The organism is Phyllobacterium trifolii (assembly GCF_014192095.1).
Classification (GTDB): domain Bacteria; phylum Pseudomonadota; class Alphaproteobacteria; order Rhizobiales; family Rhizobiaceae; genus Phyllobacterium; species Phyllobacterium trifolii.
The window spans coordinates 224278-278082 of sequence record NZ_JACHXN010000007.1 but is presented as its reverse complement, the minus strand read 5'-3'; the positions used below and the strand labels follow the sequence as shown (position 1 = coordinate 278082).

The following is a 53805-nucleotide window of genomic DNA, read 5'->3' as shown; positions in this document are numbered from 1 at the left end:
GGCATGACACCCTATGAGTTCGCAACCCGGTCCGAAAAAGGCCAAAACCAGAACAGAGCTAACTTATAAATGCGGACACAAAGGGGAGCAGGTCAACGCCGATACTACCAAGGGTGCAGGATTGCACAATTGGTGTGATTTACGCGTGCCAAAACTGATCAATTTAGGGATGTTGATCAAGAAAGATGGTTAGTGAGGGGACAAAATCAAGCGCAGGTTTTTGGAGAGCCGTGACTTGCGTTGTCAAGAATGGACCGTTCGGCATGGCATCCATCCGGTCGCCAACCGATGTATCCTCAACCCGCACACGTCGCCGCAGCGGCCATACGAGCAGCTTCGTTTTCCTTGGTAGTGGACAAACGTCCCTTGCTTGGGCCAATCGCAGTCGTGATGAGCCTGCTCCCTTGGTTTGTGGACACTCTAAGGATGGCAGCGCAAGGTTTTCCTGAACTCAGGATCCATTCAATCTTGGGGCCAAAGACTTTGTCGGAACCGCCTACGGGGATTGGGGCGTCGTTTGCATTGAATGGTGTTCCAGAGAGTTCATCGCCTCGGTTGCCACCACCTCTCCCAAAGACAATGATGGCCTTTCCGTCAACATAGTGCAGGACAGCGGCTATACCAGTGGGGCCTTCGCATAAATGAACGTATTCATCGGGACCCTTGTCTAAGGACCGACACCGACTGACCTCGGTGTAGATAGTGTCGAGTTTGGCATTTGGGGCCCTCGACACTTTGAAGAGACCTGGCTTATTTTCCGTAACAAATTGAGGTGGTCCTTCTGACTCCTCGCCATCATACTCAACCTCGAAAAATTGGTATTTTTCAGAGGACTTCGAATGCATCAGCTTCACATGCTGGCCGGGTGCAAAGAATCCACAAAAGTCAGCAATCATTTCACCTGTGGATCTCTCTTCCAGAAGGACGTCCACGGTCGCACAAGCTATGAAATCGCGAGTTACAACGGCGTTTTGCGAAGCTGCTGACAGTGTTCCTCCTACAAAAGCTACGGAAAACAAAATAGCTTGATAGCTGTTCTTGACTGAGCGTCTCGTCATAAAAGCTCCAGGTAATTTAATGCCGCGCTGCGGCTTATAGTTCTGCTTGCGAAAGGCTCGTTGCCTAACACCAAGGCATTCGCCTACCAGTCCACTTCCGTGCCAGCTGACGCTGTACGAGTGTGTTGCCGACATCACGTCCGTTGACCGAGATCAGAGCGAGTGTCCGCCCGTATCTGTCGGTCATCCTGCCTGTCTTCGGGTCACCACGTGCAATATTGAATTCTTTGCCGGCGATGAGTTCCTTGAGGGCGGCTTTCGCTTCCAAGCCCCGTTTCAGCTCGGAATCGCACTTTGCCTGACTGATCTCGGGAGCGTCGATGTTGGCAATGCGGATCTTCTCTTCTCGCGATTGTAGTGAATGGTATCTCCGTCGACGACATACAGCTGTTGTCTGCTGATGGCTTGCCCAACGAATGCAACTGCTGTGGCAGAAGCGTTTTGGGGAATGATAAGTGGGGTCACAAATGGAAATGCGATTGTTCCGATGAGAACGGCCGTCGCTGCCCAAACGTTTTTCTTCTTGGGGTTCGTTTGATACTTGAGCCCATCCCGCCAGTTTGAGGGTGCCCCCTTCTTCTTTCGCCCGTTGTCGACAATTAGTCTTGGCTGCTTGCTCATTTGTCCCCCATCGTGATGAATGTAGCAAGCAACCAATAAAATACCTTTGATCAATTATCTAAACTTTGCAGCGTCACCAATCTAAACGGTGGGCAAAATCAGTGGAGACACAAATTCAAGGCCGTCGTGTCAAGTCGTTCGACTACGGGGCAGTACGCTATTTTAGACGGAGCGCTTCTGCGCGGTCCGCCGAGGTAACTCACCAAACGGACGCGGTGGATGGGGCTTCAAATTCTTGGGTGGGAATTAAGAGTTGACGTGCGCAATAGGTCGGGTCGATCCACTTTGATGTAAGTAAAGCGCTGCTGTCAGATACGCATCTTCAAGTGCGCCATGCATTCGTGACACACGGGATTTACCGATACGGTTCAGTTCGCACCCCCCCAAGCAGCACTGGAATGACACAGGATTTGTTCATGGGCTCGCCGGGTGACGCATTCGTCGCACCAATCAGACAAAATCGGCCGTGCATGCACTTTGTTAACAGAACCTAGCATTTAATAGTTAGAGGTCACAGTAGCGGCGCATTATTGCGTTTAGCTTAGAAAAGGCTATACCGTGCATAATGAAGAATCGTGTTGTACGGCACGACGAGGGCAAAATGAGCTACGAACCCAAAAAAGCCGCGCAGTTGATTGCGTCACTTATCATTAAGAGTGGTGGTCAGTCCCTAAATATCTTGAAAGCTGTCAAGCTGGTTTACCTGATTGACCGCGAGAGCATCCAAAGGTTCGGATTCCCGATCTTGGATGAGACGCGGGTTTCCATGCCAAAAGGTCCGGTAAATTCGACAACGTACAGCCACATCAATGGCGAATACGATCTGGACGAATGTGGCTGGTCTGAATTCCTTGAGGATAGGGAAAATCATAAGATAGCCCTTGCTGCGGAAGGCATTTCAATTGACGATTTGGACGAGCTAAGTGATGCCGATATTCAATGCGTCGAAGCGGTATGGGATAAGTTCGGTCAATTGACGCAATGGGAGTTGGTTGAATGGACCCACGATCCCAAAAACATCCCCGAGTGGGAAGACCCTAATGGCGGTTCCACCGTCATCCCGTTGCAACGGATTCTCCATGCCGTTGGCGTTGAGGACGCTGAAGATTTCGTGGACACAGCAAAGGCTCACCGGGCGATAGATAAATCCTTCGAGCGCGCTCGGGTGCATTAATTGGTTGCCCAAGCAGGGACGCTACTCATTCCCTCGGGCCCAGGAAACGACGAGTCGAGGAAACATCTCCACGTCGTTTGCACCAATCCATGTGCAAATGGAAATCAGGTAATTGTTTCTATCACGACGTGGACCAACAGCCTGTGCGATGCAGCCTGTGTCCTGCAGGCTGGCGATCATGATTGGATTAAACACCAATCGTGGATCATGTACCGCAAATCCCGTATCGAATCCGCCAACACGTTGAACAATGGCGTTCAAAATGGAGAGTTCACACCAAAGGCCGATGTGAGTGCCGACGTGTTGGCTCGTGTCTTGGCAGGACTTTGTCAGAGTATTCAAACGCCTCGGAAGATTAAAAAATATGTCGGTTGCGCTTAGCCATCTTGGCAGGACTCTGCTCACTTGCTTGCTCTTCGGCCACCGTGGGGCGGGTCTCCGACCGTAAGCAGGTCAATCTCCGCCGAAGGAACGCTCGGCCCGCTGGCCTGAGGAAACATATCAGGAGTCGCGATACGAGGCATTCTCGCCCTGAAACGGGACATTTGTATCGGGGCATCGACCTCTTTAGCGTAGTGCGAACTTCCCATCTATTGAGTCTTTTCACGTCGACGCTTGACCGTCCGCACTTCCGGAATTTCCGCGATGAGTTCCTGCACCCCACTCGGCGCATCAACTATCGCCATTTTCCGCCCTCAGTCGATGCACGCTGGCAGTACGTGAGCATCGACAACATCAGGTTGCAGGGATCGCATTTTCCAACCTCAGATAGTTACCTCGTTCCAACGCCTTTGGGGGCATGGCGATTATCTCGTGTAGGTGGTCTGGATTCCCGACCAGCACAACAGTTTCGATGCCACGAGTAATGGCAGTGTAGAGCATCGTGCGGTCGAGCAGCTTCGAATTGACAAGCGGTATGATCACTCGGCGAAATGCCGACCCTTGAGCCTTGTGCACGCTGATCGCCCAGCCATAAGTCAGCTTTTCGAGATCGGCGGAAGTGATTGCGTCCTCAGTCCCGTCATCGAACTTCACCCATGCACCCTTGGCGTGGGGCCTCATCACCACGCCAAGGGAGCCGTTCATGAATCCGCAGCAGATTGGCCGGCTTGTCGTTTTATCGATCAATGCATTGCCCGCTTCATCAAGCTGCGGCGCTTTCGAATAGTCGTTCCGCAGCCACATAACCTTGGAACCGACGCTCAGGCCCCAGTTCTCGATCTTCCGCTGGCGGGCCATGTATTCGCTTTCGATGGCACGGTTCAGGTCCTTCGACCCGGCGGACCCGTTCTTTATTTGAGTGAGTATCTGCACGTCCATGTCGTGCAGGGCCGCCGTCTTCTCATTCGCGGGCACAGGACCGCACATGGCCCTGAACGCCGCTATGGTCTTCGCCGCGACCTCCTCCTTCGAGGCAGGGAAGAGATAGACACCAGGAGACGAGGCAACGTTCGGGTCGAACCTCCGGAGACCTACAGGATTGCCCCGCCGGACGGCTGAGGCAATGGCCGGAATGCCTGTGGCATTATCCTGGCGATGAACGACGTCCAGATTGACCGAGGGGATGCCGCTCGTCTTGACCATGGTATGGAACGGTAGACCCGGTCCTATCGGGGCAAGCTGGCCGGGATCACCGATAAATATCAGTTTGACCTCGTTAGACACCTGAATGAGTAGCCTGTAGACGGTGGGGGTGTCGAGCATTGAGGACTCGTCGAAGATGATGGTTCCACCCCGAACGCGGCGACCCGCATCCTCAATGTCATGGACCAGGCGGGAAAGGGTGCTGGCGGGACGTTGGGTCGCCTCGGCGATCCTTCTCACAGCCCGTCCCGCCAATGCCACCTGCAGATGTTCGACCCCGTCGCTTTGTGGGGCTGGAAGATCGTCCCGCAATGCCTCCAGTGCGGCAAGTATCGCCCGGACAACGGTTGTCTTGCCAGTGCCAGCGCCGCCGCGAAGCACACTGACGCCGCTGGACGTCGCCATGAACACCGCTTCGCGTTGGGCATCCGTCAGACGGTATCCGATCTCCTCCTCGACCTTGGCAATGGCGTCGACAATCAGCTTTCCATCAAAATTCGGTTGCTGCCGACGAACCCGCTCCGCGATCAGACGCGCTATTTCATCCTCCATGAACCTGCACGCCCGTGATTGTAATGTCTCGGGGTTCGGAGACACTACACGCCCGGTCGCAAGGGCGACATCGACGGCCCGCGTCGGATCATCCTCCCATGGGGACAGCAGTCGGCGGACCAGTTGCTTCACGACCGGAGTGGGGGAGGCCATGTGTCCGGCACGGAACCTGATGGCCAGGGCTTCCTCGACGGCCGCCGCAATCCGTCTGCGATCGTCAAGGACAACACCAAGCCGAAGTGCTCGAGCATCCACGTCCTGCCAAGGCTCCAGAAGCGTCATCGTGTAGGGGTCGACCTTGATCCGGTCGATAGCGCCAAATCCCCAAACACGGGCTGCCGCTCCTGCGACACGGGGCGACACCCCATATCGGTCGAGCCAGCGGAAGACTTCAACTTCCTCTGATAGCATCCCGAAGCCGTCCACAATGGTGACAGCGCGGTCAGCGCCGACAATCGCTGCAAGAGCTTTCAGGTCCCGATCCCGAATGACGTCGTAGATAGATTCGCCGAACCCGTTCCAAAGCCGATCCGCCGTCGCCCATCCGACGCCGGGAAAGCGTTTGTCCGTCGCCAGATGGCGGATGATCGCACGACCTTTAGGAACGAGGGGAAGCGACACTTCGGCATAGAGTTGAGGACCGAAGTCACGATGCGGCTTGATCTCTCCCGTCACCCGCCAGGTCTCGCCGACGACCGGGTCGCGCGGCGATCTCTTCGATTGAACAAGCGCTCGCCGAAGATGGCCGTTCTCATCGCGGCCGATGATCACATGGTCGCCGAAGCGGCTCTCGTGAATGGAGGTGATGGCAAGCTCCCAGCTTGCGGACTGCTCAAAGCGCTCACCAAGGACCAGGTTCGTCTGAACATCGGCACCACCTCGTCGCTTAGTGGTCCCTACCACGGTGCTCGACTCTCCGTTCACTGCGGCCACCCACGCCGTTCCGCCGCGGGTCCCTGCGCCTCGTTCACTGCGTGCCACTCACCATGACTTTTAGGGACCGCGACGACGCGGCTCCGAGGACCAGACTCCAGAAACCCAATCATGGAAGCCGACCAGTCTCTGCCATGACGGCGCTCAACCTCTTCAGACGCTCCAGTTCCCGCAGCAAAGAGGCATTCTCGGCCAGTAGCCGGAGGTTGGTTTCTTCCAGCGCCATCTGATCGCCCTCCGTCTTTGCCTTTTGCTCGCGGATCGCTTCCGCCTGCTCAAGCCGTGTCATGTCCGCCTTCCGGTCTATAGCATCGGCTTCACGCAGGATTTCATTGCAACGGGGGTTGGTTCGGAAGACCTGTCGGTCAAAGCCGCATTCCCTGGCGATGATGCTTTTATTAAGATCGACGCCATACCGGGGAAGCGGTTGATCCTTGCGCTGCTCGAGGTATTCAATAAGGGAGTCGACATGCTCCTGCGCGACCTCGATGCCGCTCTTGCCCTTCCCACGCGCCATCAGGTGTTCCGCCTCGACGACAGGCTTGTGACGTCCACTTTCGGCAGACTGCCCATTTTTTCCAGACTATCTACGGTTGATTCGTACCGATCGAAGAAGCGTTTCCAGGTGGGAAAGCCGCCCATCTCAGCGACCGACAGGATCATGGCTCGGTGCGAAGCAATCAATAGAGTCTTCTCGGCGTGAAGTTGTTCGATCTCGGCGTTCTTAGTTGCCACCAAACGCTCAAGCTCGGCGCGGGATTTCTTGCTGCTGCGGTCGATGGCGGCACGTATGGTCTCCTGCTTTTTGACCGCAACCTTTACTATCTTCGACCGAACTTCGTTCCGGGTGATATCGCTCGCGTGCTTGAAGACCCCCTCACTGCGCCGGCACACCGCCCTCACGGTGATGCCCTCGTTGTCAGCGATCATCGCCTCCACAAGCTCCTCGAGAATTTCGTTCTTCTCAATCATCGAGGTCCCTCACACGTTTCATGGTGTCAATGAGCGTGTTGCCGAACTTTTGCTCCGGCGTCACAGACAAGTCCTTTCCGTCGGGGAAGACCTGCATACCGGGGTCTGCGGCGAGCGCCTTTATGATGTTGTCATGGCGGATGCGAGCATGCGTAACTTGGTTAGCCCAGCCAATGTTGCGGCGGTTTAGGGGCAGGGCTTCCAAGGTGATGATCACCTTGGCAAACTTGTCGCGCATCCTTTCGAGGTGCACCTGTTCGGACACGACTTTGGTCCTCGACAGATGCAGACATCCATTGAAGCATTCGAGATGTTTCGGGCATGGATCACTGGTAAAGCTGTTCATGCAGAGGCCGTAGGGCGTGACATGCAAGCCGTCCGCCTCGGCATTGAGGTAGTCGAAGGCCGCTTCATCGCCGTATTCGCGCTGAACACGACGGAACTCCTCGACGATGGGACCCCGCACCTTGTTGGCCGTGATCATCTTGAACACCTGCAGTGCCCTGTCGCCGAGCATTTCCTCGGCTTCCGGTGGAAGATCGATATCCGCAAGGTCCTCGGCAAGACTTCGGTGATCGTAGACGTCGCTTTGCTGGACGCTGCGGCGGTTGAACTTCTTGGTGATGATCGTATCGGCGACGCCCAGCCGAAACAACTCGGTGTTTTGGAGGTGACGAACTGCATGCGTCTTCATACGCAAGGCCCGGTCCTCTTCCGTCTGACCGTATCGGGCGAAGATACAGGTGGCACCGCCGTATCCACCAAGGATGGTCTTCAGGTCCTCGACATCAAGCCGACCCACCGCTGAATAAAGCGTCGTGTCGAGAACGCCATCGTTTCGGCCCTCGATGAGATTCCTGACTGGCATGATGAACATGAGGTCGTACGGATAGAGCAATCTCCCATCCGTCGTCATCGTCGGCCTCGTATCAGAGCGCTTCGTCAGTCGGTTCTCCCGGATATACCGCTCGACGTCACCAACCCGGACATGGGCAGACCGCCAGTCGATACTGCCGCCAAAGGGGATGCCTGACGCAGCTCTGACCGGAATACTGCGCTGCGGCACCTTGGTCCAGAATCCCGACAGACTGGCAGGTTTGCCATCGAGTTGAAGTTTCCGAAAGCTCTTTAGGAGCTGCGGGTCATAACTTTCGCGGTATCTCTGGACCAGCTCTTGCGGTAGGCCGGCGTCCGAGAAGACGGCATTCCCGGTCATCCGCACATACATCTCCCAGGCCGAGACAAGAGCGTCCTCGGGATACTCCGGAAAAACAAGCCCCGTTTCGGTCTGCCGTCTCAACCGTTCGCGCAGCGGCGCGGTGATCTTCTCGACATGGTCAAGGGTCTCGACGAGAATCTCCTCGAACATGGGCGGGACATGCTGGGTGTTTTCGTAGAACGACAGACCTTCGGCCCGCTCGTCCTCTTCCTGCTTCTCGGCGAAGTGCCGGATCATCAGCGAGCGCGAGAAGCCGCCACGGTGTCCGGCCGGACGTCCGTCGGCGTCAAGATACTCGACCCACCGCTTCCAGTCCAAGGGCAGGCTGGCCGTCTCCCCGATGCGAAACCCCATGATGATCTGGACCTTGAAAGCCGCGAATCTGATCGCGTCCGAGAATGTCCGGGGCGTCTCGGTAAACACGATCCGCACCAGCTCCCAGAACGCACGCTCGTCGGGCAGTTTCGCGGCGGATTTTCTTTCTGCCAGAGAGCGGCGGAGGCCTTCCTTTCCTCCATGGGCATTCTGGCGTTTTCGGAGAGTCTCAGCTTGACGCTGGGCGGAAAGGGATTCGTTCGTCGGATAAGGGGTGCAAAACCGGACAAGTGCGGGAACGTCGGAAAGTTTCTGCCCATCAAGGATGTTCCTGACCGTGGTTCCAAAGTCGAGAGCCAGCTTCCCCGAATCCGCAGAGTGCAAAACCGCATTGTAGGCCTGCTGTATCTGCTCCGGCGTGACCGCCCACGGCGGGGCGTCTTCGGCAGCGGGCGCTAACCGTCTTATGCCTTGTGCCATCTGCATTGCGCTTAGAGGCTTGGTCTTGCGAACAAGAAGCTGATGCACAAATACTGCCAGGTACAGATCGAGCCAAAATTGCGACATCGGACCAGTCGGGAGAACCCTCTGGTTCATTCGCAACCTGATCTCGTTCAGTTTTTGGAACGCGACTGGATCGACACCGATTTGCCCAAGCCAAAGCGTGGGTGGCGGCAACATACCAACCAGCGCTGTTAGGTTCCAGCGAGTGTCTTTGCTAACCTTCCCCTGATCGTCACAAACGAGGTTCCAGTTGAGGTTGCGCTCCGCAGCCAGCCTCTTGGCCGTGGCGATGTATTCCGCATAGAACGGGTTCATTCCTCATCCTCGTTGTCAGACTTGAGCTCTTCGACCACCCGACGAACGGCGTCGAGCGTGCCCTTTAGCTGGGCATAGGCGGGAGATTGCTGGTTGTTGCGCGACGCGGCGGCGAACTCGGTCACCACAGGACGAAGGCTGTCCAGGACCTCTTCGTGGATTTCGGGATCATCCAATGGCATGAACCGAGTGCAGGTGTAGCAGGAAAGCACGGGGTTCTTCATGCAGATGTTCTGGCCGAGATCGCAACCTCCTATGCCTGCGATAGGAATCCCGTGCGGCACAGCTCCGATCTGCTTCTCGGGAGGAAGGCCGAGCAGCATCGCCTTGTCGATGGTCTTGGTCTTCGCGATCTTAGCGACGTTGGCATAGATTGGCGATATTGCCAGGGCTTCGTTGATCCGCTGCGCCTGCGCGGGCGACTTGTCGAAGTAGACGTTGGCGATGCGGTCACTGGTCTGCCCCATGAACTCGGTCAGTCCCGCATGGGAGATGCCGCCGTCCGCAAGGCGTTGCGCCGCCGTGTGCCTCAGATCGGTCGGCGACCATGCTTCGTCGGTCAAATACCCGGTCAATTCCATTATCGCGCGGCTGACGCCGTGAGGGGTGAGACCGAAGAAGAGGCGAGGGGGCACGCCCTGCTCCGGCAGGATGGCTCCGCCTTCCCGGCGCTTGACCAGCTCGTTGAACAACGGACTCCATTCCCGCTTGACCCGCCTGGTCACGCGGATACGCTTGTTCATATCCCTCTGCTTGATGAGGGACACGGCAACGTGCACCGCGCCAGTCGAGAAAAGTCTCACGTCCGCGAGTTCAACCCGGGCGATCTGGCCCGGCCGGAACGCATACTGGTACGACATGCCGAGCATGCAGACATCCCGCAAATCTGTTCCTGCGACTGCAGCAGGCTCGGCGGCCAACGCCGCGCACATGCTGTCGATGTGGTTGACAATCATGGCCTGCTGGTCGAGCGGAAGGAAACAGTCGCCGATGCGAACAACACGGTACCTATCGACCTTTGGGCTTTTCAGACCTCGGATGATCGAAGCGGCGGGAGGCGTCCAGTGACCAATATTTAGGCGACAAAGGGAATGGAGCACCGCTCTCAGTGCCCAGCTTTGCTCAGCAGTGACTCTCGAAAGAACAACGGTGTTCCAATGAGCCCGCGCGTCGAAGGGCGTTGCCGCAACGAGATAGACCAGAGAATCTAAACCGCACCGTGAGATGTAACTATGGACACGCCTGCAATTTATAGTGACCGTGTGCGGATCAAGTCTCTGTAGCCAATCTACCACCACGTGTCGCATGACGAGCGCTGCATGGTGGTAAGCTACAAAGTCAATCCGATGTGAAGTGCCGTCTAGGGCGAGGGTGATAATAGGGTTGTCGGCGAAATTTCGGAGTGATTGCATCTCGTTGGTAAAGTCATCGAAGTAACGCACGACAGGCGGAAGCGGCGGGAGACTTACCGTCAGCTTGGTAATATCGGCGAACAACTCAAGGTCGGATCTGGCAGTATTCATTGGCCGGACTCCGGAATCGCCCGTCTCAGAGCATCAACGAAGAGATCGAACTTCTCGTCCCACACCTCGGCAAGGCTGGTCTCAAAGTAGGCCTTGGCGTAGAGGCGGGGCATATTTGACTCCTCCGACCAGCCGAAGAAGCCGCGCAGCTTCTCCTGGGCCTTGTCCAAGTCATTGCCGGCGTCCTGGTATCGTTTCATGCGCACGACGGCCGAGGTGTGACGGAAATCATGACAGGAAACGCCCTCAAGCCCCTGTTTTTCCAACGATTTGATGGCCTCCGCGGAAAGCGCCTGTGTCGCGACCTCGAAGATTTCACTCAGGGTGCGCAACGACAAAGGTTTGGCTTTCTGGGAGATCAGCAACTGCGGATAATTCACGCGGCCGCGATAGTTGCGGATATATCGTTGTGCCAACTCGATGATCTCCTGCGGCAACGGAAGCTGACGCCGGGAGTATTTCGTTTTCAAGCCGGGTTGCTCGTAACGGGGATCACCGTCGTCAGTTTCCTCTACGTCCAGCCAGTGAACCATCTTGCCGGCAACAGGATCGAAGTCCTCCTTGAATGAGCTGGAATACAGCAGGGCTGCTTCGCCGCGTCGTAATCCAAGGCGCAGCAGCAGCATAAAGATCAGGAGGTTGCGCCAACGGAGCTTCTCTGTCTTGAAGGGGTTACGCGGTGAATCCGGCCTGAAGATTTCGTAAAGGTCCTCAATCACCAAGGGCGGCAGCGCGCGGATGGGCGGGGCTGGCCTCTCGGGGTTTGGCGTGAGCTGGCGGTACAGCGTGTCAAGCCTCAGGAGCCTTGCCTCGATTTCAGATGCCCGAACACCGGAAGTGTGTCCGGCATAGCGAAGCATGTCGGCCACGAAGCTTACCGCCGACATCCACGTCGATGACTTGTCAACGCCGGCGATGGCGGCCTCGTTGCGCAGCTGAGCCAAAAGACCGAGAAGGCAGTTTTCGAGTGCATCGGCATCGGACTTGGCGATTAGCCGATCGAGACAGTCACTCCCGCACTGGCGTTGGACGGCATCATAAAGCAGATCCAAAGCGGATAGGTGTTGGCGGCGGGTCGAGGGCTCGAGCGAGGTTTTCAAGACGTCGCTCCAGATCGTCGCCCAATAACGCGGCAGGTTCGAATGTCGAACGCAGACAAGGCCTCCAAGTGCCTCAGGAGCAATTCCGAAACGTGACAGGGACACGGGCATCATACGGGCCTTTCGAATCTTAAAGTTACTCAAGCTGGGCAGGATGTTCCGGTCGTCTGAACGATCGTCACCGTGCTGTTCTTTTGACGTCGGGGGCGGACTTAGGGCCGCAGCGCAGAAATGAAGTCGCACTGAAAAAGCCACACGGGCGGCAAAGCCTCACATCGACAGCCCCCGGTTTCACCGTTCGAGGTCGAGTAGGCGAACCGTGCACGCTGTCGATTTTCTGGTTTGTAGGATCAGGGAAATAGCACTTCATCATCTCGTCTCCGCATACTTACGCACAAGCGTGATGATGAGCCCGCCGGAGGTCAAGATAGGTCCTCGCTTGACCAAAAATGGAAAAGTGCAACTTATCTTTTTCTCGAGAGAAAAATTCTAACGCATTATTTTTATTAGACCTTGAAGGATTCAAATAGTTCTCAAACAAATTTCTACGAAAGGATTCGCGTTGCGCGTGCAAGATTTCATTTTGAACAAGCGCCGCCTACTTTTTCTGTGGATTGGTGTGGATAACCTTAGAATAATTGACTTGCTACAGACGATCCTCCCAACTGCAACGGAATCAGATCTCATCTCGGCTCGAAACCGCCGCTACGGTAATCTGCCAATAATGACACATTCAACACACACCGTTTTCGCGTCCGCCTGGTTCGCAACGTCCAAACCGCATTATTGCGCCGGAAAGGCTACCGCGGCAAACGGCGGTTTCGAGGCAAAAAGCAACAGCCACAAAACCGCAGCCATGTTCCATAATATTGATTATGCAATCTTCGAATGTAGCAGGGTGGATTCTATTTCGAAGTGCGACACGGTGCGCTGTATCCGAGGCTTGTTTCTGGCAGGTGGCAAACGGGCAATCTTTAGTCCGAGGAGTTATTGGGTTGGGCTTCAGCCGCCGGACGAATAATCGAACCACCAATCCCTGCCTAGGGACCGCTAGACGCTCCGCCTCCAGAGCCATCACCACCATCATTATTCTCGCCATCGTTATGATGGTGACGAGCGCGATACTTACTCCCTCCGGAACGGTCGCTCAATCTCTGTGAGCGTTCTGCCCGCTTGGTTTCTACCTTCCCGATAAACGGGTGAAGGTTCTTTTCGCGCCAAATTGGATTTAATCGATCATCATCAGCAAAAGCTTTGACTATGGTAAGAGCGTCTATGCCCGGATCAACATGGGCATTTCTACCGTACATGTCGCTGTTAACATAATGCAGAACGTCGAAGAGACAGCGCATCGCTTCCTTTACATCATTATCACGAAGGGCTTCTTCAATATAGGCTTTTACCACCAGGACTGCTGCATGAGCTTGTCGTGTTGCAACTTCGTCGCGGCGCATTGTTGCGGCGCTGAGCATGTTGCCAAGGCGGCTTTTTAGGCAAAGAACGGGATGCATTAAAGGGATTTCGATAGTCTGCCCTTTTTCCGTCTTCAAAAGTATGGTGGCAACACCTTTCTCAAATTCTTTCCGGTTTACTCCAATGATGTCATGCAGAAAGTCTATGACAACTGTTCGATCATTTACGCTTGCTTCCACGAGCGCGGTCGAATTGGAATTCATTGTGTCTTTGGATGGAAGGACAACCTTGCCATTGATCGCGGCAGCGAGCTTTTCTGCGGCTTTAACACCACCAAAATAATCAACATCTTTAGTCGTGAAGGGTTCGTACTGGGATAACTCAGGCTCAAATTGGACATAATATTCGGCCCAAAGCGAGGCCGCTTGACCGCCAACTAGAAATGCCTGATCGTCTACAGTGAGATTGGATACGATATAAATGACTTCGTCGGAACTCAGGAACTCATTATAGCCATTCATTCGATATGCATGCGTACCCTGCGTTGGCCGATACTCATTTGATCTGGCCTAAACGAAGAGAATAGTCCATTTTTCCTCAATAAATCAGAGGCTTGGACCTCACCTTTCACGAGTCGTGCGCAGTCGAGATCGCGGTCCCGCTGCTTGTCGCGACGACGTTCTTCTACATCAAAATATGCTCGTTCAGCGTACATTGCTAAAACCTAACACTCATATCCTCCCAAACTATATAGTGACTTAGTAAAAGATTCAATGAGAATGCGGCATCAACTAAAAGTGGGGAATGACCACCTCGACGCACCGTTCCAAATATTTACAGTACCTTACGCTCAATTCTCGCTCTTCGAAACCCAGTCGCATCGGGATTCCAGCCACAGATTGCAACTTTTCCTTGCAAGATCTTAACCACCAGCTCGCCTGCAGAGTGAGCGTGGACCCGGCACAGCGGTTTGTATCTCTGGCTGGAGAGGCGGTCATGAGCCGCATAGCCGCTCAACTATTCTATGGCTTTGCAGAAACGACTTCGTCGAAGACGTTCCGCCATTTCTTCCCCTCATCGAGGACGATTTTTGAATCGATCACGCTGAGCTTGAGATTCTCTGGCAAAGGAAACAGCGATATGTTTGTTGGAGTGAAGCCGCGCTTCGCCAAGATCGATTGAGCATCGGTTAGTTCGAACTCATAAAAAAGGAGCGCCGCATACGGATGGGTCGAGTGGCGTGAAACCCCGATGCCATTGACGCGAGCCGGAATGGGCGCAATGCCGAACCATTCTATCGGGGCGCCGTCCTGTTTCAGTTGCTGCGCCTTGTACTGGTAGACGGTCATCGACATAGGCACTTCGCCAGACGCTGTAAGATTGGTCAGCAAAGTATGACCTTTGCGTACTGAAAGGCCGTTGGTGGCGGCAAGTTTCTTGAAGAAATCGATCCCCTCGGCTTCCGAAGGAAAGGTCTTCACCACGGCGGCAAGCCAGTCGAAGTCCTCGGCCTCAATGCCCAGTTTGCCCTTGAACGCAGGGTTCAGGAAGTCGGTCCACGTCTTCGGTACATCGGCGGCCTGCACCAGATTGGTATTGTACGCGGACGTGATGACGTTGAGCCGCGTTCCGATCCAGCTTCGATGCTCAAAGAGGGCGGAGGGTAATATCTGGTTGAACGTCGGTGAGGAGACCGGCTGCAATATGTTCTCGCGCGTCAAGGCCTCGAGCTCCGGGCCATTGGTTTCGAGAATGTCGGCGGTGTAACGGCCCGCGCGGGTCTCCGCGACGCCGCGCTGAAGAACATCTTCCGAACTGCCGCGCCAGACTTCGACCTTTACACCGTATTTCTCGGTGAAAGCGCTTGTGAGCGCGGTCATGTCATCGACGGGCGCGGACGTGTAGATGGTCAGCGTGCCTTCCTGCTTCGCGCCGTCGATCAGTTTTTGCATGCGATCCGCACCGTCGTATGTGGCAAGCTCCGCGATGCTGGTCTGCGCGAGAACGGGCGTTGTGACCAGTATCGACGTGAGTAACGCTGCGGCGAAACCCGACAAGATCTGACGCCGAGATATCACCTGGCCTTCACAAGAATGCTTTTTCATGATTGTTCCTCCCTATTGGATTTCTGAGTCTTCTGTCGTGGGTGTCTACCTCGGCGGCAAATCCGCAAGCTCGGTCTCGTAGGCAGATTCCATTCGTGGCGACAGGCCGTTTTTAGCCAGCGATTCGGCAAACATCGTCCGCACCAATTCGCTCTCGTCGGCATAGTCGATCTGATCCCCGCCAAGACGCCGGCTGATCCATGCTTTTGGAACACCTTGCGCATTGCGTATGGAAACCACCTCGTGCTTGAACGCGAGATAGCGCGCCGGCGTCGTGCCGGTGTTGAAATGCTGATGGAACCACATGTTCGGCGGAACGATCAGCGTGCCCACCTCCCATTCGTAGCGCTTCGGTTCCTCGCCCTCCGGCCACATCAAGGAGTAGCCTTCACCACTGAGAATGATCACATACGCACCGGGACCATGGGCATGCCCCTTCTTGTAGGTCCCGACCGGAAACTGCGAAATGTGGCTGTTCATCGAGCCCTTCGCCATATTGAAGCGGATGTGACCGCCCCCGGCGCCGCGTTCCTTGGCACTGATCAATGGCAGGCTCACTGCATCCGCAACAAAGTTAGTTTCGAGCAGCAGACCCTTTTGCTCGCCCTTGTTGCTGAAATAATCCGGTTCGCCGGAGAAACGATTGGGAAAGTCATGCTTTGAATTGAAAACGAAATCGAGGTCTTCGTAGAGATTGATGATCGGAGGCGCATTCGTAACACCGATATAGCGCGCAGGCTGCTGACCCGAACCGTTGAAATGCTGGTGCAGCGTATTGAGAGGAATGGCAAAGAGCGAGCCCGCCTGCCACTCGAAGCTGATCTTCTTGCCGGCATCATTCCATACGGTGGTCGATCCACGGCCCTCAAGCACAAGAATCATTTCCTCGTAAAGCTGGCGATGCGGCGCAAGCGACTTACCCGCAGGGATTTCCATCACATAGCTGTCATTGGAGGTGCGCGATGCATCATGATTGACGAAGACGGCGTTGCCGCCTCGCCGCGCCCACGGTTTCAGGGGCACGGTCCTGAGATTTCGAACGTAGAGCGCCGGGATGATATCCAGCCCTTCATCCCTTATCCAGCGCGTGTAGGGCGTTTCCTTTTCGGTGGCGAACTTGTTTGCCATGTCCTCGGAGACGAGCGCGTCTTTCGCCATCTGGCTTTCCTTTCCTGGTGGTACTGCAGGTGTCTATCGGCTTTCTTTCGTTGCCACGTCCGTCCGCAATTCGGATGGCGTGCTGTGTGAATGGTCATGATGGTGATGATGATGATCGGAGCCATGATCGTGATGATCATCGTGGTGCGTCGCATGGGAATGCGAATGGACAGTATTGACCCTTTCGCGGTGATGCAGACGCTGCGGCTTGCCCGGGCTTGAGGCGCTTTCATTGAACACAAGAGATTTCACCGTCACGGGCACCGTCCTCGATGGGAGCCGGAGACGGCCAAGATCGACAAAATCAAAATCCCGCAGTGCCAGGCCATCCAGCACCAGTACTTCGCCCGGCACGCCAAGTTCCTCTTTGAGAATCGCGCCGAGCGTCATGGCAATGTCACCATCGAGCATCACAAACAACGGTTGACCGGCATCGATGAGTACACGAAGGCCCGTTTCGATAGCCTCCGCGAGGGCGCGGATGCGCGCATATTCGGGCGTACCGCCCCATTCGAAGGCGAGTGCAACATTGGGGCTGGCAGCAACTACCTCGAACATTTGAAGATGCCGTTGGATCATCTGCCCTATCCTGACTGCATCGATTTCTTTGGACAGATCGACGGGCGGGCGCAGGACCTGAAGGTTCCGCTGCGGCAGCAGAGTGCCGGGGTCCGACAAGAAACAGGTGTTACCGCTGAGCTGGATGCTGTATTCGGAAGCGCCAAGCGCCGTAGCGCGAATGCACTCGCCCGCCTCAACAAGCGGCCAGGGCATGGCGCCGTTGTCCAGCCGAAAACGCAAGGCTCCGCCAAGCCGGGAGCCGAGATCGCCGAAATCCCGCGATTCCCGGCCATAGACAAATTCACCAACTCCTCCAGAGAAAACAACCCCGTCCAGGTCGCCGAGTTCCGGCAGGCGATCCGTAAGAAAGAGATGAGCCACCTCCTCGCCCGGGTCCCGACTGACAATAGCTGCGATCAGCGTATCAGCCATGATGGACGCCACGCGATCGAGATCACCGACGTCGATCCGGTCACCCTCTGACCAATCGAAGCCTGCCCGCTGTGCGTGGTGCCGGCCCGCTGGATCGAGCCGTATGATCCGGCCGCCCTCATCCACGACCTGAAGACGACCACCGACGTGAAAGGCCGCCGTCGCCAAGATCCGGCCATGATCCACCAGCGCGAGCTTTGTCGTGCCGCCGCCAATGTCGATATTAAGGAGCCGCGTTCCCTGGTCGAAACTGCGCCGCGCGGCACCGGATCCATAGGCGGCGAGCATCGCTTCCATATGATGGCCGGCCGCAGCACAAACGAACTGGCCACCCTGTACTGCCAGAATCGAAGCGATCGCATTGGCATTCTCTCGGCGAAGCGCCTCCCCCGTTAGGATAACTGCGCCAGTGTCGATGGCATCTGGAGAAAGTTGCGCGGCGGCATAGGCGTCGTCGATAATTTCTCCCAGCGCCCGGGCATCGATCAGCGCTTCGCTTTCGTAGGGCGTAAACCGTACCGGGGATTGGTAGAGTGTTTCGCGCGAAACGATGATGTACCGGCTCGTCAAATCTTCGCCACTGCGTCGAAGATGAATCTTTGAAAAAATCACCTGGGTTCCGGACGAACCAATGTCGATACCCACACTTGCCAGAAAAACATTGTCCTGAACCCAGATGGGATTGCTCGAAAGCGGCTCGGGCGGACCGTAGTCATCGTGATCGTGATCGGCATCCGGCCCGTGTTCATGTGCAAGTGTGTCATCGTACAGGTGATCGTTCAGAGTGTGTCCGCCCTCAGCGCCTTGTTTGTCGCGGTCGATCATCGGTTCTCCTCCCAAAGCAACCCGGAAACACGTCGCTGATCACCCGCTTCCGCCGGCCAGTCACCACGCCTCCGCCGTACGCGAAAGCTTCCACCTTCGTTCCCGTGGATCGACTGCCCCAACGAACCCGCGAGCGGTTTCCTCGTCCTCTGGCTTGGCATGTGTTCCTCTATACGGAACGTCGGTCCACATCTAGAAACGTATTTTCGTTTTGAGGTTCTGTCAACGTCCTGAACGCTACTATCTATATTTTGGGGAAAGGTCGTCGTTCGCCGTCGCAGGGATGGCGTCGTCATTTTGGGAAATATGATTGAGGACGAATGGAGCTGACACCGTATGGCTGAGTATGTGGCAGCACTCTCGGATATGAGTTGGGCATACGCATATCACAGGCTTGGCGCGCGGAGTGACAACCACGTCTTTGAGGCGCGCCAATACTGATTGTTGCTTCGTGATGAGAACACCGCTCCCTTGCAAATCACCGATTGGGTATTCACACGGTAAGCCGCTTCTCCTCCTCAATGCGTTCGAACATTTTCAAGAATCGTACATCGCCTCGGATAGGGTTTAAATCAGAATCATTTTTGAACCACATAGTCTGATAGTACGAACTTTTGGGAAGGACGCTCTGCAGCAGTCGGATAGCTTTCTCGACCTCACCGATTATCGAGTACACGCAGGCAACGTTGTACTGCGCGACGACATCGTCCGGATCGATTGCCAATGCCCTGTCAGCCCAGTCTCGGGCTCGTTGATGGTCGCCAAGGTGCGCCCAAGCCAATGCACCACGATGGGCTGGCCCGGAGTTTTCCGGGTTTTTGGCCAGAGCCTGTTCCGCCCGCCATACACCAATGCGAGCCCAGCTTTCGGTTTCCGCCAACTTACCGAGAGAGCTATATGCACTCATTAAATGGATGGGCGAGAGATAATCATCAGGCTTCAACTCGGCAGCTTGTTTAAAATAGTGCACCGCAGACTCGAAGTTACCGCGCATGTAAAAGAAGCGAGCATAGTGGAAATTGGCTTCGTGAAGTCCCCGATCGATCGCGAGTGCTCGCTCGAAAGAGGCCGCGGCCTCTTCATCATGACCGGCCTGATGTAGAGCCAATCCCCGGGATGCGTGCGCTTCTGCTAAATTTGGATCCAGTTCGAGCGCTTTAGCGGCCATAGCTGAAATTCTTTCCAGCGGGAAGTCATCCGGTTGCCAGTCGCGCAATGCTGCCTCGCAGTCAGCAATGCCTGCGTAGGCCAGGGCATAGTCGGGATCCAATTCCACTGCCTTGCAGAACATGCGCCGCGCCAAATAAAGGTATGATTTGGTCCAGGCATGCGAAAACTGCCGTCCCCGTAAATAATAGGTATAAGCTTCGACATTCCCGGTTGGCTCAGTGTCGATTGCTTTTCTTTCTTCTGGCAAGAGCTTGATTTTTAGCTGGCTGACGATCGCGTGGGTTATTTCATCCTGTATGGCGAAAATGTCGGTCAGGTCCCGGTCATATCGTTCGGCCCACATGTGGCCACCATACAGCGCGTCGATAAGTTGCCCGGTTATCCGGACACGCTCTCCGACCTTGCGCACACTGCCTTCCAAAACATAACGGACGCCAAGATCCAGCCCGACCTGTTTAATCTTCACAGACCTGCCCTTGTAAGTGAACACAGTATTACGCGCCACGACGTGAAGGCTGGAAATCTTTGATAAATCCGTAATGATATCTTCAGTGATACCATCAGAAAAATACTCTTGTTCGGGATCGTGACTCATGTTGGTAAATGGCAAAACCGCTATGGTTTTTTGTAGCTGATCAAGCGGGCCAACTGTCGTCTGCGTGGTGGTTTCTATGCCGGATGGACTGCCAAAACCGATCGTATAAACACGGATATTTTGCTTGATGTTCTTAAGTGCATGTTCGCCTTTGTCTATGAACTTCAAATTTAACCGGGAGCCCACTTGATCGCGCACTGATGCTGCCACCGCAATACAACCGGCGTCGGCAATGCCTTCCAGACGGGCTGCAACGTTGACACCGTCTCCAAAAATATCACCGTCCTCGACGATTATGTCACCGAGATTAATTCCTATTCGCAAATCGATGCGGTGCTCCTTAGGCACGTTTTGGTTACGTTCTGCCATGCCACGCTGGATATCGGCGGCGCAGGCGACAGCGTTGATCACGCTGGCGAACTCAACCAGCATTCCATCTCCGGTCAGCTTAAAGGTTCGACCTTTATGGTCATTGATCAAAGGGTCAATCAGTTCACTGCGATGGCACTTGAACCTGTTCAGCGTACCTTCTTCATCAATGCCCATGAGATGACTGTAGCCCACGATGTCAGCAGCGAATATAGCGCTAAGCCGGCGTTCCAAATGACCCCCAAATTGTGATCTAAATGCAAGAACATCGGACTGTAACCGCTTCATCGCTTTAAGTCGCGTCCATCTTTCGATTGACGACAAGGAGTGACGATATCGATTCCGGCGTCCCATCCATCGCCGCATTCTTATGTTTAAATGCCAAGCGACTATTACACCGAGAGATCGACAACCTTGCGCTTCAGATCAGCGAGATAATAGGCGACTGACATTGGCGAGCCAGTCGCCTGTTCCAGCAACTCGCTTGGTGTTCGCGACCGCCCATATTGATGGATGTTTTCGGTCAGCCAGGCCTTCAAAGGCGCATAGTCGCCCCGGTTCAACCCCTCCTCTATCACGGGTATTGCCTTCGCGCTGGCGAAGAATTGCGAGGACATGATGTTGCCGATTGTATAAGTCGGGAAAGATCCCACCATGCCCGACGACCAATGCACGTCCTGAAGCACGCCAAGCGTATCACTTGGAACATCGAGGCCAAGATAGGACCGCATCTTGTCCCGCCAGATGGCCGGCAGATCGCTTACCCGGATTTCTCCGGCGATAAGCCCCGCTTCAATCTCAGAACGCAGCATGATGTGGAGATCATAGGTGAGTTCATCCGCCTCGACCCGAATCAGGCTGGGACGCGGTGCGTTGACGACCCGCCAGAAATCCTCGACCGAAACATCGGCGAGTTGTTCGGGAAAGAAGCTGCGCAGTTCGTCGAAATGAATCTCCCAGAAACGGCGAGAGCGGCCAACGCGATTTTCCCAAAGGCGCGACTGTGACTCGTGAGTGCCGAAGCTGCTGCCGCCCACAGCATAAAGGTTGATGAAGTCGGTTGTGAATGCTGAGCGGCTAAAGCGCTCCTCTACCCCTTGCTCATACATTCCGTGACCAGCTTCATGCCAGACCGCAAAAAGGCCGCCCGGAAGCCAGTCCTCCCGGAACCGGCCAGTGATACGGACATCGGCACTTGTGAAGGATATCTCGAACGGATGGACCGTATCGTCCAGACGTCCTCTGTTGAAATCGTAACCGAAACGCTCGGAAATCATGCTGGAAAATGCTCGCTGACGTTCAATCGGGTAAGTGCGATCGAGAATCTCCGTGCGCACGGGCCGCGCTTGTCGAGCGTCGGCCAGCAAGGGAACCAACGACTTCTGCAATTCCTCGTAGAGTTCGCGCAATTTCGCCCAGGTCATTTCCGGCTCGTAAGTCGAAACCAGCGCATCATAGGGATGCGCATCATAGCCAATCGCCGACGCGATCTCGCGCTGCATCTCCATGGTCAGTTCGAGCCACGGCGCGAAGCCGGCGAAATTATCGACGCTGCGCGCCTGTTTCCATGCCGCCTGTGCATTCGTCTTAAGCTCGGCGGCCGCCGAGACAAGTCTTGCCGGGATGCGCGACAGCACACCTATTGATGCCGCCGCCTGCTCGACGGCAGCGCGCTGCAAGGGATCGCCATCTGTATCGGCGCGTGCACTTTCAATTGCTTTCATCATCCGGTCGCCGGTCGCGATATCGCGGGCAAGACCGACGAGCGTCGCGATCTGCTTGCCGCGTGCATCGACACCTCCAGGCGGCATCATCGTGCGTGAATCCCAGGTCAACAGATTAACGGCGCACAGGATATCATTGACCTTGGCGATTTCGCTTTCGAAGATGGTAAAGCTCATCCGGGGTTCCTCGGGTTCGATTATGAGTAAGCGGCAATCAGACCGCGTCCGCCAGTGCCGATGGCATGGCGCCGAAATCGACCAGATGGCAGGCGGCACTGTGGGCGGGAGCCCGCTTGGTGAGTGCCGGCCTTTCGACGCGGCAGCGATCGAATACATGCGGACAACGGCTGGCGAACGGGCAACCGGGCGGAACATTCAGCGGGCTTGGCAGTTCACCGCGCGCCGCGACGACCCTTGATCGATGGGTCGGGTCAAGTTCGGGCGCCGCATCGAGCAGCGCTTTCGAATATGGGTGGCGCGGCGATGCAAACACGCCTTCGGACGGCCCTATTTCCATTATCTGTCCGAGATACATGACCGCGACGCGATGTGAGATATGGCGCACCAGCCGCAAATCATGGGCCACGAAAATCAGCGTGAGATGCAACTCCTCTTGCAGCCGCAACAGCAGATTGATGACCTGTGCCTGGACGGACACATCAAGTGCCGAGACGAGTTCATCCGCCACAATGACATCGGGTTCCACCGCGAGCGCGCGGGCGATGCCGATGCGTTGACGCTGACCTCCGGAAAACTCATGCGGATGGCGTGAAGCCGCGTCATGTGGCAGTCGCACCAGATCGAGAAGCTCGATAATGCGAGCCGGGATATCCCTCTTCGGCCGCATGCGGTGCACTGACAACGCTTCGTTCAGGACTTGGCTGACGGTCATTCGGGGATTGAGCGAGCCGTACGGGTCCTGGAAGATCATTTGCACCCGCTTGTTGAAGGCGCGGCGCTCGGCAGATCGCAAGGTCGAGATGTCCCTGCCCTCGAAGCGGATAGCGCCGCCGTCCGGATCCAGCAAACGCACCAGACACCGTGCCAAAGTGGATTTGCCGCAACCGGATTCGCCGACGATACCGAGCGTTTCACCGCGATGCACCTCGAAGCTGACATTGTTCAGCGCATGAACCGCCAATGGCGGCTCGCCGGCCAGGCGCCGCATCAGCGAATACGAGACACCGAATTGCTTGGAAACTCCGTCGACGGAGATGATTGGGACGGCACTCAAAGGATCGCCTCCGCAGCCGCTACACGATCATGATGGAAACACGCGACCTTTCGGTCCGCACCAAGCGATTGGAGCGGCGGCCGCTCCTGTCTGCATATATCGGTTGCAAAGCTGCAACGCGGGTGGAATGCGCATCCTGCCGGAAGATCCGTCAGGCCCGGCGGCGTCCCCTCGATCGATGAAAGCATGGTTCGGACGGCGCCAGCACGCGGCACAGACCCGAGCAAGCCGCGCGTGTAGGGATGGCGAGGCTGTCGGAACACATCGATCACCGTTCCCATCTCGACGATGCGCCCGGCATACATCACCGCCATGCGATCGCACGTCCCGGCAATGACACCGAGATCGTGGGTAACGAGCACGACACTCATCGCCAGTCTGTCGCGCAGGTCGAGTAACAATTTGAGGATCTGATCCTGGATTGTGACGTCGAGAGCAGTTGTGGGTTCGTCGGCGAGAAGCAGCTTTGGTGAACAGGCCAGCGCGATGGCGATCATGGCGCGCTGACGCATACCACCGGAAAACTGGTGCGGATATTCATTGAGCCGCCGTTCCGCCGCCGGTATGCCGACGATATTCATCAACTCCAATGCCCTCGCCCGTCGTTCGCGCGCATTTAGCCGCGTATGCGCCACAAGGTTTTCCTCAAGTTGCAGCCCGACAGGCAGCACGGGATTGAGGGCGGTCATCGGCTCCTGAAAAATCATCGCAATTTCACTGCCGCGGATACGCCGGAGCTCTTCGGCCGGCATGGCAACCAGATCGCGTCCCCCCCATTCAACCTTGCCCGTGACATGACCTGGCGTCTGGATGAGGCCCATGATCGAGCGCAGGGTCACGCTTTTGCCCGAACCGGATTCACCGACCAGCCCAACCATTTCTCCGGGGCCAACATCAAGATCGACGTCAGCGACGGCGAGCGCCATGCCGCGAGGCGTGTCGAAAAGCGTTGTCAAACCACGAACGGTCAGGCCAAGACCAGTGCCGATTCCCGCACTCATCGGCGTACCCTCATAAGCTGTGCCAGCCCGTCGCCGAGGAGACTGAAACCGAGACCGGTGATGACAATGGCAATGCCGGGAAAGACAGAAATCCACCACGCGGTGCTCATGAAATTCTTGCCATCGGCGATCTGCACGCCCCATTCGGCAGCGGGCGGTTGGGCGCCAAGCCCGAGGTACCCAAGACTTGATCCCAAAAGGATCGCCAGCGCCATATCCGTCATCCAATAGACTATCGCGGGTGTGATTGCATTGGGCAGGAGATGGCGAAAGACAATCCGCATCGGCGTATACCCCATGACCCGTCCAGCATCGGCATAGTCGAGACGTTTCTGTACCTTGACCTCGGCTGCGACGAGACGGGCATAGAATACCCAGCCGACAATTCCGACAGCAACGTACATGTTGCCGAGGCCAGGCCCCAGAACCGAGACGATCGCGATCACCAGAACTAGAAACGGGAATGTGATGACAGCATCGACGACGCGTCCAAAAATAGCTTCCGCCAACCCGCCCGCATAGCCGACATAGGCTCCTACTATCGTTCCGAAGATGAACGGCCCGACTGTAGCGAACACGGCGATCTGCATATCGATCGTATAGGCATGGATCACACGGGACAGGACATCGCGGCCAAAACTGTCGGTTCCGAACGGATGCGCCAATGTCGGCCCCTTCAGCAGGGCTTTATAGTCAAACGCAATGGGATCATACGGAGCAAACAGCGCGGGAAAGAATGCGATAAGCAAACTCACACCAATGATTATCGCGCCGGAAATCAACGTACGTGGCAATGCAAGCCGCCGGAATCTTGGGTACAGCCCAATTTTCTCAACAGCGACGCTCATCGGGCAACCCGAGGGTCAAGCCAGGCTTGAAAAATGTCGGTTGCCAGAAATGTCAGCGATACCAGAACCGCGAGCGCAATCGTCAATCCTTGCAGCACAGGGTAATCGCGGCCGTAAATACTGTCGATCATGAGACGGCCGGCGCCAGGCACGGCAAAAACCGTCTCGGTAATGACCGCGCCACCAAAGAGCGTACCGATCTGCAGCCCAAACAAAGTGACCGTCGATATCAGAGCGTTGCGCAGCACGTGTCTGGTCATGATAATGCGGGGTCGCAGCCCTTTGGCCCGGGCGAAATCGACATATTCAGCGTTGATGACGCCTATGATCGAGGACCGTAAATTGCGCATCAATACGGCAGAAAAGCTGAACGCCAGTGTCAAAGCCGGCAGGAACAGGTGATAGAGCCTGTCGGCAAACGTGTCGCCATAGCCACCGACCGGGAACCACTTTAGCGTTGCGCCGAAGACGGTCAACATCAGGATACCAACGTAAAACACAGGCATCGACAATCCGACCTGGAATGTGCCTCGAATGACCGCGTCGGCGGTCTGTTCCCGCTTCAGTGCGGCAAGGAACGCCAGTGGCACGGCCAGAATGAGGGCCAGCAGCGCTGCCATCAAGGTCAGCATCAATGTCACCGGCAAGCGTTGCATGATGATGGTCGTCACAGGCAGCTTCAGCGCGATTGACGTGCCGAGATCGCCGGTGAAGACATTCTTTACGAAATACAGGAATTGAACGGGGATCGGCTTGTCCAACCCAAGGCTGGCATTGATGCGCTCAACATCAGCATCGATCGCACGATCGCCGAGCATGGCGCTTGCGGGATCACCAGGCAGAAGCCTCACAAGGACGAAGGTGACGACGAGGATAAATACCACCGTCGGGATCATTTGAAGAATGCGACGCAGAACGAAACTGAAAAGTGGCAATGAGCCGCTCCCGATGTTTTGCATTAGTATCCAGAGTGAGCGCGGGTGACATGTCAACCACCCGCGATATGCACCTGAACTCCAGTTACTTATCCAGCCAAGCGCGACCGAAGAAATTGTTGCCAAGCGGTATCTGCAGGAAGCCATGTACCTTCTTGCTCAGCGCCACGGGATAGGGTGTCTCGTAGAGCGGCACGATCGGTCCTTCAGCGTTATAGATCTCCTGGATGCGAGCGTATTGAGCCGCGCGCTTGGTAGCATCGATCTCTTTCTGCGACGCATCGAAGAGCTTGTCCGCTTCCTCGTTTTTCCAACCCGTGTGCAAAGCATCGATGGTCGGCGAATAGACGAAATACGATGTGATCTCGTTCGGATCCGCAATATCGTCGGTCCATGCAGCCTCACGCATTGTGAAAACGCCATCGCGATATTGCTGGGTACGGGTGGCATTGTCCACCTGCTGCAACTCAAGTTTGATGCCCAGCTCCGCCCACATCTGCTGTAGCGCAGTCGCAATGCCGATTTCGTCCTGATTACCCGCAAGGACGAGGATGCTCGTATCGAAACCCTTTTCGAATCCGGCCTCCTTCATCAGGCTCTTCGCCTTTTCGATATCATAGGCATAGAGTGGCTTGTCGCCCGTATGCATCGGCGTGGCCGAAGACATGTAAGACGTCAGAGGCTTGCCGACGCCGTGCGTTACGATCGCAATGATTGCGTCCTTGTTGACGGCATAGTTCATTGCCTGACGCACTTTTGGATTGGATAGCGGATTGTCCTTACCCTTGATCTGCGGCCGTGCATTCATGGTGACATACTGCACGCGGGTCGAAGGGAACAGCTCCATATTGAGGTTGCCGGCGGACTTCAATTCTTCGACGCGCGAATAGGGAATGAATTCCGCCCCGTCGATCTCGCCAGAATTCAGCTTCAAAATGCGCGTGGCGTCATCCGGCAGGACTTCGAAGGTAACACCGTCAAGATAAGGCAAAGGCTTACCGTCTTCCCCCTTGCCCCAGTAGTGCTCGTTGCGAACGAGCTTCATGGTTGATCCACGATCCCAGGATTGGAGCACGAATGGGCCGGAACTGACCGGATGCTCGGCAAATACCTTTGCTTTGTCCGCGTCGGTGGCACCGGCAGCCGCCTCGAATACCTTCTGAGGCAAGATCGCGGTGTTGAACACGGTCAACGCAGCAAGAATGGCCGGGTCTGGATGCTTCAACTTGAGGACGACCGTTTTGTCGCCTTCCGTCGTTACATCGTCGATGGAACTTACGAGGAAGTTCCAAATGCCGTTGTCCTTGTTGGCGGCACGCTTCAGCGACCAGGCCACGTCGGCCGGCGTGATGGGCGAGCCGTCGGAAAATTGGATGCCGTCACGCAATGTGAGATTGACGCTCATCCCGTCGTCGGAAACCTTCCATTCGGTGGCGAGTCCAGCCTGAACCCCTTTGCCATCATCTGTGGGAAGGAGTAGCGTGTCGTAGAGGTTGGACAGGATCCAGATGTCGACGTTGGCGTCGTTGAGCACCGGATCAAGAAAGAGGCTGTCGGCGTAACGCCCATAGGTCATGACACCACCCCTTTCCACCGCGACGGCGGAAAGGCTCGTACCGACGAGCAATACGGCGGCAAGAGCCGCCTTGGCGATCTTTTTCATTCGTATTCCCCTTTGTTGTGAACTACCTAAGTGTTCTTATTGGGTATAACGATTTCACTTACCTCCGGCGCTGTCAACAGTTTATAATTTGGTGGCTTGGCTCGCTCTGGCCTTGCGATTAGGACGCAGCCGGTATAATCGTAATAGTCTACTAGAACAGCCAAAGACTGGGTTCATGGAATTCTTCATCGACCGCGATTTGCCGGTTCCGCTCCGAACACAACTCCATGGGCTCATAGAGTACGGCATCGCCTGTGGGGAATTGCTTCCGGGCGAAGCTCTTCCTTCCGTGCGCGAGCTTGCGGAGAAGATCGGCGTGGCGCCGATGACGGTCAGCCAGGTTTATGCTGATTTGAAAGCCGAAGGATTGATCGACGCACGTCCAGGTTCAGGTACATTTGTCAGCGACAGTTTGCAGGCACGGCTTGCCGGCCGTTCGGACCAGACGAATTTGCATCGTCACATCGATGCGTTGATCGAGCAGAGCCGCGCCCTTGGCATCCGCTCCGCCGAATTTGTCTCATTGGTCAGCTCAAGAGTCTTCTACCGCGAAAGCCTTGGCCAGCGCATGCGGATCGTCATGATCGGGCTATTTCCGGAAGCGACCGCCAGTTATGCGCGTTTCATCGCTGCCCGTCTCGGAAAAGGCGTAGCAGTGGAACCCTTGACGATCTCGGCAATCGAGCGTGACCCGGCAACGAGGGCGCGGGCAAATTCGGCCGACCTTGCGATAACCTTTGCCAACAGGCACCGGGAAGTGGCAGCCCTCGTGCCGAACACCAAGGTGGTCACCATCAGTTTCACCCCATCCGAAGAGACGCGAATGGCATTGGCCTCGCTGGATTCGCTGGCTTCGATCGCTGTTGTCTCGCGGTTCCCCGACTTCCTGCCGATCATGAAAGCGGGCGTTCAAAGGTTTGCGCCGCATGTCCGCGAGATTGCGGGAGCGACGCTGGAAACCGCGGGGCTCGACGAAAATATCGCGCATGCCAGCGTTATCATCTTCGCGTCAGGTGCCGAGGAGGTCACAAGCCGACTGCGCCCCGGTGCCCAAGCGATTGAATACCGCCACGCTCCTGACGTAGCCGATATTGAGAAAGTGATCTTGCCCATCATTCGGGCAGCAGGCGGACTTCCGCCACCCGCATCTGAAAATGCGTTGCGCATGGCCAGCATGGACAAATAAAGAAGGGAACCATCGTGAAAGTTTCACAAGCAAACTGGCAGCAGATCGAAGAGTATTTACGCAGCGACGACCGCGCCGTTCTCCCCTTGGGAAGCACCGAACAACACGCCCAGTTGTCGCTCTCAGTCGACTCCATCCTGTCAGAAAAAGTCGCCACGGATGCAGCAGAGCCACTCGGCATACCGGTATTTCCGGTCGTTGCCTACGGTCTCACTCCCTATTTCATGGCTTACCCGGGCACGATCAGTCTTCGCCTGGAGACGTATGTGCGCATCGTTCGCGATATACTGGACGGGCTGAAGGCGCAGGGATTTCGTCGCATCCTGATCGTCAACGGCCATGGCGGTAATCAGCCAGCTGGAAGTCTGGCCATCGAATGGATGGCAGACAATCCGGGCACAGCAGTCAAGTTTCACAATTGGTGGAACGCACCGGCGACCTTTGCCAAGGTGCAGGAAATCGACAAGGTGGCCTCCCACGCCTCGTGGATGGAGAATTTTCCTTGGACTCGGCTGCCTGGCACGCAAATGCCGACACAGCAGAAGCCAATGATTGACCTTGCGCGCCTGCGCGTCATGGATCCGGACGGCGTCAGAGCTTACCTCGGCGACGGCAATTTTGGCGGCTACTACGAACGTCCGGATGAAGAAATGCAGGTAATATGGGACGTCGCCGTGGCAGAGACACGAGCCTTGCTCGAAGGAGCATGGGCATGAGCATGAGCGGGCCGATTCTCATCTGGGGCGCTGGCGCAATCGGCGGTACTCTTGGAACGGCGTTCATCCGGGCGGGACATGAGGTGATTTTCGTCGATAATGCCGCCGATCATGTCGCCGCAATAAATGCCAATGGCCTAAGGATCGAGGGGCCGATCTTTCAGGACACCGTTAAGGCCAAGGCCTTCACCCCGGAGGGTCTGCAGGGCAAGTTCGAGCGCATTTTCCTGTGCGTGAAGGCCCACCACACCGAAGCCGCGGCGAAAGCTCTGCTGCCGCATGTAACAGACGATGGTTACGTCGTGTCGGCACAAAACGGCCTCAACGAAATGGTCATCAGCAAGGTTATAGGTGAACATCGGGTCATCGGTTGTTTCGTCAATTTCGGCGCAGACTACCTCGAGCCCGGCGTCGTGCATTATAGCGGCCACGGAGCAGTCGTGGTCGGCGAATTGGACGGTAAGCGTACAGTCCGCATTGAACAAATCTACGCGTTGATGCGGGAGTTCGAACCGAAAGCCATTCTGACGGATAATATTTGGGGCTACCTGTGGGGCAAGCTCATCTACGGGACACTGCTTTTCGGTACCGCACTCACCAACGACAGTATCGCGGATGTGCTGGCCAACGAGCACTACAGGCCAATCCTGACAAAACTTGCGCTTGAAGTCGGCTCGGTCGCCAACGCCAACGACGTGGTGCCTGAGGCGTTCGACGGGTTCGATCCGGCAGCATTCGCCCCTGCCGCCTCGGCCGCGGACACCGCACGTTCCTTCGACGAAATGGTCACTCATAACCGCCGCTCGGCGAAATCGCATTCCGGCATTTGGCGTGATCTTGCCATCCGCAAGCGCAAGACCGAGGTCGATGCCCAGGTCGGGCCCGTCGTCGAAATCGGGCGATCACTCGGTGTACCGACCCCGCTGGCGGCGAAGGTCGTCGAATTGATCCATCAGATTGAGGCCGGGACCCTGTCGCTTGAGCTTGCCAATCTCGATCTGCTTGCGCGAACGGAGGCCGGCACATGAACATCGAGTTCAGCGGCAAAATCGTTATCGTTACAGGTGCCGCCCATGGCTTTGGCCGTGCAATTGCGCAGGCATTCGCCAGCCGTGGCGCACGCGTGCATGTCTGCGACGTCAATGAAGCCGGGCTCACGGAAACCGTTGCACTTTGCGGAGCGGCATCGTCGATTGCGCATGTTCTGGATGTAGGCGACAGAAGCGCCGTTCAGGCAACCGTTGCAAAAATCGAGGCTGCCGATGGCGGCACAGATATTCTGGTCAACAATGCCGGCGGTGTACGCGGACAGGTGGGCCGACCCATCGAAGAGATTTCCGAGAGCGACTGGCAGACAATTTTCGATGTCAATCTGTCCGGCGCTTTCTTCATGACGCAGGCCGTCGCCCCCGGCATGAAACAACAGAAATTCGGCCGGGTCATCAATATTTCCAGCGGCGCCGGCCTTGGCATTTCACTGACAGGAATACAGGCCTATGCAAGTGCGAAGGCTGGTCAGATCGGGCTAACGCGCCAACTCGCGCATGAACTCGGCCCTTGGAACATCACGGTCAATAATGTCGCGCCCGGTTTCGTGCTGTCGAACCCGACAACCGAAAGGCAGTGGGAAGCGATGGGGGCAGATGGCCAAAAACGGCTTCTCGACAATATCGCCCTGAAGCGGCTTGGCAAACCCGATGACATCGCCAACATGGTTCTGTTTTTCGCATCGGACCAGGCGCAATGGATCAGCGGACAGGTCATCAGTGTGGACGGTGGCAAATGAATTCCGTCGAGAGATACCTTGCTGACAATTACGAACGTGCTCTCGCGGATTTGAAAGCGTTCTGCCGCATCCCCAGCGTCAGCACCGATCCCGTTTTTCGTGACGGTATCCAGGAGGCTGCCGAATTCGTGGCGAACCGTCTCAAGAAGGCAGGCTTCGCCTCAGTAGAACTCCTGGACACAGGCGGACATCCTGCCGTTTACGGCGAGGTCATCGGCGACCCGACGCTTCCAACCATCCTCGTTTATGGCCATTACGACGTGCAGCCACCCGATCCGCTCGACAAATGGATGACGCCACCCTTTGAGCCGGCAATACGCGACGACCGCCTCTATGCGCGCGGCGTTTCCGATGACAAGGGTCCGCTGCTGATCCCGATCCTTGTCGTCGAAGCCTACCTTAAAACCGAAGGCCGCTTGCCGATCAATCTCAAGATACTGATCGAAGGCGAGGAGGAATCCGGCAGCGAGCATTTCGAGCCCACGCTCGAGCGTAATCGCGATCGCCTCGCCTGCGATCTGGTCGTCTCCGCGGACGGTGCGATGTGGCGGCCGGACCGCCCGTCCATAACCGTTGCCAGCCGCGGACTGGTGGCACTCGATGTAACCGTCACCGGCGCCTCAAAGGATTTGCATTCGGGCCGCCACGGCGGCAGCGCACCCAATCCGATCCGCGCACTCACCAAGCTGCTTGCGTCGCTGCACGATTCCGATTCGCGTGCCGCCGTGCCGGGTTTCATGGATGGCATTAAACCCTTGGACCCGACGATCCTCACAGCAATCGATGCGGCGCGTTTCGACGCGAACGCCTACTACCGAGATATTGGCTCGCCCAAACCCGACCCTATTGAGAATGGCGGCCAGCTGCTGGTGCGGCAATGGCTGGAACCTACGCTCGAATTCAATGGTATCTACGGCGGATACCAGGGACCGGGAACGAAAACGGTCATCCCCTCCTCCGCCAGCGTCAAAATCACCTGCCGCCTTGTCGCCGGTCAAAAACCTGCCAAGGTAGTCGAGGCGATCGCCCGTCATCTGGAGACCAATTCGCCCGCTGGCTACAGCCTGCAAGTCGAGCCGCACGGGCCTGGCAGCGAGGCCTTTTCCGTCGATCCAAACCTGCCCGGCCTGCTTGCTGCGGAATCAGTGCTTGAGGAGTTGCTTGGCAGCAAGCCCCTTCGTGTCGCCATGGGCGCGACCATCCCGATCGGCACGGCTTTCCGTAAGCATCTCGGTGCGGAGGCCATCTTCTTTTCATTCTCCACCTCGGACGAGGATTATCACGCACCGAACGAGTTCTTCCGGTTGTCGAATTTCCGCACGGGTCTTATCGCATGGACAAGATTACTAGGCAGACTTGCCGGTCACCCGAAGCTTGAGCCAACCATGAGACTCTGAAAATCTGTGCCTTTTGTTGTCGACAGCCATTCAGTTGTGTCCGCTCAGCTCCAAAGGAGACTTCGGCTATATCGACGGTGCAACGATGATTATGGCTGGCCGCAGTAGTGCGCTGTTGCTGTTCCTATGGTCTGGAATTTGCCGTTGCTCGTTACCGTTGTTGCGCAGATTGTCGTTTTGGGATTCCACCAGTATGTGGTTGAACCTTGCTGCTGCGTAAACGCATAGCCTCGCGCCTGCATCTGGCTTCGAGCACGAGTGGCAGACGCATTTACCAGATCGGCAATATCAACCGGCGCGCCCACTGCAGTGGTAGCGGTCGCATCCATGGCGGGCGGCACCGCTGAAGCTGGCACGCCGTCGGTGTCTTCGCCGGTCGACTGACATCCAGCAAGGGTTGCCGCCAGTATCGATATTGCAATTGCAGCGCGCATTCGAATAAACATTCTCTCCCCCGGGCTCTGTGATTGCTGGTCGCGTCAAGGTGCTGGATTTAAAGTGACAGTCGTAACTCCTCCGGCGAAGTTGATACCCTCCTGTCCCTCTACCGAAATGGGCTGCAAGGAAAATGCTTTGCCCGTGCCGCCTACAAGAATGTTCGCACCGGCACCAGGGCCAACCGAAGCGTTTGCTCCGACACCGGCATAGGTTCCGGCGAGCGCCCCTGCCTGAAGTCCGCTGGTCGCAGCAACGACGCCCCAGATCAGGTGCCCCGACGCAACTTCGCCGAGCGCGATGCCGAATTGGTCAATTGATCCGGTGTAATTGTCGGTATTGCCGCCTTTGTCCGGCTTGAATGTGCAGGAGAGCTTTTGTTTCTCCACGACAAACATGCCTATCCCTTTGGACACATCGCAGGCGAGCATTCCAATCTGGGCAGATTCCGCACTTGCATCAAAAGGAATAAGCACAGCGGCACACCCAAGAATCTTATGGAAAAAAGTCATTCGTAACTCCTATTGTTCGATCAGTTGGGAACAATGTTGAGGTGGCTCCAGCGATATACTGAAACCACATAGGTTCGCTCCAGACCGAAGAAGTGAAGTACGTAACGGTTACAGGGAGATTGTCGGAAGAACATTCCACACCAAAAATTCGCACCTGACCATTAAACTTGGGACTGATTGGACCGGACATGCAAGTCGTCTAATTAGGACAAACTGCAATTCTTCTTGAACCCATGGGGATAAAAGGATGGACGAACTTTCAACGACAAAGCCTGTTCTGGAAATTGCGGTTGGGACTCTGATACTGATCATTGTCATTTTCGTCCACGGCGCCGGCATCAGAGTCATAAATCGACGCTTCAGCAGATCCTGGATTCATATGACAAGAAGCACGCCCCATTGGCGGCTAAACCTGCTGCTGGCAGCGACCATCGCGTCCCTAGCCATGTTGCATTTCGCCGAAACCCTCATCTGGGCCATTCCGATTTCTGTGCGGGGTTTAATTCCCTCGATGCGAGACAGCTACTATTTCGTATTGGAAAACTACACCACGCTCGGCGAAGGTACCATCCGATTGCCTGATCAGTGGCGGTTGCTCGGACCAGTCATAGCGATATCCGGTTTGTTCACCTTCGGATGGACAGGCAGCGTGCTCGTAAGCATCATGACGGAGTTTGGCAGACTCGATAGGGAGCGGGCAAAGGGATCGGACGATGCCGCTTCTTCAGAAGATCCCGACGCGGGGCGATGATTGGTGCAGGCATGCTGTCAACCGAAATAGCTCCTGGCGTCCGTCCGTATAGAAGTTGAAATAATAAAAATTTTAGGGAACTGCCGACAACATCCGTGTTTGTAACTGTTACGTACTTCACTGGCAGCTGATCCAAGAATAATTTGAAACAACAGGCATACCTTCGACAAAAATACTTAGACGGCACATAAACGGACGGTTCCTCATCGCTGCGAATCTGCGTAGCACCGAACACTTAACTGGTTATCGCTCGATCATTGTTTCAGATAGCTGGAGGGGCGTTTCAGGCCGCCGAAAGCGGTGTCCGTCATCTCGTCAAAATATCAGTACGCAATGTCAATGGAGAAGCTAAAAATGACCGGGAGAACCCTGAAGTTCAGTCTTGGCGCTTTGGTAGCCGGGACGGTGTTATGCGGCGTGCTCGCACCCGCGCAGGCGCAGGATGCGCAAAAGAAGCCCAACATCCTGTTCATCGTCTCCGACGATACGGGCTATGGCGACCTCGGCCCCTATGGCGGCGGTGAGGGACGAGGCATGCCGACGCCAAGCATCGACAAACTGGCCAGCGACGGCATGAGCTTTTTCTCGTTCTACGCGCAGCCCAGTTGCACGCCCGGCCGCGCCGCCATGCAGACCGGGCGCATTCCCAACCGTAGCGGTATGACCACCGTGGCTTTCCAGGGCCAGGGGGGCGGTCTGCCGGCAGCGGAATGGACGCTTGCCTCCGTACTGAAGCGCGGCGGCTACCATACCTATTTCACCGGCAAATGGCACCTCGGTGAGGCCGACTACGCATTGCCCAATGCCCAGGGCTACGACGACATGAAATATGCCGGCCTCTATCATCTCAACGCCTACACCTACGCCGATCCCACCTGGTTCCCCGACATGCCGGCGGATCTCAGGGCGATGTTCCAGAAAGTGACGAAAGGCGCGCTGTCGGGCAAGGCCGGAGGTCCAGTGACGGAGGAGTTCAAGATCAACGGCCAATATGTCGATACCCCGACGATCGACGGCAAAGAAGGCGTGGTCGGCATCCCATTCTTCGACAGTTACGTCGAGAAGGCAGCGATCGAGTTCCTTGACGCTGCGTCACAGAAACCGGACGAGCCTTTCTTCATCAACGTCAACTTCATGAAGGTGCATCAGCCGAACATGCCGGCACCGGAGTTCCAGCTTAAATCACTGTCGAAGAGCAAATATGCGGATTCGGTTGTCGAACTCGATACCCGCATCGGCCGGATCATGGACAAGCTTCGCGAAACCGGCATGGACCGGAATACGCTGGTTTTCTACACGACCGACAATGGCGCATGGCAGGACGTTTATCCGGATGCCGGTTATACACCGTTCCGCGGCACCAAGGGCACCCTGCGCGAGGGCGGCAATCGTGTCCCGGCGATTGCGGTATGGCCCGGCAAGATAAAGCCTGATACGAAGAATCATGATGTCGTCGGCGGTCTCGATCTGATGGCCACCTTCGCGTCGGTCGCCGGTGTTCCGCTTCCCGACAAGGACCGCGAAGACAAGCCCATTATCTTCGACAGCTATGACATGTCGCCGATCTTGCTTGGTACGGGCAAATCCGAACGTAAATCCTGGTTCTTCTTTACCGAAAACGAGCTTTCGCCAGGCGCTATTCGTTACAACAATTATAAATTCGCGTTCAATATTCGCGGTGACGACGGACAGGAAACAGGTGGTCTTGCTGTCGACTCCAACCTCGGCTGGAAGGGTGCGGAAAAATACGTCGCCACGGTACCCCAGGTGTTTGACCTGTGGCAGGACCCGCAGGAGCGCTACGATATCTTCATGAACAACTTCACCGAGCGGACCTGGATGGGTGTGGTCATGGGTGAGGAACTGAAGAAGATCATGGCCACCTATGTCCAGTATCCCCCGCGCAAACCGCAGAGCCTGACGTACACAGGGCCGATCACGCTTTCGAATTACGAGAAGTTCCAGTGGGTGCGGGACTCGTTGGCCAAGGACGGTGTCACCATTACGTTGCCAACCGGCAATTAATATCCAAATGGCCCCTGGTTCACCCGGGGGCCATTTTCGTTTGTTCTGCCTGCGCGTATGGGCGCGTGTAGATGGCATCGGAGGATTTCATCGTGTTCAAAGCCAATCTTGCCAAAGTTGCCCGCGCTGCAGCGCTGGGCATCGCGGCCATTGTTCTATTCACTGTTCCGGTGTGGGCGCAAAACGATCCGCTTCCGTCTTGGAACGATACAGCACCCAAGGCAGCAATCGTTGCCTTCGTCGAGAAGGTGACCAAGGAGGGCTCAACCGACTTCGTCCCGGAACCAGAACGCATCGCCGTGTTCGATAATGATGGCACGCTGTGGACTGAGCACCCGATGTATGTCCAGCTTGCGTTCGTCCTCGATCGCGTGAAGGCCGAAGCTGCATCGCACCCTGAATGGAAGAACACACAACCATTCAAGGCGGTGCTCGAGAGTGATATGAAGACGCTGGCTGCCCTCGGAGAAAAGGGCCTGGTGGAACTCCTCATGACCACACACGCCGGGATGACGGCCGAAGAGTTTCAAACGATCGTGACCGACTGGATCGCAACCGCGCGCGATCCGAGCTTCAAGAAACCTTACACCGAGCTCGTCTATCAGCCAATGCTCGAACTGCTCGCCTATCTGCGTGCCAATGGCTTCAAGACCTTCATCGTATCGGGTGGCGGCATCGAGTTCATGCGGCCGTGGACAGAGAAAGTCTATGGCGTTCCACCCGAACAGGTCGTCGGCTCGTCGATCAAGACACAGTTCGAAATGCGCGACGGCAGTCCAACCCTGATGCGCCTGCCGCAGGTCAATTTCATTGATGACAAAGCCGGCAAACCGGTCGGAATCAATGAACACATCGGCCGTAGGCCGATTGCCGCTTTCGGCAATTCCGATGGTGACCTCGAGATGCTGCAGTGGACGACTTTGGGCGAAAAACCGGGATTCGGGCTGATCGTCCATCACACGGATGCCGAGCGCGAATATGCCTACGACCGGAATACGGAATTCGGCCGCCTCGACACGGCGCTCGATGCCGCCGCCGTGAACCAGTGGACCGTCGTCGACATGAAGGCCGACTGGAAGCAGATTTTTCCCGAGAAGTAGGACGGACAGCCGGGTCACGATTGGATGCAGGTGCGGGTAACGTTGTGCTAGTTGAAATGCAAAACATCCGGTTGCGCGCTCGTTCGCATATCACGCTTTGGGCGGCATTTTCGCTTTACGTTCTGCTCGCATTCGTCGAGCAAGCCGTCGCTGCCGAGACCATTCCAGCTTCACATGCGGATCCAATGATCTCAATACATGAGGGGTTCGTAGACGAGAACGTCTGCACGTCATGCCACGCCAATGAGGCCGCAGCATTCGCCAAATCGAACCACGCCAAGGCGATGGCCATTGCCAGTGACAAATCGGTGCGGGCAAATTTCAACAATGCCAGCTTCGAGCACAATGGCCTTGTTTCAACGTTCTTTAGGCAAGATAAACGCTTCTTCGTTCGCAGCGAGGGGCCGGACGGCAAGCAGGCAGAATTTGAAGTAAAGTACGCTTTTGCCTATGAACCGCTTCAGCAATATCTTGCCGATATCGGTGGTGGCAGGCTGCAGGCACTCGACCTCGCATGGGATACGGAAAAACAGCAATGGTTCTGGCTCGGCGAAGCCAAGCCGGCAAAACCGGGTTCCACATTTCATTGGACCGGGCCGTTCTACCGCTGGAACCGCACCTGCATTGACTGCCACTCAACCGCCCCCCGGGCCAATTTCCAGCCGGAGACAAACGAATATAAATCGTCCTATGTCGCCACGAGCGTCGGCTGTCAGTCTTGTCACGGCGCGGGCGCAAAACACGTCGCATGGGCCGTGGAAAAATCCCGAGATGCCAAGATGTCCACTCCCTCAAATCTTGGACTATCGAAGGCCGATGCGAGTGCCTGCTTCGCGTGCCACGCGAGACGGACCAAGCTTCTTGACGGCTATCAGCCCGGAAAGCCCTTCCTCGACTATTTTTCCCCCGCACTGCTCCGTCCGGACCTCTACTTTCCAGACGGGCAGATTCTCGACGAGGTATTTGAGTACGGCTCCTTCCAGCAGAGCAAGATGGCAAGAGCGGGCGTCACCTGCCTCGACTGCCACACCCAGCATGAGGCCGCACTCAAGGCGCAAGGCAATGCCCTATGCACGCAATGCCATACGAAATTGGCGCCGGAGCGCTTTGTAAAATTCAATCCGGGCGGCGATTTTGATACCTCGACCCACACTCGTCACCCGGTGGGATCGACTGGAGCGCAGTGCACGAATTGCCATATGCCCGAGCGTACCTATATGAAAGTCGACCCACGGCGCGACCACTCCTTCGTCATTCCGCGTCCTGACCTGTCGGCAGCCTATGGTACGCCGAATGCCTGCACGACATGCCATGAGGGCAAAACCAACGCCTGGGCAGGCGAAAACATGGACCTATGGTATGGCAAGGCCTGGCGTGAGCGTCCGACGACGGCACATGCATTTGCCGGCGCGGCACAGAACGATCCCGCATCAATCGATGCGTTGCGAGCGCTGATCGCCGATCGGGAACAGGCGGGTATCGTCCGTGGCAGCGCGGTTGCCGTCATGAGCCGCGTCGGCGGGATAGACATCGCAGCTGATGTAAAGGCGGCAGCGGAGGACCCGGATCCCCTCGTCCGGCTCGGGGCAGCAGAAGGCGGCGCCAATCTGCCATCCGAACAACGGCTGGATGCGATAGGGCGCCTCCTTGCCGACGACACACGCGCTGTGCGCGTAGCGGCTGTTACCGCTCTCGGCAGCACTCCCTCGCTTGGTTTGCTGGGTGACGCGAGAAAGAACTTCGACACCGCGGTCAAAGACCTGCGTGCCTATGTGCAGTCCAACGCCGACGTCGCCGAGACACAGAACAATTTTGGGACCTTTCTCTTCGGTCAGCAACGCGCTGGCGAGGCCGAGGGCGCCTTTCGCCAGGCGATCGTACTCGATCCGGCGCTTGCGGGTGCGCGCATCAACCTTGCCGAACTCTACCGCGTAACGGGACAGAACGAAAAATCAGAACGGGCCTACGCCGAAGCGATCGCGGTGTCACCCGCGCAGGCCGACCTGCGCTACGGACACGCGCTCTCGCTCGTTCGCCAAAAAGCGCTGCCAGAAGCGATCCGGGAGCTGGACGAGGCTGTCCGGCTTGATCCCGTCAACAGCCGGTACAAGATGACACTTGCCATTGCGCTCGATTCGGCCGGGCGCACCGGGGAGGCCCTCACAGTGCTCGATCTTGCGGTTGCGGCAGGAGAAACCGACGCCAGTCTTCTCGGCGCGGCCATCCAGTATGGACTGAAGCTTCGCCGCTACCCGGAAACGTTGAAATATGCCGAAGCGCTGGCACGACAGCGGCGGGATGATCAACAACTCGCCGAACTCATTCGGCAGTTGCGCGCGGCAACCGGCGGCAAGTAAGGTTCATTTCGGAAAGAGAAACGTGATCGCCAGTCGCGCGCCGAATCCATCCGGTCCATTGTCCGGGCTATCGGCCCAATAGCGGACACCAGCCGAAAGTTGAATTGGCTGTTTGTTGACCTTCACCAGCTTGGATACCACGAAGTTAATTGGGACGGACCAATCTTCGGTCTCCCAATTGTAGGTGCTTTCGGTGTTGAGAGCGAAAGTCCAGGCCTTCGGTGTGGTGTAGGAAATGAACGGCTGCAGGAAGGTGGCGTTTATGTCCTCACGATCATCATCACCCGCGAATGACCAGATGTGGTTTGTCAGCGCACCAATGGTCCATGGGCCGTCCTGTTTGAGGACAACGGCAGTTGGCCCCGCACCCCACTTTTCGCCGCCAAGCAAATCGTCGGTAGCAGTCGGCAAAAGAAAGACTGGACCAACGCCCCAGATGATGCCGGAAGCGGTTGGCTTCTTCGGCGAGAAGAACAGGCTTTGGGTGATATCCCCCAAACCGAACTGATCGCCGGATGGTCCGGCGATATCATCTTGCCAGGCGATCGGCAGAATGGTTCGCGAGATGACGTTCCAGTTCTCGTTCAATGTGAACGGAATGACAGGCTGCACATTGACGTAATATTTCTCGCCGTCATTGGGACCGTACCCACTATCGTAGTTGAACTGAAACGGCACGCTGATCAGCGACGCGATCGGATTTGACAATTTCTTGGCGAGGTCTTCGCTTGAGTCCTGTGCCCAAGCGCCGCAATTCATTCCTAGCAGCGTGACCGCAGCGACCGGGATCGAAAGCCAGTTCCTGAAGACGTCCATGTAAAATTCCCCCACGCGATTATAACACCGCGGGGCCGTGCGCGCCATCGCGTTCAATGATGATGGTCGAGTTCGCTCAGGGCAATCCTTACGTCCTGCAGGAATCGGAACAGAGCAACCACCAGAAAGCATAAAGACCCAATAAACAGGACAGCTGCTCCGGGTTCATGGCGATAACCCAAAAAGGCGATCACAAAACCAACCAACAACAGCACTGTGATCCCGATTCCGCCGATCACCGCCATTTGCAGGGATTGGTTCAACAGGATTTCGCGACGTTTCAGACGGGCGATGTCGGCCTTAAGCCACACCCGCGCAGTGTCGTCATCGGCGATCTGATTGAGGTTCCGGATCCGGTCGGTTATCCCTGCCATCCGATTGATCAGGATGGACACGAAAGCTGCGATTGAGGCCAGCAGAAATGCCGGAGCCACAGCATGAGAAATCATTGTCGAAAGCTGTTCGACGTTGGCGGAAATCGCGAACGGCATTTTCGCGCTTGTCTATTATGTTGCGGAACGGGACTAACGGACACCGAGCATGCCACCAATAGACGGATTCAGCAAACGCGCTTGCCGCAAGGGCCTTGTGACGGCAACGCCGCAGGACTAGGCTGGACACCTGATCCTCTGGAGCGAAGTAGGTTCTCGTTGGATCTCCGGCCGGGGGACCAAGAATGACACTCAATCTTCTCGCTCGTGAGCATCAGGCAGTCGCGGACGCTCGAACATGAGCGACCCGGGCCAAACCATCCGCGACGAGCCACGCTGGGCTCCCACGCTCGCGATATTGGTGGTGCTCAGTCTTTTTGCAGTGCTGCCTCAACATGTGCAGGCGATGCCGGTGTGGGTTTCCTACAGCGTTGCGCTTGTGGTGATCATTCCCATGATTGTGGTCACACTCACTGCAAACGCTTTGTGGATGCGTATTGAACGGATTGTGATCATGCTTCTTGGCGCGGCCTACATCGCCAACACGGCAGCGGAGTTGGCAGACATGATCGGAATCATCACGCTTCATCCACCGGAAACCCGCGCTGTCTCGTTGCTCTCCTCATCGCTTGCAATCTGGGTCGCCAATGTTTTGACCTTCTCATTGCTTTATTGGCAAATCGATCGTGGCGGCCCATCCTCGCGAGCGAGCGGGGCAACAACAAAGCCGGATTGGCTCTTTCCGCAGGCGGCAGCACCCGAAGTCGCATTACCCGACTGGCAACCATTGTTCCTCGACTACCTTTCTCTCGGATACAATACGGCGACTGCATTCAGTCCAACCGACGTACTTCCGCTCACGAGACGTGCAAAGATGCTGATGATGCTGGAGAGCACGATCTCGCTGTTGACGCTTGTCATCGTCGCCGCTCGCGCGGTCAACGCTATCCCGTAGGGGCCAAACACAGAAAATAAGAACCGCCACGCGGAGAGTGCGAGATGCAAGCGCTCAAGCAGCATCTCCTCCTGACACAAGCTGAGCGGAAAATTATCGGTAGAGCCCGACAGCGCGAACAGCGATCTCTCGCGAACAACGATGGCTTGTCCAGGGAACCGCATATACTACTTCACTCCGACGCCAATATTGATCGGATTGGTCAGAGCAGCGGCGCCGTCGCCACCGGCGCGTTTGCGAACCAATCCTTCCAAAGCCTGCTGGATGGCATCCCTTTCATTGCCAGTCAGGTTCAGTTCCGCGAGGACCTCTTCCGCGATAGGATTACTCAATATGATCCAATCCCACAGGTCCCTGCCGGTCTGAAACTCTGTAGTCTCAATGATAGTCTCGATCTTGATCTCCTTCAGACCCGCAGCAGCCAATTCCTTGCGCAGTCGCTCTGGCTCTCGCAGCTGAAAGGGAAGCGGAGGAGGATCCATAGGCGGTCCGCTGAAATCGGGGCGAACAGTCCGGATCGCGCTCACAAAGAAGCCGAGGAATTCGATTTTGTGCGGATCACCGTACACATTCATCAGCACGTGGCCGCCCGGTTTGACGACGCGCACCATCTCGCTGATGCCCTTCGGCATGTCGGGGAATAGCATGACGCCAAATTGTGATCCGGCCATATCGAAGCTGTTGGTATCGAGTTCGAGCGCCTGACCGTCCATCACGCGGGTTTCGATGCTAAGCCCTTCCTTGCGCGCCCGCTGATTAAGCAGTTCGAGCATAACGGGGGATTGGTCTGTCGCCATCACCTGTGCGCCAATGCGTGCCGCCGGGATGCTGAGGGCACCGCTGCCTGCCGCCACATCCAGGAATCGCATGCCTTGACGAAGTCCGGCACGGACGACGCCTTCATTCCCGAGCCACATCTGAGTGGGAGTGTTGGTTCTATCATAGCCTGGCGCGATCTGGTCCCAGGCCACCCGATTGCTTTGCGGAGTGTTCATAGCTTGCTTCCTCCTTGTTCGTGCCTGCAGTGTTGCTCTGCAAAATCAAAATTAGGAGGAAAGGCGGTGCGCTGCTTCGGGGATACCACCCAATTCGCTCCAGTGCAGCATGGGTAGTATTGCCTAGTGGATGTTCAAATGGTTGAGATTAGCTTGTGTTTGTAGGCATAGGCCGTAGCTGCCGCCCGCGAAGGCAGGTCGAGCTTCGTAAAAATGTTACTTACGTGCCTGTCGATTGTCCGCCCGCTTAGGAACAGCTCGGCGGCGATGCCCTTGTTTGTCTTGCCGGTGGCGATCAACCGAAGCACCTGCAACTCACGCGGGGTCAGGCCATGGGGACGACAAGCAGGTGCGCCGCCCTTTGTAAGAGATTCAACGCGGGCGAGGTCCGGCGCGGCTTCCAACTGTTCGAACACTTCGCGAGCCGCATCCAATTCCAAAGTTGCGCCTTCCTCGTCTGCAAGGATGCGGCAGGCCAGCCCCATCAACAGACGTTCGCGCGCGATCATGTGCGGTGCGTCGACCTGTTGCCACACCTGCAAAGCGCGATGCAGCGAGCCGAGCGCGGCCTGAGCGTCTCCTTCGGCTAGTTTCACCGCGCCGAGGGCATGGGCGGCAAGTGCATCGATAACACTGGTGTCAAAGCGCGCGGCTATCTCCTGCAATTCCAGGCATGCAGATCGCGCGTCCTCGATCTCGCCTGCCTCCAACATGATCTCGACATAGGCGGGCAGAAATTTGGCCCGGTCCAGCGGAGCCTTGGTCGCACTGACGACACGTCGGATCGCTCGTACCGCAATTTCGACGCGGCCCTGCGCCATCCGCAGCAGCGCCAAACCAGGTTGTGGCTCCCAGCCCCAACGGCTTGCACTCCGATAAGCCTCATCCGCTGCCGCGAACTCGCCCCGGAGTCGATGTAGTTCCGCTAGCTGGTAATACGCGCCGGCAGGTCGATGAGGATCGATCCTCCTTTCGAAACGCGCGCAGCCACGGCGCGCCTCCACAATCGCGTTCGACCAATCGCCCTGGAACTGCATGATCTCTGCGCGATGCACCAGGCACTTGCCGGTAAAGCTCACCAGCTCAGGCTGCGTCTCGCACCATCGCGCAAGGGCTGCTGTCCATTCGCGAGCACGGCCCATCGCATACACCTGATGACAGCCGTCGATCACACTGCAATAGATCAAACCCGTAACCAGCGGCGACAATTCCCCGGCGGTGACTGCAAGCATCGCCTCGTCCAGCAGCGCAAGCCCCCTCTCCACATGCCCTTGTTGTACAAGGGCTCTGCCCTGCAGATGCCTGGCGATCGCAATCAAGTCTGGCTCACCGAAGCGGCCACCGATTTCTGCTGCCTCACCAGCAATGGCATAGGCGGCGTCGCAATCTCCCGAATCCAGCTCTTGCTCCACAGTTGGCAAGAGAAGGTAACCTTCCTCAACGCAGGACTGCTGCTGCCCCTCAATTAGCCGCCTGGCACGGGAGAACCATCCCGTCGCCCGGCCTGTCTCTCCTCGAAAGAGAAGGCGCAAGCCCAACCAGAAAGCGCAACGAGCCCCTCGCGAACACTCGCCCGCTTCCACACGTGCCTGATATGCACGATCAAGTATGCGCAGATAGTCATCATCCTGAGCAATCAGGTATGCCGACATCGCCAACCGTTCGAGATCCTCGGCGTCCAACGGAGCGATAGCGTCGACGAACGAGAGTGACTTGTACGCATCGGCCCACGCGTGCTGACCGTAGGACTCGCGACCTCGTTCGAGTTCCCGGGCCAAGTTCGTGACAGACGACCCTTCTTGGCACATAGCGACCGCTCAACTATTCACTCTTTCTCCAGAAAGTTTAGCAGATAATCGAATTCACAGCAGTCGAGTTTTCTCCGGGTACAACGCCGGCTGCTACCAGGTCAGATGGGCTTTCAGCAACGCCTTGCGTCCTTCGCCATAGGAACAAACGTAGACACCCTGACAACCCGATACATAATCCTTGTCGAACAGGTTGGTGACGTTCAGATCAACGCCCCAGTTGTTCTTCTTGTAGCCGAGTTTCAGATCCACCAATGCCACATCGGGGACCTTCAACGTGTTTAACTGGTCGGCATAGCTAGACCCGACGTAACGTACACCGCCACCAAGTGCGAGGCCTTCAAGCGCACCATCGAGAAAAGTGTACTGGGTAAAGAGCGAGGCCTGTACTTCGGGGATCAAATAGGGCTGCTTGCCGATCAGTGCCTCGTCGGCGTCTTCCTTCACTTTCAGGTCGAGGGCTGTAAAGGCGGCCGTCAGCCTCCAAGCTTCAGTGATGTTCGCCTGTGCCTCGATTTCAAAGCCACGGGAATTGACCTCGCCGACCTGGAATTGCGCGCCAAACGGTCCCGTCAGCACGTTCTGCTTGGTCAGATCGAACAGCGACGCCGTGATGAGACCGTCGAAGCTCGTCGGCTGGTATTTGACGCCGACTTCGTATTGCTGGCCGGTTTCGGGTTTCAGGAACGCAAGATTGCTGTCGACACCGATCTCGGGACTGAAGAATGTCGCGACGCTCGCATAGGGCGTGATCCCATTGTCGAATTCATAGGCGATACCTGCCCTTCCGCTGGCCTGGCCATCATCACCCTCATATTCCGGCGTGCCTTGTGCGTCCGTCGTCACATAATCATAGCGGCCGTTCAACGTGACGAGCCAGCCATCGCCAAAGCGCAGCTGGTCCTGCGCGTAGACCCCGATCTGATGACGTTTGACCACCTGGTCGATGTAAGGAGCGAACATTGGACCTTGAGGCACGCCATAAACCGGGTCGACTGCGCTGATGGGCGTTGATGCGCCGGTTGCCTGAATCTGATCGATGTCGAAGAACTTGTATTCCGCACCAAACAGCAGTGTGTGCTCGATCTGACCAGTCGTTACCTGGCCTTCAAGCTGATTGTCGACGACGAACGAATTGACCGTCGTATCGTGCATGAAATTGATGCGCGAGAGATCGTAGTTGCCGTTGATCGGCTGCGCGGAGAAAGCATCGTATCCAAATGGATATAGATTGTGTTCGCGCACGCCGCTGTAGCCATAGCGAAGGTTCTGCCGCACGGTCCAGTCATTGTCGAAAGTGTGTTCCAGTTCATAGCCGATGGAGGCTTGCTCGCGGTTATAGTCGTCGATCGACGGTTCCGTGAAATTCGCCTTGCGGTCGATCTTGCCGAAGGGCGCGTCGACGACAGTTCCATAGTAGGGCAGGAAGCTGCCACCGTCATGGGTAAGGTCCAGATGCGTATAGTTGGCGAGAATGGTGAACTTCGTCGCATCATCCGGCTTCCAGGTGATGCTGGGCGAAATGACACCAAGGAAATCCTTTGAAAAATCGGTGTAATTGTCACCGCCGGATATTTTACCGTTGATGCGATAATCGACCACGTCGGATGCCTTGTCACCGATGTCGAAACCAAGGTAGCCGTTGCCGTAGCTGTTGATCCCGGTTTCGACATAGCGCAGACGTTCGCCGGTTGGACGCTTGCTGATGTAGTTGACGATGCCTCCAGGATTGCTGCCGCCATAAAGCACGGCAGCCGGTCCCTTCAGAACATCGATGCGCTCAATGCCGAATGTATCGATAAAGAAGCCGCCGAAACCGAAGCTGAAATTCTGCAACCCGTCAAGATATGTCCCCTTCTGCGTCGCATCGAACCCGCGGATGTAGATCCAGTTCGTGTCATTATCGACGCCGAACGGCTGCGCAAATACACCGGAGGTATAGCGCAAGGCCTCGTCGATCTTTTGCGCGCCCTGGTCATCCATCTGCTGTCTGCCGACAACCGACACCGCCTGCGGAATTTCCACGATGGGGGTATTTGTCTTGGAGCCGGTCGCCGAGCGCTTGGCCACATAACCATTGATCGGACCGGTTGCAGAACCATCTGAATTGCCACCCTCGATGACGATCGGGTCCAGCTGGATGGTGGCATTGGCGTCCTGCGCGCGCGTGCCGGTTGCCGTCAGCAATACAAGCGCCGCCGTCCCGCCAAGCAGCGCGCCAAATGCCGACCGATAGACACCACTCATGACAATCCCCTACTCATATGTCCCAGAGCCAGAACGCAGCGCGTGCAATCGCTCCCCGAGAGCTCAAATATAAGTTGAGTACATATATCAACTTTAATTTCCGGGATTGATTGTTTCTGTTGTCTTTTGAACTTTTTTGGGCCGTTTTCGTGGTTGTCGGAACTGGTCCGGCGCTACAACTGCCGATCCCGCCGCCAGACGGCCGGCGTCACGCCCACCACCCGCTTGAATACGCGTGTGAAATGCGCCTGATCCGAAAAACCCGCGGCGGTAGCTACGTGTGTCAGCGACGATCCGGGCTTCTCCAGCAACCTCTGCACTTTCCTGATACGGGCGCGTATCTGCCATTGATGCGGGGCCATGCCTGTCGAGGCCTTGAAGGCGTGGCTGAAGTAGGATTGCGACAGGCTTGTCAATTCCGCCAGTTCATGGAGGCGGATGCTTTGCATGCAATTGTCTTCGATATAGCTTGTGACAGTCCGCAACTGCCGCGGCGAAAGCTGGCTGCGTTGCCGTTTCTTGCCTTGCTGGATGCGAAAGAGCGCGATGAAAAGCGCTGTTGTCAGTCCATCGCCATAGAGTTCGTGCAGCGGTTCATCGTTAAGACATTCATCGGCAATCAGGTTGGCGAGCCTTGCCACATGCTCGTCGAAAAACATCAGACGGGGTAGTTTCAATCTTTCACCGATACGATCATCGGCGAAGCGGCGTTCGAAACTCGTAGTATCAAAGTGCACATCGAGATGACGCAGATACTGGATGTCATGAACCCGCCCCCATACCGGCAAGCCGGCAGGAATATAGCTCATTGGGTAAGGCACGCTGCTCCGGATAAAACCCTTTGCATGGGCGTTGAGCCCGACGCCGAAGCTGCCATCGCCTGACTTGTCGAGCGTCACGAACAGACGCGGATCCTCCGACACATATTCTCCAGTTGCATCCGGAGCGCAATTGACCGACCAGACATCGGCGACAACTCCCTGCCACGAACGCCAGCGAAGGTCCCCGATAACGGAGACCCCCTCTACCCGGCTCTTCATCCGTGGATGAAATGTCATCCCTTGCCTCTTGTGCTGCTATGCAGCCGTTTTCTCTTCCTGGTTTCGGGCATTATCGCCGTCAAACCCGCGGCGCCAGTACGCCACAACCAGGTGTTTTTCCCTTTCAAGCTTCCGCTCATTGCGCAAATGGCTGCGAATAGCCTTGAATGCGGCAAATTCGCAGCCAGCCCAGGCAAACACACGTTTCCCGGCGATCGGGAACGGCACCGCTTTGACAGCATCCTGCAACAGCGTGGTCGTCCCTGCTTTACGGCCGTTGCGATGCAGCCAGACAAGATCAACATTGGCAACGGATGGCAAAAGCTGCTCTTCGAGCGGATTGTCCACTTCGATACGCACGACCGCAGTTGCAAGCGATGGAAGCCGTGCCAGGATGCGGCCGATTGCCGGAAGCGCAGTTTCATCTCCGGCCAGCAGATACCAATCGGCCTCAGGTACGTCGCCGCCACCCGGCCCTGTCATGCCCACCAGATCACCTTCGCGCGCATTCAGGCCCCAATCCGAACCGGGCGTTGCGTCCCCCTCGTGAATGACGATGTCGATTTCCACCTTGCCCGCGTCCGCGTCGATGTTGCGGATCGTATAGATGCGGGAGACCAGCTTGTGCTCGCCCTCCGGCCAGACCGGGCGTCCGTCTTCTCCCGTCACCGGCCATTGTGGCCGGTCTACGCCCTTTGGCGGAAACAGCAAATGGACATGCAGTCCTCCATGCGCAAAACGCGCCAGCCTCTCTCCCTGAAGTGCCACACGGCGCATATGCGGCGATATATTCCTGGCGCTGACAAAGCGCATTTCCCGGAAAAATGGCGGCTGCCCGCCCGCTGCACAGTCGCCCGTCCAGACGATCCTGGGCTTTTCCTCATTCGCCAGCTCCAGCATCTGATTGGCGATGGCGTATTTCATATAGGCAAGGCCGGTTTCGTCCTCACCCTCGGTCCGGAGCGACAGGCTGTCATCATCTGCTTCGATAGTGGCCGTGCCGAACGGAAGAGCGATACGCCCCTTGCGCGCGGCAAGCGACACATCGCCATGCTCGGAGAAGTAATCCGTGAGCCGTCTGAGATAGTGATCCGGTGTTGACACAATCACACGCGCGGTCGCACTCAAGCGGATTTCCGGCATCTCAAACCCCGTGTAGAAACTGCACCAAGGTGCGATAACGGGTGCTTAATCGCAATAATATGATAAATCAAGTCATGTTTATAACGGCGATGGTTTCTCGCCTCCTCGAAGGGCCGGGCACAAATACTGAATGCCCGGCATTATCAATCGATCAGAGGGGCGTAACGTCGAAGCCAAACCACTTCTGCGACAATGTTTTAATCGTGCCATCGGCCTTGGCTGCATCGATTGCCTTGTCGAACATCGCTTTCAGTTCCGGTTCGTTCTTGCGCAGGCCGACAGAGCTGCCTTTACCCAGGAACCCGCCCTGAAAGCGCGGGCCAGCCACCGTCATCTCCTCATTGCCCGGCTTGGCGGCTGATGTGGTGAGATAGGCCATCGACGCCATGACGAGATCGACGCGGCCTGCGGCGAGATCAAGATCGTGCTGCTCGGTGGTCTTGTACTCGCGAACCTCGACGACGTCCTTCAAGTATTTCTCGACGAAGGTCGCACCTGTCGAGGCGGTCTGGACGCCGATGGTCTTGCCTTGCAAGAGTGGCTTAAGCTCCTCCAAAGCGCTGATGGCGCCCGCCTCATTGGATGCCAGCGAGAAGACTTCGCCCTTGAATTCCATGCCTGCCAAAGGGCTTGATTTCAACGTTGCAAAAGCTTGGCCGGTGGAACCATAGGACTGGCTGAAGTCGATGATCTGCTCGCGTTTCGCAGTCGCCGACATGCCTGACATGATGGCATCGAACTTACCGGCATTGAGCGCCGGGATCATCCCGTCGAAGTCCTGGACGACAATCTTGCACTCGACTTTCATGTGATCGCAAAGATATTTCGAAAGCTCGATCTCGTAACCGTCGAGCGTTCCGTCGGGCTTGGTAAAGTTATAGGGCTTGAATGCGCCTTCCGTGGCGATGGTAATCTGTGTCCATTTCTTGCCTTCTGCCTGGGCGGCCGATGAAAAGACCAACGCCGACAGCAGCAGGGCTTTCAGAGTAAGAATTGCATATTTCATTTCCAGGTATTCCCCTTTTTTGGATTGAGGCTGATCAATTCAGCCTTTGATAAACTGTTTGAACCGTTCGGATTTCGAGTTGACGAAAACATGTTCCGGCCGGCCGTCCTCCTCGACCAGCCCCTTGTGCAGGAAGACGACGCGGCTTGAGACATCGCGGGCAAAGCCCATCTCGTGCGTTACCACCAGCATGGTGCGGCCTTCTTCGGCAAGACCACGCATGACGCGCAGCACCTCGCCGACAAGCTCCGGATCGAGCGCCGAGGTGGGCTCGTCGAAGAGCATCACCTTCGGCCGCATGGCGAGGGCACGCGCTATTGCAGCGCGTTGCTGCTGACCTCCCGACAGATGCGAGGGGTATTGATCGCGCTTTTCAGCGATGCCGACTTTCGCAAGAAGGGCTTCAGCCTCTTCCACGCACTCCTTGCGCGGGCGCTTTTGCACGTGGATCGGTGCTTCAATGACGTTTTCGAGGATGGTCTTGTGCGACCATAAGTTGAAGCTCTGAAACACCATGCCGAGCCGTGAGCGAATGCGTTCGACCTGCGCCTGGTCTGCCGGCCGGCTTTTCCCATCGCGCGTGCGCTGCATGCGGATGGTCTCGTCGCCGACTGTTACGTCCCCGGAATCGGGCACTTCGAGAAGGTTGATGCAGCGGAGCAGGGTCGACTTGCCGGAACCTGAAGACCCGAGGATCGAGACGACCTCGCCTTCGCGTGCGCCGAGCGAAATCCCTTTCAGGACTTCGACATTGCCGAAACTCTTGTGCAGATCCTTGACGTCGAGCGCCAATGGCGTGATCGCAGGCGCTTGAGCGTTCATTTGCTCTCTCCTTGAACGGGGGTCTGCAGTCGCGGCGCGCGAAGATGCGGGCTCAACATGTATTCGACGACATGCACCAGCCGCGTGAGCAGGAAATTGATGGTCAGGTAAATCACGCCAGCGACGATGAAGACCTCGATGGCGCGGTAGGTTTCCGAGATGATTTTCGCGGCAACCCCAGTGACTTCCATCAGTGTAATGATCGAGGCAAGCGATGTCGCCTTGACCATGGAAATCATCTCGTTGCCATATCCCGGCAATGCCTGACGAAGAGCAAGGGGCAGGACAATCCGCCGGAAAACCATAAAGCGTGGCATGCCGCACGCACGGGCGGCTTCTATCTGGCCATGCGGAACCGACAAGAGCCCGCCGCGGATGATCTCACTGGCATAGGCGGCGGTGTTCAGCGTCAATGCAATGACGGCGCACCAGTAGGGCTCGCGCAATATCGGCCACAAAATCGTATGGCGCACGGCCGGAAACTGGCTGAGCCCGTAATAGATGAGGAATATTTGCACCAGCAGCGGCGTGCCGCGAAACACGAACACGTAGAACCGGGCAAACCAGTCGAGAACGCGGACCCCGGAAAGCCGAAGCAGGGCCAGACCGAGGGCGAGAAAAGCACCGAGCAGGATTGATGTGGCAGCAAGTTGCAGCGTCAGTGGAATAGCCGCAACCAGGCTGATGAACGTTTCAAGCGTAAATGTCCAATCCATCAGTTCCTCCTGACACCGCGTGAGAAGTAGCGCTCGGACCATTGCAGCAGCGCACCGGAGATGGTCGAGATCATGAGGTAAATCGCGCCGGCCACGACATAGAAGTTGAAAGGCATTCCAGTTGATCCGGCCCCGACCTGGGCCTGACGCAGCAATTCAGCGACGCCCGTAATCGAAACCAGAGCTGATTCCTTCAACACGACCTGCCAGACATTGCCCATCCCCGGCAGCGCATGGCGCAGCGTCAATGGTGCGATAATTCGCCTGAACCGCAGCGCGCGCGACATGCCACAAGCGATAGCTGCTTCTATCTCACCTCGGTGCACGGCCTTGAATGCCCCGCGAAACACCTCTGTCTGCTGGGCGCCCGACGTGATGCCAACCGCCAAAGCACCGGCCAGAAAGCCGGGAAAGCCGATAAACCCCTCCGAGCCGAAAAAACGCCCAATCGCTGTTACCGCCGCACTCCCGCCGAAATAGAACAGATAGATGACGAGAAGATCGGGAATGCCGCGCAGTACGGTGGTGTATCCGTCGGCGATACCCCGTATGGTCCGGCCGCCCGAGATCTTTGCCCAAGCGCCGAATGTGCCGATGATCGAACCGATCAGAAAACCGGAAATAGCGATGAGGATCGTCATCCAGGCCCCAGCGAGAAGGGCGGCACCCCACCCTCCCGGTCCAAAGCTGATGACGTCAAGGAAGCCCGGCTGATTCATGGCCAATACGATCCGGCTTCATAAAGACGATTGAACGGCATATCTGTGCCCTACTCTTGAAACTGCGCGTTCAATTCCCGCTGAATGTTGGCGTGAGATCGAGCTTGCTCCACTTTTCCGAAAGCGTCTTGATGACGCCGGCCTCGGCGGCAGATTTGATCGCGGCATCGAACTTTTCGCGAAGATCGGCCTCACCCTTGCGCGTGCCAAGCGCCACTTCCGTTGCAAGCATCGCGCCTTTGATAAGAGGGCCAGACATCTGCAGATCCTCATTGCCTGGCTTGGCCAACATCGAGGTTGCGTATACGCCGCTGTCGAAACCCGCATCGATACGGCCTGCCTTCAGGTCGAAATCGCGTTCGGGTGAACTCTTATAGGTGCGGACTGTAACTGCATTGCCAAAATAGGATTGAATAAGTTGTTCCTGGCTCGTCGAGCCGACAACGCCGACAGACTTGCCCTTGAGCTCCTTGCCAATCTCGGCCATCACAGGATCGGCCTTGGCATGATCGTTAAGATTAAGGCGCTCGCCCGTCATGGGGAGTGCGGCAACCGTTCCATCTTTAAGAGTGAGGAAACTGGCAACGCCGCTCGCATAGGGAACCGTGAAGTCGACGACCTGCTTGCGCTTTTCGTTGATGCCGAGCGTCATGACGAGATCGAACTTCCCGGCGTTCAGACTGGGGATAAGGCTTGTCCATTCGCCGGTGATGAGTTCACATTCGACCTTGGCGCGCGTGCACAGGTCCTGGATCAGGTCGACATCGAAGCCCGACAATTTACCCCCGGAGTCAATCATGTTCCAGGGCGGAAAGGCACCTTCGATCCCGACTTTGACATGGGTCCAGTCCTTGGCGTTTGCCGCCGTACCCGTGAATGACAAAGCAGCGGCTATGATAGCCAACAGCAATTTCTTTTTCATGCTCATTCCCCTTTATT

44 protein-coding genes and 1 pseudogene are annotated in these 53805 nt (G+C 56.5%); 11 read left to right on the top strand and 34 right to left on the bottom strand.

All coding sequences use genetic code 11. The features are described 5' to 3' along the window. Positions 1–296: 296 nt before the first annotated feature. From FHS21_RS13460 to FHS21_RS30675, 3 genes and pseudogenes are all read right to left on the bottom strand, one after another. Positions 297–1058 carry a hypothetical protein gene (locus FHS21_RS13460; RefSeq protein WP_183662246.1) on the bottom strand — a complete coding sequence of 254 codons (762 nt, stop codon included), beginning with the start codon at positions 1056–1058 and terminating at the stop codon, positions 297–299. A 64-nt stretch (positions 1059–1122) separates the two neighbouring features. Further along, positions 1123–1569 (bottom strand): thermonuclease family protein, encoded by a 447-nt coding sequence (locus tag FHS21_RS31530; RefSeq protein WP_183662244.1) that lies wholly within the window; start codon positions 1567–1569, stop codon positions 1123–1125. A 272-nt stretch (positions 1570–1841) separates the two neighbouring features. Beyond that, positions 1842–2051, bottom strand: a pseudogene (locus tag FHS21_RS30675) (3'-5' exonuclease); the annotation flags it as partial. 229 nt (positions 2052–2280) lie between these two features. On the opposite strand from FHS21_RS30675, the gene FHS21_RS13450 reads away from it, so the two are divergent. Further along, the gene (locus FHS21_RS13450; protein ID WP_183662242.1) at positions 2281–2853 is read left to right on the top strand and encodes a Panacea domain-containing protein; all 573 of its coding nucleotides are present in this window, start codon (positions 2281–2283) and stop codon (positions 2851–2853) included. Positions 2854–3588: 735 nt separating this feature from the next. Here FHS21_RS13450 and FHS21_RS13445 read toward each other — a convergent pair. The 17 genes from FHS21_RS13445 to FHS21_RS13365 all read right to left on the bottom strand — a co-directional run bounded on the left by FHS21_RS13445 (position 3589) and on the right by FHS21_RS13365 (position 27903). Continuing rightward, a complete protein-coding gene (locus FHS21_RS13445; RefSeq protein WP_312879874.1) occupies positions 3589–5892 on the bottom strand; it encodes an ATP-dependent DNA helicase in 2304 nt (767 codons plus the stop codon). A gap of 139 nt (positions 5893–6031) precedes the next feature. Then, positions 6032–6439, bottom strand: a complete 408-nt coding sequence (locus tag FHS21_RS13440; protein WP_183662238.1) for a VPA1267 family protein — start codon at positions 6437–6439, stop codon at positions 6032–6034. Beyond that, entirely contained in the window at positions 6439–6894 is a 456-nt protein-coding gene (locus tag FHS21_RS13435) for a hypothetical protein (RefSeq protein ID WP_183662236.1), read from the bottom strand. The genes FHS21_RS13440 and FHS21_RS13435 overlap by 1 nt, the downstream gene beginning before the upstream one ends. Continuing rightward, positions 6887–9247 (bottom strand): hypothetical protein, encoded by a 2361-nt coding sequence (locus FHS21_RS13430; protein WP_183662234.1) that lies wholly within the window; start codon positions 9245–9247, stop codon positions 6887–6889. The genes FHS21_RS13435 and FHS21_RS13430 overlap by 8 nt, the downstream gene beginning before the upstream one ends. After that, positions 9244–10770, bottom strand: coding sequence for a tyrosine-type recombinase/integrase (locus tag FHS21_RS13425; protein ID WP_183662232.1), 1527 nt, complete (start codon positions 10768–10770; stop codon positions 9244–9246). The genes FHS21_RS13430 and FHS21_RS13425 overlap by 4 nt, the downstream gene beginning before the upstream one ends. Continuing rightward, positions 10767–12125: a tyrosine-type recombinase/integrase gene (locus FHS21_RS13420; protein WP_312879873.1), complete on the bottom strand. Its 1359-nt coding sequence runs from the start codon at positions 12123–12125 to the stop codon at positions 10767–10769. The genes FHS21_RS13425 and FHS21_RS13420 overlap by 4 nt, the downstream gene beginning before the upstream one ends. Before the next feature lie 785 nt (positions 12126–12910). After that, a complete protein-coding gene (locus FHS21_RS13415; RefSeq protein WP_183662230.1) occupies positions 12911–13804 on the bottom strand; it encodes a hypothetical protein in 894 nt (297 codons plus the stop codon). A gap of 501 nt (positions 13805–14305) precedes the next feature. Beyond that, entirely contained in the window at positions 14306–15388 is a 1083-nt protein-coding gene (locus FHS21_RS13410) for an ABC transporter substrate-binding protein (RefSeq protein ID WP_112531827.1), read from the bottom strand. A gap of 45 nt (positions 15389–15433) precedes the next feature. After that, positions 15434–16546: a cupin domain-containing protein gene (locus tag FHS21_RS13405; protein ID WP_112531828.1), complete on the bottom strand. Its 1113-nt coding sequence runs from the start codon at positions 16544–16546 to the stop codon at positions 15434–15436. Between the two features lie 33 nt (positions 16547–16579). After that, complete coding sequence (locus FHS21_RS13400) at positions 16580–18364, bottom strand: ethanolamine ammonia-lyase reactivating factor EutA (RefSeq protein WP_112531829.1); 1785 nt, start codon at positions 18362–18364, stop codon at positions 16580–16582. Positions 18365–18857: 493 nt separating this feature from the next. Beyond that, positions 18858–20732 (bottom strand): TPR end-of-group domain-containing protein, encoded by a 1875-nt coding sequence (locus FHS21_RS13395; RefSeq protein WP_112531842.1) that lies wholly within the window; start codon positions 20730–20732, stop codon positions 18858–18860. 158 nt (positions 20733–20890) lie between these two features. Beyond that, complete coding sequence (locus FHS21_RS13390; RefSeq protein ID WP_183662228.1) at positions 20891–22399, bottom strand: carboxypeptidase M32; 1509 nt, start codon at positions 22397–22399, stop codon at positions 20891–20893. Positions 22400–22436: 37 nt separating this feature from the next. Then, complete coding sequence (locus FHS21_RS13385; protein WP_246411014.1) at positions 22437–23456, bottom strand: ABC transporter ATP-binding protein; 1020 nt, start codon at positions 23454–23456, stop codon at positions 22437–22439. Next, entirely contained in the window at positions 23453–24457 is a 1005-nt protein-coding gene (locus tag FHS21_RS13380) for an ABC transporter ATP-binding protein (protein WP_183662226.1), read from the bottom strand. The genes FHS21_RS13385 and FHS21_RS13380 overlap by 4 nt, the downstream gene beginning before the upstream one ends. Then, on the bottom strand, positions 24454–25305 hold the full coding sequence (locus FHS21_RS13375) for an ABC transporter permease (protein WP_112531832.1): 852 nt from the start codon (positions 25303–25305) through the stop codon (positions 24454–24456). The genes FHS21_RS13380 and FHS21_RS13375 overlap by 4 nt, the downstream gene beginning before the upstream one ends. After that, positions 25302–26240, bottom strand: coding sequence for an ABC transporter permease (locus FHS21_RS13370; RefSeq protein WP_112531844.1), 939 nt, complete (start codon positions 26238–26240; stop codon positions 25302–25304). Before FHS21_RS13370 ends, FHS21_RS13375 begins: the two co-directional genes overlap by 4 nt. A gap of 85 nt (positions 26241–26325) precedes the next feature. After that, a complete protein-coding gene (locus FHS21_RS13365) occupies positions 26326–27903 on the bottom strand; it encodes an ABC transporter substrate-binding protein (protein WP_112531833.1) in 1578 nt (525 codons plus the stop codon). Between the two features lie 175 nt (positions 27904–28078). On the opposite strand from FHS21_RS13365, the gene FHS21_RS13360 reads away from it, so the two are divergent. The 5 genes from FHS21_RS13360 to FHS21_RS13340 are packed head-to-tail and all read left to right on the top strand — an operon-like array spanning position 28079 to position 32988. Then, complete coding sequence (locus tag FHS21_RS13360) at positions 28079–29089, top strand: GntR family transcriptional regulator (RefSeq protein ID WP_183662223.1); 1011 nt, start codon at positions 28079–28081, stop codon at positions 29087–29089. Between the two features lie 14 nt (positions 29090–29103). After that, positions 29104–29805, top strand: coding sequence for a creatininase family protein (locus FHS21_RS13355; RefSeq protein WP_183662221.1), 702 nt, complete (start codon positions 29104–29106; stop codon positions 29803–29805). Continuing rightward, positions 29802–30833: a ketopantoate reductase family protein gene (locus tag FHS21_RS13350; RefSeq protein WP_246411013.1), complete on the top strand. Its 1032-nt coding sequence runs from the start codon at positions 29802–29804 to the stop codon at positions 30831–30833. The genes FHS21_RS13355 and FHS21_RS13350 overlap by 4 nt, the downstream gene beginning before the upstream one ends. Beyond that, positions 30830–31591 (top strand): SDR family NAD(P)-dependent oxidoreductase, encoded by a 762-nt coding sequence (locus tag FHS21_RS13345; RefSeq protein ID WP_183662219.1) that lies wholly within the window; start codon positions 30830–30832, stop codon positions 31589–31591. Before FHS21_RS13350 ends, FHS21_RS13345 begins: the two co-directional genes overlap by 4 nt. Continuing rightward, positions 31588–32988, top strand: coding sequence for a dipeptidase (locus FHS21_RS13340; RefSeq protein ID WP_183662217.1), 1401 nt, complete (start codon positions 31588–31590; stop codon positions 32986–32988). Before FHS21_RS13345 ends, FHS21_RS13340 begins: the two co-directional genes overlap by 4 nt. 89 nt (positions 32989–33077) lie before the next feature. Here FHS21_RS13340 and FHS21_RS13335 read toward each other — a convergent pair whose 3' ends face one another. Both FHS21_RS13335 and FHS21_RS13330 read right to left on the bottom strand, forming a co-directional pair. Then, positions 33078–33434, bottom strand: coding sequence for a hypothetical protein (locus FHS21_RS13335; protein WP_158482330.1), 357 nt, complete (start codon positions 33432–33434; stop codon positions 33078–33080). A 33-nt stretch (positions 33435–33467) separates the two neighbouring features. Further along, positions 33468–33935 carry a DUF992 domain-containing protein gene (locus tag FHS21_RS13330; RefSeq protein WP_112531839.1) on the bottom strand — a complete coding sequence of 156 codons (468 nt, stop codon included), beginning with the start codon at positions 33933–33935 and terminating at the stop codon, positions 33468–33470. A 247-nt stretch (positions 33936–34182) separates the two neighbouring features. On the opposite strand from FHS21_RS13330, the gene FHS21_RS13325 reads away from it, so the two are divergent. The 4 genes from FHS21_RS13325 to FHS21_RS13310 all read left to right on the top strand — a co-directional run bounded on the left by FHS21_RS13325 (position 34183) and on the right by FHS21_RS13310 (position 40168). After that, the gene (locus tag FHS21_RS13325) at positions 34183–34686 is read left to right on the top strand and encodes a two pore domain potassium channel family protein (protein ID WP_112531840.1); all 504 of its coding nucleotides are present in this window, start codon (positions 34183–34185) and stop codon (positions 34684–34686) included. 354 nt (positions 34687–35040) lie between these two features. Continuing rightward, positions 35041–36711 (top strand): arylsulfatase, encoded by a 1671-nt coding sequence (locus tag FHS21_RS13320; RefSeq protein WP_112551927.1) that lies wholly within the window; start codon positions 35041–35043, stop codon positions 36709–36711. Between the two features lie 71 nt (positions 36712–36782). Beyond that, a complete protein-coding gene (locus tag FHS21_RS13315; RefSeq protein ID WP_183662215.1) occupies positions 36783–37811 on the top strand; it encodes an HAD family hydrolase in 1029 nt (342 codons plus the stop codon). Positions 37812–37867: 56 nt separating this feature from the next. Next, on the top strand, positions 37868–40168 hold the full coding sequence (locus FHS21_RS13310; protein ID WP_183662213.1) for a multiheme c-type cytochrome: 2301 nt from the start codon (positions 37868–37870) through the stop codon (positions 40166–40168). A 3-nt stretch (positions 40169–40171) separates the two neighbouring features. On the opposite strand, the gene FHS21_RS13305 is transcribed toward FHS21_RS13310, so the two are convergent. Both FHS21_RS13305 and FHS21_RS13300 read right to left on the bottom strand, forming a co-directional pair. Further along, positions 40172–40927, bottom strand: a complete 756-nt coding sequence (locus FHS21_RS13305) for a transporter (protein WP_246411019.1) — start codon at positions 40925–40927, stop codon at positions 40172–40174. A 110-nt stretch (positions 40928–41037) separates the two neighbouring features. After that, complete coding sequence (locus tag FHS21_RS13300; protein ID WP_246411018.1) at positions 41038–41433, bottom strand: DUF2721 domain-containing protein; 396 nt, start codon at positions 41431–41433, stop codon at positions 41038–41040. Positions 41434–41713: 280 nt separating this feature from the next. Here FHS21_RS13300 and FHS21_RS13295 point away from each other — a divergent pair, with 280 nt between their 5' ends. Next, entirely contained in the window at positions 41714–42370 is a 657-nt protein-coding gene (locus FHS21_RS13295) for a hypothetical protein (protein ID WP_183662209.1), read from the top strand. Positions 42371–42537: 167 nt separating this feature from the next. Here FHS21_RS13295 and FHS21_RS13290 read toward each other — a convergent pair whose 3' ends face one another. The 10 genes from FHS21_RS13290 to FHS21_RS13245 all read right to left on the bottom strand — a co-directional run bounded on the left by FHS21_RS13290 (position 42538) and on the right by FHS21_RS13245 (position 53788). Continuing rightward, entirely contained in the window at positions 42538–43365 is an 828-nt protein-coding gene (locus FHS21_RS13290; protein ID WP_183662207.1) for a class I SAM-dependent methyltransferase, read from the bottom strand. Positions 43366–43499: 134 nt separating this feature from the next. After that, positions 43500–45143: a helix-turn-helix transcriptional regulator gene (locus tag FHS21_RS13285; protein ID WP_246411012.1), complete on the bottom strand. Its 1644-nt coding sequence runs from the start codon at positions 45141–45143 to the stop codon at positions 43500–43502. Between the two features lie 123 nt (positions 45144–45266). Next, complete coding sequence (locus FHS21_RS13280; RefSeq protein ID WP_183662203.1) at positions 45267–47420, bottom strand: TonB-dependent siderophore receptor; 2154 nt, start codon at positions 47418–47420, stop codon at positions 45267–45269. A gap of 173 nt (positions 47421–47593) precedes the next feature. Next, the gene (locus FHS21_RS13275; protein ID WP_183662201.1) at positions 47594–48478 is read right to left on the bottom strand and encodes a helix-turn-helix domain-containing protein; all 885 of its coding nucleotides are present in this window, start codon (positions 48476–48478) and stop codon (positions 47594–47596) included. Between the two features lie 18 nt (positions 48479–48496). Then, positions 48497–49588, bottom strand: coding sequence for a DUF2218 domain-containing protein (locus FHS21_RS13270; RefSeq protein ID WP_312879872.1), 1092 nt, complete (start codon positions 49586–49588; stop codon positions 48497–48499). A gap of 166 nt (positions 49589–49754) precedes the next feature. Continuing rightward, entirely contained in the window at positions 49755–50609 is an 855-nt protein-coding gene (locus FHS21_RS13265) for a transporter substrate-binding domain-containing protein (protein WP_183662197.1), read from the bottom strand. 39 nt (positions 50610–50648) lie between these two features. Then, complete coding sequence (locus FHS21_RS13260) at positions 50649–51431, bottom strand: ABC transporter ATP-binding protein (RefSeq protein WP_112531925.1); 783 nt, start codon at positions 51429–51431, stop codon at positions 50649–50651. Beyond that, positions 51428–52147, bottom strand: a complete 720-nt coding sequence (locus FHS21_RS13255; protein ID WP_183662195.1) for an ABC transporter permease — start codon at positions 52145–52147, stop codon at positions 51428–51430. Before FHS21_RS13255 ends, FHS21_RS13260 begins: the two co-directional genes overlap by 4 nt. Next, a complete protein-coding gene (locus FHS21_RS13250) occupies positions 52147–52866 on the bottom strand; it encodes an ABC transporter permease (protein WP_183662193.1) in 720 nt (239 codons plus the stop codon). Before FHS21_RS13250 ends, FHS21_RS13255 begins: the two co-directional genes overlap by 1 nt. A 70-nt stretch (positions 52867–52936) precedes the next feature. Next, complete coding sequence (locus FHS21_RS13245) at positions 52937–53788, bottom strand: transporter substrate-binding domain-containing protein (protein ID WP_183662191.1); 852 nt, start codon at positions 53786–53788, stop codon at positions 52937–52939. Positions 53789–53805: the final 17 nt, after the last annotated feature.

Coding starts and splice junctions, on each gene's coding strand:
- FHS21_RS13460 (WP_183662246.1), bottom strand. CDS start 1,058: ATGACGAGACGCTCAGTCAAGAACAGCTATCAAGCTATTTTGTTTTCC.
- FHS21_RS13450 (WP_183662242.1), top strand. CDS start 2,281: ATGAGCTACGAACCCAAAAAAGCCGCGCAGTTGATTGCGTCACTTATC.
- FHS21_RS13440 (WP_183662238.1), bottom strand. CDS start 6,439: ATGGCGCGTGGGAAGGGCAAGAGCGGCATCGAGGTCGCGCAGGAGCAT.
- FHS21_RS13435 (WP_183662236.1), bottom strand. CDS start 6,894: ATGATTGAGAAGAACGAAATTCTCGAGGAGCTTGTGGAGGCGATGATC.
- FHS21_RS13430 (WP_183662234.1), bottom strand. CDS start 9,247: ATGAACCCGTTCTATGCGGAATACATCGCCACGGCCAAGAGGCTGGCT.
- FHS21_RS13425 (WP_183662232.1), bottom strand. CDS start 10,770: ATGAATACTGCCAGATCCGACCTTGAGTTGTTCGCCGATATTACCAAG.
- FHS21_RS13415 (WP_183662230.1), bottom strand. CDS start 13,804: ATGAATGGCTATAATGAGTTCCTGAGTTCCGACGAAGTCATTTATATC.
- FHS21_RS13410 (WP_112531827.1), bottom strand. CDS start 15,388: ATGAAAAAGCATTCTTGTGAAGGCCAGGTGATATCTCGGCGTCAGATC.
- FHS21_RS13405 (WP_112531828.1), bottom strand. CDS start 16,546: ATGGCGAAAGACGCGCTCGTCTCCGAGGACATGGCAAACAAGTTCGCC.
- FHS21_RS13400 (WP_112531829.1), bottom strand. CDS start 18,364: ATGATCGACCGCGACAAACAAGGCGCTGAGGGCGGACACACTCTGAAC.
- FHS21_RS13390 (WP_183662228.1), bottom strand. CDS start 22,399: ATGAGCTTTACCATCTTCGAAAGCGAAATCGCCAAGGTCAATGATATC.
- FHS21_RS13380 (WP_183662226.1), bottom strand. CDS start 24,457: ATGAGTGCGGGAATCGGCACTGGTCTTGGCCTGACCGTTCGTGGTTTG.
- FHS21_RS13375 (WP_112531832.1), bottom strand. CDS start 25,305: ATGAGCGTCGCTGTTGAGAAAATTGGGCTGTACCCAAGATTCCGGCGG.
- FHS21_RS13365 (WP_112531833.1), bottom strand. CDS start 27,903: ATGAAAAAGATCGCCAAGGCGGCTCTTGCCGCCGTATTGCTCGTCGGT.
- FHS21_RS13360 (WP_183662223.1), top strand. CDS start 28,079: ATGGAATTCTTCATCGACCGCGATTTGCCGGTTCCGCTCCGAACACAA.
- FHS21_RS13350 (WP_246411013.1), top strand. CDS start 29,802: ATGAGCATGAGCGGGCCGATTCTCATCTGGGGCGCTGGCGCAATCGGC.
- FHS21_RS13345 (WP_183662219.1), top strand. CDS start 30,830: ATGAACATCGAGTTCAGCGGCAAAATCGTTATCGTTACAGGTGCCGCC.
- FHS21_RS13340 (WP_183662217.1), top strand. CDS start 31,588: ATGAATTCCGTCGAGAGATACCTTGCTGACAATTACGAACGTGCTCTC.
- FHS21_RS13335 (WP_158482330.1), bottom strand. CDS start 33,434: ATGTTTATTCGAATGCGCGCTGCAATTGCAATATCGATACTGGCGGCA.
- FHS21_RS13330 (WP_112531839.1), bottom strand. CDS start 33,935: ATGACTTTTTTCCATAAGATTCTTGGGTGTGCCGCTGTGCTTATTCCT.
- FHS21_RS13325 (WP_112531840.1), top strand. CDS start 34,183: ATGGACGAACTTTCAACGACAAAGCCTGTTCTGGAAATTGCGGTTGGG.
- FHS21_RS13320 (WP_112551927.1), top strand. CDS start 35,041: ATGACCGGGAGAACCCTGAAGTTCAGTCTTGGCGCTTTGGTAGCCGGG.
- FHS21_RS13315 (WP_183662215.1), top strand. CDS start 36,783: ATGGCATCGGAGGATTTCATCGTGTTCAAAGCCAATCTTGCCAAAGTT.
- FHS21_RS13310 (WP_183662213.1), top strand. CDS start 37,868: ATGCAAAACATCCGGTTGCGCGCTCGTTCGCATATCACGCTTTGGGCG.
- FHS21_RS13305 (WP_246411019.1), bottom strand. CDS start 40,927: ATGAATTGCGGCGCTTGGGCACAGGACTCAAGCGAAGACCTCGCCAAG.
- FHS21_RS13300 (WP_246411018.1), bottom strand. CDS start 41,433: ATGATTTCTCATGCTGTGGCTCCGGCATTTCTGCTGGCCTCAATCGCA.
- FHS21_RS13295 (WP_183662209.1), top strand. CDS start 41,714: ATGAGCGACCCGGGCCAAACCATCCGCGACGAGCCACGCTGGGCTCCC.
- FHS21_RS13290 (WP_183662207.1), bottom strand. CDS start 43,365: ATGAACACTCCGCAAAGCAATCGGGTGGCCTGGGACCAGATCGCGCCA.
- FHS21_RS13280 (WP_183662203.1), bottom strand. CDS start 47,420: ATGAGTGGTGTCTATCGGTCGGCATTTGGCGCGCTGCTTGGCGGGACG.
- FHS21_RS13275 (WP_183662201.1), bottom strand. CDS start 48,478: ATGACATTTCATCCACGGATGAAGAGCCGGGTAGAGGGGGTCTCCGTT.
- FHS21_RS13265 (WP_183662197.1), bottom strand. CDS start 50,609: ATGAAATATGCAATTCTTACTCTGAAAGCCCTGCTGCTGTCGGCGTTG.
- FHS21_RS13260 (WP_112531925.1), bottom strand. CDS start 51,431: ATGAACGCTCAAGCGCCTGCGATCACGCCATTGGCGCTCGACGTCAAG.
- FHS21_RS13255 (WP_183662195.1), bottom strand. CDS start 52,147: ATGGATTGGACATTTACGCTTGAAACGTTCATCAGCCTGGTTGCGGCT.
- FHS21_RS13250 (WP_183662193.1), bottom strand. CDS start 52,866: ATGAATCAGCCGGGCTTCCTTGACGTCATCAGCTTTGGACCGGGAGGG.
- FHS21_RS13245 (WP_183662191.1), bottom strand. CDS start 53,788: ATGAAAAAGAAATTGCTGTTGGCTATCATAGCCGCTGCTTTGTCATTC.